This window comes from Halorubrum halodurans (genome assembly GCF_002252985.1).
Classification (GTDB): domain Archaea; phylum Halobacteriota; class Halobacteria; order Halobacteriales; family Haloferacaceae; genus Halorubrum; species Halorubrum halodurans.
Map to the genome: position 1 here is coordinate 1 of NZ_NHPJ01000099.1, position 55,505 is coordinate 55,505.

52 protein-coding genes and 1 tRNA gene are annotated in these 55,505 nt (G+C 69.4%); 32 read left to right on the plus strand and 21 right to left on the minus strand.

Going from position 1 to position 55,505, the window contains the following annotated elements; all coding sequences use genetic code 11:
• Nucleotides 1–228 precede the first annotated feature (228 nt).
• Nucleotides 229–1,590: a phosphoglucosamine mutase gene (glmM, locus tag DJ70_RS11025; RefSeq protein ID WP_094532962.1), complete on the minus strand. Its 1,362-nt coding sequence runs from the start codon at nt 1,588–1,590 to the stop codon at nt 229–231.
• Nucleotides 1,591–1,722: 132 nt separating this feature from the next.
• On the opposite strand from glmM, the gene DJ70_RS11030 reads away from it, so the two are divergent.
• Complete coding sequence (locus DJ70_RS11030; protein ID WP_094532964.1) at nt 1,723–2,334, plus strand: hypothetical protein; 612 nt, start codon at nt 1,723–1,725, stop codon at nt 2,332–2,334.
• 16 nt (nt 2,335–2,350) lie between these two features.
• Here the strand turns inward: DJ70_RS11030 and DJ70_RS11035 are convergent, their stop codons facing one another.
• From DJ70_RS11035 to DJ70_RS11050, 4 genes are all read right to left on the minus strand, one after another.
• Complete coding sequence (locus tag DJ70_RS11035; protein WP_094532966.1) at nt 2,351–2,959, minus strand: DUF7504 family protein; 609 nt, start codon at nt 2,957–2,959, stop codon at nt 2,351–2,353.
• Between the two features lie 43 nt (nt 2,960–3,002).
• Entirely contained in the window at nt 3,003–3,389 is a 387-nt protein-coding gene (locus tag DJ70_RS11040; protein ID WP_094532968.1) for a hypothetical protein, read from the minus strand.
• The gene (locus DJ70_RS11045) at nt 3,389–4,084 is read right to left on the minus strand and encodes an RAD55 family ATPase (RefSeq protein WP_094532970.1); all 696 of its coding nucleotides are present in this window, start codon (nt 4,082–4,084) and stop codon (nt 3,389–3,391) included. The genes DJ70_RS11040 and DJ70_RS11045 overlap by 1 nt, the downstream gene beginning before the upstream one ends.
• A gap of 77 nt (nt 4,085–4,161) precedes the next feature.
• Nucleotides 4,162–4,647, minus strand: a complete 486-nt coding sequence (locus tag DJ70_RS11050; protein ID WP_094532972.1) for a chemotaxis protein CheW — start codon at nt 4,645–4,647, stop codon at nt 4,162–4,164.
• A 102-nt stretch (nt 4,648–4,749) separates the two neighbouring features.
• Between DJ70_RS11050 and cheB the strand changes: the two genes are divergently transcribed.
• The 10 genes from cheB to DJ70_RS11100 all read left to right on the plus strand — a co-directional run bounded on the left by cheB (nt 4,750) and on the right by DJ70_RS11100 (nt 15,185).
• On the plus strand, nt 4,750–5,838 hold the full coding sequence (cheB, locus tag DJ70_RS11055) for a chemotaxis-specific protein-glutamate methyltransferase CheB (protein WP_245810820.1): 1,089 nt from the start codon (nt 4,750–4,752) through the stop codon (nt 5,836–5,838).
• Nucleotides 5,838–8,099: a chemotaxis protein CheA gene (locus tag DJ70_RS11060; protein WP_094532976.1), complete on the plus strand. Its 2,262-nt coding sequence runs from the start codon at nt 5,838–5,840 to the stop codon at nt 8,097–8,099. The genes cheB and DJ70_RS11060 overlap by 1 nt, the downstream gene beginning before the upstream one ends.
• The gene (locus tag DJ70_RS11065) at nt 8,096–8,899 is read left to right on the plus strand and encodes a CheR family methyltransferase (protein ID WP_094532978.1); all 804 of its coding nucleotides are present in this window, start codon (nt 8,096–8,098) and stop codon (nt 8,897–8,899) included. Before DJ70_RS11060 ends, DJ70_RS11065 begins: the two co-directional genes overlap by 4 nt.
• Complete coding sequence (locus tag DJ70_RS11070; RefSeq protein WP_094532980.1) at nt 8,899–10,107, plus strand: HEAT repeat domain-containing protein; 1,209 nt, start codon at nt 8,899–8,901, stop codon at nt 10,105–10,107. The genes DJ70_RS11065 and DJ70_RS11070 overlap by 1 nt, the downstream gene beginning before the upstream one ends.
• A complete protein-coding gene (locus DJ70_RS11075; RefSeq protein ID WP_094532983.1) occupies nt 10,108–10,980 on the plus strand; it encodes a CheF family chemotaxis protein in 873 nt (290 codons plus the stop codon). It begins immediately after the preceding gene.
• Nucleotides 10,981–11,239: 259 nt separating this feature from the next.
• Nucleotides 11,240–11,698 carry a GNAT family N-acetyltransferase gene (locus DJ70_RS11080; protein WP_094532985.1) on the plus strand — a complete coding sequence of 153 codons (459 nt, stop codon included), beginning with the start codon at nt 11,240–11,242 and terminating at the stop codon, nt 11,696–11,698.
• Nucleotides 11,699–11,754: 56 nt separating this feature from the next.
• Nucleotides 11,755–12,468: an HAD family hydrolase gene (locus DJ70_RS11085; RefSeq protein WP_094532987.1), complete on the plus strand. Its 714-nt coding sequence runs from the start codon at nt 11,755–11,757 to the stop codon at nt 12,466–12,468.
• A complete protein-coding gene (locus DJ70_RS11090) occupies nt 12,465–13,124 on the plus strand; it encodes a class II aldolase/adducin family protein (protein ID WP_094532988.1) in 660 nt (219 codons plus the stop codon). The genes DJ70_RS11085 and DJ70_RS11090 overlap by 4 nt, the downstream gene beginning before the upstream one ends.
• A 79-nt stretch (nt 13,125–13,203) precedes the next feature.
• Entirely contained in the window at nt 13,204–14,160 is a 957-nt protein-coding gene (locus tag DJ70_RS11095) for a ribose 1,5-bisphosphate isomerase (protein WP_094532990.1), read from the plus strand.
• Nucleotides 14,157–15,185, plus strand: coding sequence for a carbohydrate kinase family protein (locus DJ70_RS11100; RefSeq protein WP_094532992.1), 1,029 nt, complete (start codon nt 14,157–14,159; stop codon nt 15,183–15,185). The genes DJ70_RS11095 and DJ70_RS11100 overlap by 4 nt, the downstream gene beginning before the upstream one ends.
• Nucleotides 15,186–15,216: 31 nt before the next feature.
• On the opposite strand, the gene DJ70_RS11105 is transcribed toward DJ70_RS11100, so the two are convergent.
• Nucleotides 15,217–15,522: a MazG-like family protein gene (locus DJ70_RS11105; protein WP_094532994.1), complete on the minus strand. Its 306-nt coding sequence runs from the start codon at nt 15,520–15,522 to the stop codon at nt 15,217–15,219.
• 110 nt (nt 15,523–15,632) lie between these two features.
• On the opposite strand from DJ70_RS11105, the gene npdG reads away from it, so the two are divergent.
• The 7 genes from npdG to DJ70_RS11140 all read left to right on the plus strand — a co-directional run bounded on the left by npdG (nt 15,633) and on the right by DJ70_RS11140 (nt 22,241).
• A complete protein-coding gene (gene npdG / locus DJ70_RS11110; protein ID WP_094532996.1) occupies nt 15,633–16,301 on the plus strand; it encodes an NADPH-dependent F420 reductase in 669 nt (222 codons plus the stop codon).
• Between the two features lie 520 nt (nt 16,302–16,821).
• Entirely contained in the window at nt 16,822–17,664 is an 843-nt protein-coding gene (locus DJ70_RS11115) for a polyprenyl synthetase family protein (RefSeq protein ID WP_094532998.1), read from the plus strand.
• A gap of 109 nt (nt 17,665–17,773) precedes the next feature.
• Entirely contained in the window at nt 17,774–18,487 is a 714-nt protein-coding gene (locus tag DJ70_RS11120; protein WP_094533000.1) for a phosphoribosyltransferase family protein, read from the plus strand.
• A 149-nt stretch (nt 18,488–18,636) separates the two neighbouring features.
• The gene (locus tag DJ70_RS11125) at nt 18,637–20,016 is read left to right on the plus strand and encodes an NCS2 family permease (protein WP_094533002.1); all 1,380 of its coding nucleotides are present in this window, start codon (nt 18,637–18,639) and stop codon (nt 20,014–20,016) included.
• A gap of 119 nt (nt 20,017–20,135) precedes the next feature.
• Nucleotides 20,136–20,390 carry a glutathione S-transferase N-terminal domain-containing protein gene (locus tag DJ70_RS11130; protein ID WP_094533004.1) on the plus strand — a complete coding sequence of 85 codons (255 nt, stop codon included), beginning with the start codon at nt 20,136–20,138 and terminating at the stop codon, nt 20,388–20,390.
• A 60-nt stretch (nt 20,391–20,450) separates the two neighbouring features.
• Entirely contained in the window at nt 20,451–20,693 is a 243-nt protein-coding gene (locus tag DJ70_RS11135; protein ID WP_094533006.1) for a hypothetical protein, read from the plus strand.
• Nucleotides 20,694–20,780: 87 nt separating this feature from the next.
• Nucleotides 20,781–22,241 carry a metallopeptidase TldD-related protein gene (locus tag DJ70_RS11140; protein ID WP_094533008.1) on the plus strand — a complete coding sequence of 487 codons (1,461 nt, stop codon included), beginning with the start codon at nt 20,781–20,783 and terminating at the stop codon, nt 22,239–22,241.
• On the opposite strand, the gene DJ70_RS11145 is transcribed toward DJ70_RS11140, so the two are convergent.
• The 9 genes from DJ70_RS11145 to DJ70_RS11185 form a co-directional block, all read right to left on the minus strand.
• Nucleotides 22,238–23,332 carry an ABC transporter ATP-binding protein gene (locus tag DJ70_RS11145; protein ID WP_094533010.1) on the minus strand — a complete coding sequence of 365 codons (1,095 nt, stop codon included), beginning with the start codon at nt 23,330–23,332 and terminating at the stop codon, nt 22,238–22,240. The genes DJ70_RS11140 and DJ70_RS11145 overlap by 4 nt on opposite strands.
• On the minus strand, nt 23,329–24,369 hold the full coding sequence (locus tag DJ70_RS11150; protein ID WP_094533012.1) for an ABC transporter ATP-binding protein: 1,041 nt from the start codon (nt 24,367–24,369) through the stop codon (nt 23,329–23,331). Before DJ70_RS11150 ends, DJ70_RS11145 begins: the two co-directional genes overlap by 4 nt.
• The gene (locus DJ70_RS11155; protein WP_094533014.1) at nt 24,366–25,346 is read right to left on the minus strand and encodes an ABC transporter permease; all 981 of its coding nucleotides are present in this window, start codon (nt 25,344–25,346) and stop codon (nt 24,366–24,368) included. The genes DJ70_RS11150 and DJ70_RS11155 overlap by 4 nt, the downstream gene beginning before the upstream one ends.
• Nucleotides 25,347–25,350: 4 nt before the next feature.
• A complete protein-coding gene (locus tag DJ70_RS11160) occupies nt 25,351–26,334 on the minus strand; it encodes an ABC transporter permease (RefSeq protein WP_094533016.1) in 984 nt (327 codons plus the stop codon).
• A 92-nt stretch (nt 26,335–26,426) separates the two neighbouring features.
• A complete protein-coding gene (locus DJ70_RS11165) occupies nt 26,427–28,172 on the minus strand; it encodes an ABC transporter substrate-binding protein (RefSeq protein ID WP_245810821.1) in 1,746 nt (581 codons plus the stop codon).
• 332 nt (nt 28,173–28,504) lie between these two features.
• Nucleotides 28,505–31,411, minus strand: coding sequence for a DEAD/DEAH box helicase (locus DJ70_RS11170; RefSeq protein ID WP_179234041.1), 2,907 nt, complete (start codon nt 31,409–31,411; stop codon nt 28,505–28,507).
• Nucleotides 31,412–31,523: 112 nt separating this feature from the next.
• Entirely contained in the window at nt 31,524–33,791 is a 2,268-nt protein-coding gene (locus DJ70_RS11175; RefSeq protein ID WP_094533018.1) for a PAS domain-containing sensor histidine kinase, read from the minus strand.
• A gap of 64 nt (nt 33,792–33,855) precedes the next feature.
• Nucleotides 33,856–35,307: a kynureninase gene (gene kynU / locus DJ70_RS11180; RefSeq protein WP_094533020.1), complete on the minus strand. Its 1,452-nt coding sequence runs from the start codon at nt 35,305–35,307 to the stop codon at nt 33,856–33,858.
• Between the two features lie 102 nt (nt 35,308–35,409).
• Nucleotides 35,410–36,750 carry an MFS transporter gene (locus DJ70_RS11185; RefSeq protein ID WP_094533022.1) on the minus strand — a complete coding sequence of 447 codons (1,341 nt, stop codon included), beginning with the start codon at nt 36,748–36,750 and terminating at the stop codon, nt 35,410–35,412.
• Between the two features lie 129 nt (nt 36,751–36,879).
• On the opposite strand from DJ70_RS11185, the gene DJ70_RS11190 reads away from it, so the two are divergent.
• Entirely contained in the window at nt 36,880–38,589 is a 1,710-nt protein-coding gene (locus DJ70_RS11190; protein ID WP_094533024.1) for a sensor histidine kinase, read from the plus strand.
• A gap of 27 nt (nt 38,590–38,616) precedes the next feature.
• Complete coding sequence (gene sugE / locus DJ70_RS11195; RefSeq protein WP_094533026.1) at nt 38,617–38,940, plus strand: quaternary ammonium compound efflux SMR transporter SugE; 324 nt, start codon at nt 38,617–38,619, stop codon at nt 38,938–38,940.
• Between the two features lie 72 nt (nt 38,941–39,012).
• Here the strand turns inward: sugE and DJ70_RS11200 are convergent, their stop codons facing one another.
• On the minus strand, nt 39,013–39,777 hold the full coding sequence (locus tag DJ70_RS11200; RefSeq protein WP_094533028.1) for a hypothetical protein: 765 nt from the start codon (nt 39,775–39,777) through the stop codon (nt 39,013–39,015).
• A 172-nt stretch (nt 39,778–39,949) separates the two neighbouring features.
• On the opposite strand from DJ70_RS11200, the gene DJ70_RS11205 reads away from it, so the two are divergent.
• Nucleotides 39,950–40,423, plus strand: coding sequence for a type IV pilin (locus tag DJ70_RS11205; RefSeq protein WP_094533030.1), 474 nt, complete (start codon nt 39,950–39,952; stop codon nt 40,421–40,423).
• A 309-nt stretch (nt 40,424–40,732) separates the two neighbouring features.
• A complete protein-coding gene (locus DJ70_RS11210) occupies nt 40,733–42,439 on the plus strand; it encodes a DUF262 domain-containing protein (protein ID WP_094533032.1) in 1,707 nt (568 codons plus the stop codon).
• Nucleotides 42,440–42,991: 552 nt separating this feature from the next.
• Here DJ70_RS11210 and DJ70_RS11215 read toward each other — a convergent pair.
• A tRNA-Ala gene (locus DJ70_RS11215) sits at nt 42,992–43,063 on the minus strand.
• A gap of 246 nt (nt 43,064–43,309) precedes the next feature.
• Here DJ70_RS11215 and DJ70_RS11220 point away from each other — a divergent pair.
• The 3 genes from DJ70_RS11220 (at nt 43,310) to DJ70_RS11230 (ending at nt 45,895) form a co-directional block, all read left to right on the plus strand.
• Entirely contained in the window at nt 43,310–44,092 is a 783-nt protein-coding gene (locus DJ70_RS11220; protein ID WP_094533033.1) for a DUF120 domain-containing protein, read from the plus strand.
• A complete protein-coding gene (gene ribB / locus DJ70_RS11225) occupies nt 44,092–44,859 on the plus strand; it encodes a 3,4-dihydroxy-2-butanone-4-phosphate synthase (RefSeq protein ID WP_094533035.1) in 768 nt (255 codons plus the stop codon). The genes DJ70_RS11220 and ribB overlap by 1 nt, the downstream gene beginning before the upstream one ends.
• 106 nt (nt 44,860–44,965) lie before the next feature.
• On the plus strand, nt 44,966–45,895 hold the full coding sequence (locus DJ70_RS11230; RefSeq protein ID WP_094533037.1) for a branched-chain amino acid transaminase: 930 nt from the start codon (nt 44,966–44,968) through the stop codon (nt 45,893–45,895).
• Between the two features lie 69 nt (nt 45,896–45,964).
• Here the strand turns inward: DJ70_RS11230 and DJ70_RS11235 are convergent, their stop codons facing one another.
• Nucleotides 45,965–46,702 (minus strand): DUF502 domain-containing protein, encoded by a 738-nt coding sequence (locus tag DJ70_RS11235; RefSeq protein WP_094533039.1) that lies wholly within the window; start codon nt 46,700–46,702, stop codon nt 45,965–45,967.
• Between the two features lie 121 nt (nt 46,703–46,823).
• Nucleotides 46,824–47,663, minus strand: coding sequence for a proline dehydrogenase family protein (locus tag DJ70_RS11240; RefSeq protein WP_094533041.1), 840 nt, complete (start codon nt 47,661–47,663; stop codon nt 46,824–46,826).
• A 144-nt stretch (nt 47,664–47,807) separates the two neighbouring features.
• Here DJ70_RS11240 and DJ70_RS11245 point away from each other — a divergent pair, with 144 nt between their 5' ends.
• Nucleotides 47,808–48,350, plus strand: a complete 543-nt coding sequence (locus tag DJ70_RS11245) for a CDP-2,3-bis-(O-geranylgeranyl)-sn-glycerol synthase (protein ID WP_094533043.1) — start codon at nt 47,808–47,810, stop codon at nt 48,348–48,350.
• A gap of 105 nt (nt 48,351–48,455) precedes the next feature.
• Here the strand turns inward: DJ70_RS11245 and DJ70_RS11250 are convergent, their stop codons facing one another.
• A complete protein-coding gene (locus DJ70_RS11250; protein WP_179234042.1) occupies nt 48,456–48,743 on the minus strand; it encodes a PRC-barrel domain-containing protein in 288 nt (95 codons plus the stop codon).
• Nucleotides 48,744–48,898: 155 nt separating this feature from the next.
• Here DJ70_RS11250 and DJ70_RS17795 point away from each other — a divergent pair, with 155 nt between their 5' ends.
• The 5 genes from DJ70_RS17795 to DJ70_RS11270 all read left to right on the plus strand — a co-directional run bounded on the left by DJ70_RS17795 (nt 48,899) and on the right by DJ70_RS11270 (nt 53,855).
• Nucleotides 48,899–49,078 carry an HVO_0416 family zinc finger protein gene (locus DJ70_RS17795; protein ID WP_094533045.1) on the plus strand — a complete coding sequence of 60 codons (180 nt, stop codon included), beginning with the start codon at nt 48,899–48,901 and terminating at the stop codon, nt 49,076–49,078.
• Between the two features lie 88 nt (nt 49,079–49,166).
• Entirely contained in the window at nt 49,167–49,325 is a 159-nt protein-coding gene (locus DJ70_RS17435; protein ID WP_179234043.1) for a DUF7563 family protein, read from the plus strand.
• A gap of 183 nt (nt 49,326–49,508) precedes the next feature.
• Nucleotides 49,509–51,353 (plus strand): UvrD-helicase domain-containing protein, encoded by a 1,845-nt coding sequence (locus DJ70_RS11260; protein ID WP_094533047.1) that lies wholly within the window; start codon nt 49,509–49,511, stop codon nt 51,351–51,353.
• On the plus strand, nt 51,350–52,741 hold the full coding sequence (locus DJ70_RS11265) for a M24 family metallopeptidase (protein ID WP_094533049.1): 1,392 nt from the start codon (nt 51,350–51,352) through the stop codon (nt 52,739–52,741). Before DJ70_RS11260 ends, DJ70_RS11265 begins: the two co-directional genes overlap by 4 nt.
• Nucleotides 52,742–52,802: 61 nt before the next feature.
• On the plus strand, nt 52,803–53,855 hold the full coding sequence (locus DJ70_RS11270) for a BGTF surface domain-containing protein (protein ID WP_094533051.1): 1,053 nt from the start codon (nt 52,803–52,805) through the stop codon (nt 53,853–53,855).
• Between the two features lie 46 nt (nt 53,856–53,901).
• Here the strand turns inward: DJ70_RS11270 and DJ70_RS11275 are convergent, their stop codons facing one another.
• On the minus strand, nt 53,902–54,171 hold the full coding sequence (locus DJ70_RS11275) for a DUF7533 family protein (protein ID WP_094533053.1): 270 nt from the start codon (nt 54,169–54,171) through the stop codon (nt 53,902–53,904).
• A 142-nt stretch (nt 54,172–54,313) separates the two neighbouring features.
• Here DJ70_RS11275 and DJ70_RS11280 point away from each other — a divergent pair, with 142 nt between their 5' ends.
• Nucleotides 54,314–55,426 (plus strand): pyridoxal-phosphate-dependent aminotransferase family protein, encoded by a 1,113-nt coding sequence (locus tag DJ70_RS11280; RefSeq protein ID WP_094533055.1) that lies wholly within the window; start codon nt 54,314–54,316, stop codon nt 55,424–55,426.
• Nucleotides 55,427–55,505: the final 79 nt, after the last annotated feature.

Consider the following 55,505-nt stretch of genomic DNA (forward strand, 5'->3'; position numbering starts at 1 on the left):
GCGGCTCCGCCGCCGGCGACTGCCCCGTTGAGTCCCACCCAACCACTCCGCACCGCACCCCACGCCTCCCCAGCCTCGTCGCCGGACTACGTCCGGCTGCAAGCGAGAGCTTCGCTCTCGCCCTGTCGGCCGTCCTCCGCGTCGCTCCGGCCGGCCGACTCCCTCGCGGGCTCCTCGCGGCCCGTCGGGCCGCTCGGAGGCGCGCCGGAGCCTTAGTGAGAATCGACCCTATCGACCGCTCTCGACCGCCGTGCGCATCTCCTCGGCCAGCCGCTCGGCGCGGTCGGCGTCGGCGGACTCGGCGTAGATCCGGATCTTCGGCTCCGTTCCCGAGGGGCGGACGAGTACCCACGCGTCGCCGTAGTCGAGCCGGTAGCCGTCGGTCGTGTTCGGGGTCGCCTCCGAGGTCTCGACGAACGCCCGCGCGGCCGACAGCATGTCCGCGCGCTCGTCGCCGTCGTCGTACTCGACGTTGACGCGCACGAAGTGGTAGTCGGTGTAGGGCGCGATCGCCTCGCTGACGGGGCCGTCGGCGTCCGCGAGCAGCTCGAGGAAGCGCGCGCCGATGTACGCCCCGTCGCGCGAGAGCCGGTACGGCGGGAAGAACACCCCGCCGTTGCCCTCGCCGGCGATGGGGACGTGGACGTCCTCGTCGTCGAGTTCGCGGGTCCGGGTGATGATGTTCGTCGCGCCGATGGGCGTCAACTCGAGGTCGGCGTCGTTGGCGTCACAGACGTCGACGAGCCGCTGGGAGACGTTGACCGCGCTGACGACCGCGTCGCCGGGCGACAGCGCGTCGTCGGCCAGCGCCGCGAAGGAGGTGTCGCCGTCGACCACCCGTCCCGTCTCGTCGACGAAGACGGCGCGGTCGGCGTCGCCGTCGTGGGCGATCCCCACGTCCGCCTCGGAGGTCGCGACGAGCCGCGAGAGCGCCCGGAGGTTCTCGGGGACCGGCTCGGAGTCCCGGCCGGGGAAGTGGCCGTCCGGCGTGGCGTTCACCGTCACCACCTCACAGCCGAGCTCGCGGTAGATCCGCGGCGAGCTCACGGACGCCGCGCCGTGGCCGGGGTCGACCGCCACGGTGAGGTCGGCGTCGGCGATCGCTTCCCGGTCGATCGCGGCGACGAGCTGGTCCGCGTAGTCGTCCACGACGCCCTCGACCGTCGTCTCGCTGCCGGCGGTCCGCCAGTCGGCGTGGTCGTAGTCGTCGTCGAGGACGCGCCGCTCGACGCGCTCCAACACGTCGACGGAGAGCTCGACGCCGTCGTCGCCGACGAGCTTGATCCCGTTGAACTCGGGCGGGTTGTGCGAGGCGGTGACCAGGACGCAGGGGACGCCGACGGACTCACAGTAGTTCCCGACCGCGGGCGTGGGGACGACGCCGAGCCGGTCGACGTCCCGGCCGACGGCGGCGAGCCCGCTCGCGGCGGCGTTGGCGAACAGCTCGCCGGTGGTGCGGGTGTCGCGGGCGACGGCGACCCGGTCGGCGTCCCACGTCGACCCGGCCGCCTTCGCGATGTCGAGGACGAGCTCCGGCGTGAGATACCGGAGCGCGACCCCCCGAATGCCGCTGGATCCGAACAGCTCCATACGGGGCCATGCGCCGGCCGACGGGAAAGCGGTTCCGAACGTGGTCGCGCGCGGCCTCGAACGCGGACCCCGCGACTCCCGTCCGCCGCCCACACTCGCGGGGTTGAAACCCGTCGCGTCCGTATCCCGGACATGAAGCGTTCACGGCGCGATCTCCTGTGGCGAGCCGGCGCGGCCGGGATCGCCCTCGGCACGACCGCGACGGCCGGCTGTCTCGACGTCGCCGCCGGCGACGGGCCGCAGGGTCCCGAAGGGACGCCGGAGACCCTGTCGTGTCCGGACGAGGCGTTCGTCCGGATCGAGGCTCCGTTCGACGGGAGCGTCGAACCGCGGACGGTCGAGACGGCGGGAGGGGAGGCGACCACCCTCGAGCTGTCCGCGGAGGGGACCGCCGAGACGTACGGGCAGTCGCTCCGGCTCGTGTTGCGGAACACCGGCGAGGCGTCGGCGGCGACCCGCGGCGAGCACGCGTACTCGATACAGCGCCGGACCGGCGAGGGGTGGCTCGACGTGCGCGGGTCGACGACCGGCGAGGCCGCAACCCTCCCCCGCGAGGACGACACGCTCGGGCCGGGCGACACCTACAGCTGGGCGATCGATCTGGAGGAGTCGGCGATCGCCGACGCGGTGCCGGACCGCGAACTCGACGTCTGTCCGCCCCTCGGCTCGGGGCCCCACCGGTTCGTCTACTGGGGGATCGTCGACGCCCCGCCGGTCGGGGTCGAGTTCGAGCTGGTCGGGTGAGGCGGCACGGACGCGTTCAAAAGGACTCCCAGCCGGAGGGCTGTCCCATCCGGTCGAGAACCCGAAACTGCCGTTCGTCCTCCTCGACGCGGGTCTCGACGACCGTGTCGAAGGGCTCGTACAGCGTGTGTATCACCTGCTCGTCGTGGGCGGTCGAGCCGACGGCGCCCACGAGCGGCCATCCCTGTCCCGCACACTGTGAGGCCATCACGCGGGTGAACTGGTAGATCCGGTCGGGGTCCCAGTACATCAACAGCTCGGAGAGCGAGTAGACGCCGACCGCCCGCTCGCGCCCGGCCGACGACTCGACCACGTCGGTGAACTTGATCCCGATCTCCGTGAGGTCGCCGGGACCGCTCACGTACTTCGTCGTCGGCGTGTCGACGGGGTTCTCGCCCTGCTGGTGGGTGACGCAGTCGATGACGACGAGGTCGTCGCCGCCGCTCCCGACGAGCCGGTCGTGGTCCGCCCGCACCTTCTCCGCGGTCCGGCCGGTCGAGACGACGACGGGCGCGTCAGACCACGCGGCGAGCAGCCTGTTGAAGAGGTCGTACTTCCCGCTCATCGGTGGTCCGCTGACGAGGACGCTGTCGGACGAGACGACAGCGTCGGGGAGCGGACTCATGTCTCACACATCGGGGCGACCCCGATAAAACCCTTCCGAGGGATCACTTTCGAAGGAACCCCGGCAGATCAAGCGTGGACGGGGGGCCGGTTCGCGGCGGTCGGGTGAGCGTCAGTTCGCTGAGAGCTCCCGGAAGCGCCGCCGGCAGCGGTGCGGTCCGCGGCGTTCCCGCGCCGTCCACCAGCTCCGCCCAGACGGCCTCGGGCTCCTCGACTGGGGCCTCGAGCGCCTTGGTTCGTCCCTCGTCGTAGGCGAGTTCGACCATGCTCCGTTCGTACGCGCCGGGGAACGCCTCCAGGATCCGGTCGAGTTCCGCGGGGCGCGCGCTCCCGCAGCCGGCCGCCACGCCGAGCGCGAACGCCCGATCGATGGCCGCCCGGCGGGTCAGCTCCGCCGGCTCCCAGTCCGTCCCGAAGGTCCGGTCGTACATCACCGGGTCACCGCGGCGGCCGAGCCGACGCGGATCCCCCCGTCGGTGAACTCGACGTCCTGGATGTCCGTGTTCACGTCGGTTCCACGCATCTTCAACACCTGTATCCCGCGGCGCATCCCCTCGTCCTCCAGGTAGTTGTGGAGGAAGACGACGCCGTGGGCGAGGTAGTGCTCCTCGGAGTAGGCGCTGGGATCGGTCATCTCGGAGATGAGCATCGTCGTCGCGTCCGTCCGCTTCAGCGAGGAGAGCAGCTGGATCATGGTGTCCTCGTCGTCGTCGAGCAGGAACCGCAACAGCATCGTCGAGTCGAAGACGACCCGGTCGATGTCGCGGGAGTTGACGAACCCCGTGAGCCGGTTCGTGACGCCCGAGCGGTCCCGACGCTCGCCCGGAACGCCGAAGAACCGCCGCCCGTCGGCCGAGAAGGAGTCGAGGAAGGTCACCCGGTCGGTGTCGAGCGCGCGGTCGAACCCGAAGTCGTACCCGCCCATGTCGCGGCGGATCCCCTCCTTCGTCTCGTGCATGCTGACGTACAACACGTCGTCTCCGTTTCGGGCACCCTGAGCCGCGAACTGCGAGCAGAACGTCGTCTTTCCGCTACCGGGAGGGCCGCTCACCACGTACAGCCGGTCGGACGGGAACCCCCCGTCGACGAGCTCGTCGAATCCGGGAACCCCGCTGGAGACTCGCATACGTGGAGCACCGCGAGCCGCCCGATAAGCGTTGGCACCCGTTTTTCAGCGGTGAGAACCCGAACGCCGCCGGCCGGTCACGCCTCGGCGGACTCGTCCACGGCGGCGTCGCCTCCGGCGCCGTCGGCGACCTCCGCGTCGACGTCGGGCGCGACCCAGACGACGAAGCGGTCGTCGGATTTGACGATCCCGTGGACGCCCTCGTCGTCGGCGGTGGTCCCCTCGTCGACGTCCGCGGGCGCGACGTCCCTGACCTGGAACACCTCGTCGACGATCCACCCGACGGTGCCGCCCTCCGAGACGCGGTCGTCGTCGAACACGACGATGCGCTCGCGGGGCCCCGTCTCCGCGATCGAGAAGAGCGTCTTCGGGTCGACGATGGTGGTCGTCCGCCCCCGAAGGTCCATCACGCCCTCGACGTGGTCGGGCGAGTTGGGGATCCGCGTGAGCTCGCCGGCGTCGACGATCTCGTCGATGACCCCGATGTCCAGACAGTACGTGCCGTCGCCGAGGCCGAACTCCAGTACCTTCGTGTGTTCGGCGTCCGCCTCCGTGGCTGGCATACCTTCACTCGCGCCGAGACGGCGGATAACGGTATCCCCTGAATTATCACCGGTGATTCCTGGGTCCGTGGGTTTATGCTCGTTCTGGGACCGGTCTCGGACATGAGTAGGACGACGGATCGGCGTGGCGGTCGGAGCGACGCCCCGCGAGTGGTCGTCGTCGACGACTCGCCGTTCATGCGCGGACTGATCGGCGACCTCCTGACCGACGCGGGGGTGGCCGTCGTCGGCGAGGCGGGCGACGGCGCGGAGGCGCTGTCGGTGGTCGCCGAGACGCGACCGGACGTGGTGACCATGGACGTCGAGATGCCGGGGATGGGCGGCATCGAGGCGGTCGGGCGGCTGATGGCGGAGACGCCGACGCCCGTGTTGATGCTGTCGGCACACACCGCGGAGGGGGCGGACGTGACCTTCGAGGCGCTCGAGCGCGGCGCGGTCGACTTCTTCGCGAAGCCCGGCGGCGAGGTGTCGACCGGGGTCTCGCGGGAGGCCGATCGGCTCGTCGAGGCGGTTCGCTCGGTCGCCGACGCGGACCTCGAGGCCGCGACCCGTGACCGGCGGCCCCGATCCGCCCCCACGACGGGGTCGGCGTCGGACGTCGACCTCGCGGAGCCGCTGACCGCCGTGGTCGGCGCGTCGACGGGCGGTCCGAAGGCGGTCGAGCGCGTGCTCTCCGCGCTCCCGATGACCGATTGTCGGGTGCTCGTCGTCCAGCACATGCCCGAGGCGTTCACGCCGCGGTTCGCGGAACGGCTCGACTCGGCGTCCGCGTACGACGTGCGGGAGGCGACCGACGGCGATCGGATCGGGGCCGGCGAGGCGCTCGTCGCGCCCGGCGGCAGCCACATGCGAGTCGGCAGCTACCGCGCGGGTCGGCTGCGCGTGAAGCTCGTCGACGAGGACGCCGTGGGCGGCGACGCCCCGTCGGTGACGCCGTCCGTCGACGTGACGATGCGGTCGGCCGCGGAGACCGTCTCGGATCCGCTCGTCGGCGTGATCCTCACCGGCATGGGCGACGACGGGTCCGTCGGGATCCGGGCGATGGCCGAGGCCGGGGCGCGGACGGTCGCCCAGAGCGAGGACACCTGCGTCGTCTACGGGATGCCGAAACGCGCCGTGGGTACCGGGGCGGTCGACTCGGTGTGTGACCTCGACGACGTCGCCGGCGCGATCCTCGGGGGTGCGGCCTGATGGACTCCCACCGCGCCGCGTTCGTCGCGGAGGCCGAGGAGGGGATCACGGACCTCAACAACGCGCTGCTCGCGCTCGAGGCGGACCCCGAGGACGACGCGGCGATGGACGACGTGTTCCGGGTCGCACACACCCTGAAGGGGAACGCCGCCGCGATGGGGTACGAGGACGTCTCCTCGTTCGGCCACGCCCTCGAGGACCTCCTCGACGCGGTCCGCGGCGGCGACCGGGAGGTCACGCCCGAGCTCATGGACCTCCTCTTCGAGGGGGTCGACACCGTCGAGGCGATGGTCGCGGAGATCGAGGAGACCGGCGAGGTGTCGACGGACCCCGCCGACCTCGAATCCCGGCTCCGGGCGGTCGAGGAGCACGGAACCGTCGATCCCGATCCGGCCGACGACGGAACCTCCGGGATCGACGCCGATGGGAACGGGGACCTCGAGGTCGACGGGAGCGAGGACGGGGACGGGGCCGCCGGCGGCGGTTCGGACGTCGACGTCCCGGACCTCCCGGCCGCGGCCGCCGGCTTCGATGACGTGGGCTACGCCGAGGTGACCGTGGGCGAGACGGCGATGCCGGGCGTCGACGCGGCACTCGTGCTTCAGGCCCTCGAGGAGACCTTCGAGGAGCACGCCACCCGACCGGATCCGGAGGCGCTTGAGGCGGGCGAGTACGACGGGACCTTCGACGTCTTCGTCGCCGACGCCGACCCCGCGGTGGTCGCGGAGGGCCTCGGGGCGCTCACGCAGGTGGCGGAGGTGCGGACCGCGCTCGCGCGGTCCGACGCCGGAGCGCCGCCGGACGACGAGGTCGACGAGGTCGACCCGGAGCCCGCCGGCGCGGTCGACGACGACGATCCCGGCGATGGCGACGCCGCCGGTGCCGACGACGTCGACCCCACAGAGGACCCTGACGAGGAGGTCGACCCCGTCGACGATGCCGACGCCGCCGTATCCGACGGCGCCGAGACGGGAGACGAGGGCGACGACGCGGACTCCTCCGGGTCGGTCGACCGCGACGAGATCAAGTCGATCCGGGTCGACGTCGACCAGGTCGACGAGCTGTACGGACTGGTCGAACAGCTCGTGACGAGCCGGATCAAGCTCCGACGCGAGCTCGAGGGGACCGGGACGGAACCCGACACGCTCGACGAGCTCGACAAGCTCGCCTCCAGCCTCCAGGACACCGCGATGGACATGCGGCTCATCCCGTTCTCGCAGGTGTCCGACTCGTTCCCGCGGCTGGTCCGGGACGTCGCCCGCGATCTCGACAAGCGCGTGACCTTCGAGATCGAGGGCGACGACGTCGAACTCGACCGGACGATCCTCACGGAGATGCGCGACCCGCTCGTCCACGTGCTGCGGAACGCGGTCGACCACGGGATCGAGTCCGCCGAGGAGCGCGAGGCCGCCGGGAAGGACCCCGCCGGGCGGGTGAAACTCACGGCGGAGCGCGAGCGCGACCACGTCGTCATCGAGGTCGCCGACGACGGGGCGGGACTCGACGCCGACCGCCTCCGCGAGAAGGCGATCGCGGAGGGCGTCGAGGACCGCGAGACCGTGGAGGCGATGACCGACGGGGAGGTCTACGACCTGGTCTTCCATCCGGGGTTTTCGACCGCCGACGAGGTCACCGACGTCTCCGGCCGCGGCGTCGGGATGGACGTGGTGCGGACGACCGCCCGCGACCTCGACGGCTCCGTCTCGGTCGACAGCGAGCCGGGCGAGGGGACGACGGTGCGGTTCCGGCTCCCGGTCACCGTCGCCATCGTGAAGGTGATGTTCGTCGACGTGAACGGGACGGAGTACGGGATCCCGATAAAATCGATCGCGGAGGTGTCGCGGGCCGACGGCGTCGAGACGGTCCACGGCGACGAGGTGGTCCGCCACGAGGACGACCTCTACTCGGTGATCCGGCTCGCGGAGCGGCTCGACGCCGCCGAGCCCGGATCCGGAACGGCCGACGCGCCGACCGCCGCGGCGACCGACGGCGGGGCCGTCGGGATCGGCGACGACGACGCGACGGAGGGCGACGCCGCCCCGATCGACGCCGACGCCGCGGCGGCCGCGAGCGAGGGCATGCTCGTGCGGATCCGCGAGGGAACCCGGAAGGTGGCGCTCCACTGCGACGGCGTGTTGGACCAGGAGGAGGTCGTCGTGAAGCCGCTCGACGGCCCGCTGTCCGGAACTCCCGGACTCAGCGGAACGGCCGTGCTCGGCGACGGCGACGTCGTGGCCGTCCTCGACGTGGTGAGCCTATGAGCGGCGGGAGCGCCTTCGAGGGCGTGCTCGAGCAGATCGACGACTCGGTGCCGTTCGAACCCGGCTACTACAACGAGTCGTACCTCGATCGGCGGATCACCGCCCGGATGCGCCGGCGGGGGACGGAGTCACACCGCGAGTACCGGCGGCTCCTCCGCGAGGAGGACGGCGAGCGCGAGGCGCTCATGGACGCGCTCACGATCAACGTGACGGAGTTCTTCCGGAACGCCGAGATGTGGGAGGTCCTGCGGGACGTGTTGCGCGATCTCACCGACGAGCAGCGCCGGGTCCGCGTCTGGTCGGCGCCGTGTGCGGACGGCCGGGAGGCGTACTCGCTGGCGATGCTCGCGTGTGACGACGACGACGTGGACGAGTCACGCGTCGAGGTGCTCGGCTCGGACATCAGCGAGGAGGCGCTGGATCACGCCCGCGAGGGCGTGTACCACACGACGCGGACGACGGACATCGCCGAGGAGCTGGAACCGCTCTCGGCTCCGGACCGCTACGTCGACCGCGAGGGCGACGCGTTCAGGGTCCGCGACGCCCCCCGGCGGCTCGTGACGTTCGACACCCACGACCTGATCAGCGACGGGTCGCGGGGCCCCTTCGACGTGGTGTTGTGCCGGAACCTCCTCATCTACATCGACGCGGACCACAAGGGGTCGCTGTTCGACACGCTCGAGGCGTCGCTCGCGGCCGCCGGCGTTCTGGTCGTCGGGATGACGGAGAGCGTCCCGCCGGACCGGAGCGACGGCTACGAGCCGATCGACAAACGCCGACGGGTGTTCCGGAGGCGCTGATGTCGCTGTACCAGTACGCGCGGGAGGGGAACGTCGACCGGCTCAGGGACGCGCTGGGAAGCGACAGCGCCGCGGTCAGGAAGCGCGCGGCCGAGTTCCTCGGCGAGCTCGCCGACGAGGACGACCAGGCGACGATCGACGGGCTCCTCCGCGCGGCGACGGTCGACGGGGACGCCGGCGTCCGCGCGGCCGCCGTCGACGCCCTCGACGAGGTCGGACAGGAGGCGCTCGAACAGCTCCTGTCGGAGCTCACCGGCGGAAGCGAGTCGGAGGCGGAGTGGGTCACCGCCCGGAAGTTCGCCCGCGCGCTCGAGGCCGACCGCGCCGAGCTGCGGATCGCGGCGGCGAACGCGCTCGCACGCCTCGACGAGCCGAGCGCGCTCCCGGCGGTCGTCGGCGCCCTGTCGGATCCGGACCCGCGGGTACGGCTCCGCGCGTGTCACGCGTGCGGGACGTTCGGCGATTCGAGGGCGGTCCCAGGGCTGATCGACCGCCTCGACGACGACCCGCGCGTCCGCCGGGCGGCCGCGAACGCGCTGGGAGCCGTCGGAACGGACCGGGCGCTCGAGCCGCTCATCGACCTGCTCGAGGACCCCGACGAGTCGCTCCGTCGGATCGCCGCGGGCGCGCTCGGGAACGCGAGCAGCCCGAAGCCCGTCGAACCTCTCGCGCGCGCGCTCGGCGACGAGAGCGCGATCGTCAGGAACGCGGCGGTGTACTCGGTCATCGAGCTGCTCTCGAACGTGCCGACGGAACACAGCCACGCGGTTCGCGATCGGGTCGTCTCCGAGCTGAAGGCGGCCGACGACGAGACGGTCGTCGAGCCCCTCGCCGAGATCCTCACCGAGGGCAAACAGAGCCGACAGCGCCGGAACGCGGCGTGGATCCTCGGGCGCGTCGCCGACCCCGACTCCGAACCGGCCGTCGAGGCGCTCGCGGCGGCCCTCGACGACGACGACGCGCAGACCGCCCAGTTCGCGGCGACGAGCCTCACGAACCTCGGCGGGCCGGTGGTCGAGGACCGGCTCCTCGACCGGCTCGGCACCGAGCGGCCGGACGAGGTCCGCGCGAAGGCGGTGTTCGTGCTCGGCCAGGTCGGCGGACAGGAGACGCTGAACCGGCTGGAGGAACTGACGGACGACGAGAGCTCCGCGGTCCGGAAACGCGTGTTCTCGGCGGTCTCGAAGCTCCGGGCGGGGGGAGCCTAAATGCCGACCGGCGACGGCGAGTACAAGATCACGGACACCCAGGCGCGGTTCGCGGTCGCCGTCCGCGAGGGGAGAGCCATCAACGACGTCTCCTGGACGCCGGGGCGGGTCCTGTTGTCGAACCGGCGGCTGATACTCGCGAGCAACGACGGGAAACGCACGGTTCCACTCTCGCGGCTCGATCGACTCGGCGGACGGCACGACGCCAACCAGTCGATCGCCCGCGTCTCCAACTACGTGAGCTTCGACCTCGGCGAGCAGGTGCTCTTAGTGGCCGCCGCCGACCACGAGTCGTTCGAGCGCGACGTCTACCGCGCGCTGCTCGACCAGCGGACGCTGATGGCGAAACACCCGGCCGTCGAGGGCGGCGTCGTCCAGGACACCGGCTGGGAGCAGGCCCGCGTGAAGATCGACGAGAACGGCCTCGGCGCCGCGCTCGAGGGCGGCGCGTTCGTGGAGTTCGACCTCGACGACATCAGCGGGCTCGACGCCGCGAGACGGACCGTCGACGGGGAAAAGAAGCCCGTGATCGCGGTGTCACACACCGACGACGCGGACACGAGCATCGAGACGCACCTCGCCGGAACGCCCCAGCGAATGCGGTTCGTCGAGTCGTGGCTCCGGAAGGGCGAGGAGCGGAGCTCGACGAACGTCGACCTCTCGAGCCGGGATCGCGAGGTGTTGATGGCGCTGTACTCGGGCGTCTCGCCGTTCGAGATCCCCGCGTTCCTGGGCAGCGACGTCGACGAGGTCGAGGAGACGTTCGAGCGGCTGATCGAACTGGAGGTCGTCGAGGAGGTGCGGGTTCGCCGCGAGGTGGCGCTCAACTCCCGCGGGCGCAACATCGCCAGCGAGGCGATGAACGAACAGTGAGACCGGCTCCGGCGGCGGCAACACGACCGGTCCCGTCGGTGGACGACGGGTAGGTGGCGAACGGCCGGCGACGGCGATCCCGGCCGGGTCGCCGGACGACCGCCTCGCCCGGACCGGGTCGACGGTCACGTCACGGGGGGGCTGGCGGCGGTATCGGTGATGAACGTACGGAGACGCCGATCTCGGGGCCCGGCCCCGACTCGCCGCCGTCCCGCGGGGCGATACGTACTTCCGGCGGGCGGAACGCGTTTGGTGTGGAATGGACGACCCCACCACGACCGACGTCCGCGAGCTCACGACCGACGCCGAGTTCGAGGCGGCCTATCCGATACTCCGTGAGCTGCGGGATCACCTGGACCGCGCCGGGATGGAGGCGACCCACGAACGGATGCGCGAGGAGGGATACCGCCTCTTCGGCCGATACGACGGGGGAACACTCGTCGCCGTCGCCGGCGTCAGCGTCGGCACGAACTTCTATCTGGGGAGACACGTCTTCGTCCACGACCTGGTGACGACCGAGTCACGACGGTCGGAGGGGCACGGCTCCGCCCTGCTTGCGTTCCTCCACGAGTGGGCGAGAGACCGCGACTGTGAGACGGTCGAGCTCGAGTCGGGGCTCTGGCGGGACGAGGCTCATCGGTTCTACGAGGCGGTCGGCTACGAGAAGTACTGCTACTCGTTCACGTACGACCTCGACGCCGAGGGCCGGGGCGGCTGACTCCGGCGACCGACCCGCCGAACCACGCTTAAGTCGCCACCCCGCGAGGGTCGGACATGGAGTACGAAGCGGTCTGTTTCGACCTCGACGACACGCTGTACCCGTACCCGCCGTGTAACGAGGCGGGCAAGCGGGCGGCGCTGTCGGCGTTCCGCGAGCGCGGGTACGACCTGGACCGCGCGACGTTCGACGACCTCTACGCGACCGCCCGGCGGGACGCGAAACGCGAGACGGGCGGCACCGCGGCCTCCCACGAGCGGTTCATCTACTTCAAGCGAGCGCTGCGGCTCCACGCGGACGTCCACGACGCGGCCGACGCCCACGCGATCGGCGAGGCGTACTGGGACGGGTACGTCGACGAGATGACGCCGTACGACGGCGTCACGGCCACGTTGGACGAACTCCGGGACGCCGGCGTCGCGATCGGCGTCGTGACGAACCTCACGACGCGGGTCCAGCTGCGAAAGCTCGCTCGGCTCGGACTCGACGACCGGGTGGACCGGCTCGTCACCTCGGAGGAGGTCGGCCGCGAGAAGCCGAGCGCGCTCCCCTTCACCGCCGCGCTCGCCGGCTTCGACCGTCGCCCGAGCGAGACGCTCATGGTCGGAGACAACGCCGTCACCGACGTCGAGGGCGGCAACGCCGTCGGCATGGACACCGTCCTGTTCGACCCCCGTGGAGAGGCTCCGGCGGTCGACGACCTGCGCGCCGGACGACGGCCGAACCACCGCATCGAGTCGTTCTCTGCGCTCGCGGAGGTGGCGACGTGAGCGACGACTCGGCGGAGTTTCGTGCGGCCCGCGAGACGGTCGTGGAGTACGCCCCGGCGCTATCGGAGCTGACGCCCGGCCGGACCGGCAACCTGAGCGTCCGCGACGGCGACGCCTTCGCCGTGACGCCCACCGGGGTGGCGTACGACGCCTTCGACGCCGCGGACGTGCCGGTCGTCGGCCTCGACGGCGAGCGTCGCGCGGGGCGGATGGCACCCTCGAGCGAGGTGCCGATGCATACGGGGATCTACGAGCACGCGCGACCCGGCGCGATCGTCCACACCCACTCGCCGTGGGCGACGACGCTGGCGACGCTCGGGCTGTCGCTCCCGCCGGTCCACTACATGATCGTCGCGGTGGGTCGGGAGGTCCCGCTCGCCGACTACGCACCCTACGGGACCGAGGAGCTCGCCGCCAACGTCGTCGCCGCGATGGCCGAGGCCGACTCGGACGCCGCGATCCTCGCGAACCACGGGCTGGTGGTTACCGGCCCGGATCTGGAGACCGCGGTCGAGAACGCCCGCCACGTCGAGGACCTGTGTCGGCTCTACGTGCGCGCCTCGGCGATCGGCGAGCCGAACCTGCTGACGGACGACCAGCTCGCGACCGTCGAGGAGCGCTTCGAGAGCTACGGCCAGCAGCTGGACGACGAGTAGGTGGGGGTTCGAGCGGGCGGGTGAGCGCGAACGCGGCCCGAGCGGGGTTTATATCCGTCCCGCCGGAAACGGTATTGACATGACCGATCACCGACTCGCCCCCGACGTCGAGGAGACCGCGGCGGCGATCGCGTCGATGGAGATCCGCGGCGCGGCGACGATCGCGGCCGGCGCGGCGGAGGCGCTGGCCACGCAGGCGCGCGAGGCCGACGCCGAGTCTCCCGAGGCGTTCCGCGCGTCGATGCGCGCGGCCGCCCGGCGGCTCCGCGAGACGCGCCCGACGGCCGTCTCGCTCCCGAACGCGCTCCGGTACGTCCTCCGGCGGATGGAGGGGCGGAGCGTGGAGGCGCTGCGGGAGAGCGTGACCGACGCGGTCGCGGCGTTCGTCGCGCAGCTCGACCGCGCCCAGGAGGACCTCGGACAGGTGGGCGCGAACCGTCTCGCCGACGGCGACACCGTGATGACGCACTGTCACTCGACGGACGCGCTCGCGTGTATCGAGGCGGCCGTCGACCAGGGCAAACACATCGAGGCGATAGTCAAGGAGACGCGCCCGCGAAACCAGGGGCACATCACCGCCCGGCAGCTCCGCGAGGCGGGCGTCCCCGTCACGCTGGTCGTCGACTCCGCGGCGCGTCGCTACCTGAACGAGGCGGACCACGTCCTCGTCGGAGCCGACTCGATCGCCGCCGACGGCGGCGTGATCAACAAGATCGGCACCTCGGGGCTCGCCGTCAACGCCCGCGAGCGCGGCGTGCCGATCATGACCGCCGCACAGACGATCAAGCTCCACCCGGAGACGCTGACGGGCCACACCGTCGAGATCGAGATGCGCGCCGAAGACGAGGTGATCGCCCCGGAGACCCGCGAGGAGATCGGCGAGATCGCGGTCGAGAACCCCGCCTTCGACGTGACGCCGCCGCGGTACATGGACGCGATCGTGACCGAGCACGGGCAGTTCCCGCCCGAGAGCATCGTGACGCTGATGCGCGAGCTGTTCGGCGAGGGGGCCGCCGAGCCGTGGGCGGAACCATGAATGACGACGTCTCCGAGGAACGGGAGGTCGACCCCACGGTCGACCCGGACCTCGAACCCGAAACCGAGACCGGACCGCCGGCGGTGATCGCCGCCGGCCACATCAACTGGGACGTGACGATCCACGTCGACGAGTTGCCCGAACGCGACGGGGAGACGCGGATCGAGCGGCTCGAGCAGTCCGGCGGCGGCAGCGCCGCCAACGTCGCGGTCGGCGTCGTCGGCCTCGGCGGCCAGTCGATCGTCTTCGGCAGCGTCGGGGGCGACGAGTCCGGCGCGCTCGCCCTCCGCGAGCTCGCGAGCGCGGGCGTCGACCCCGGCCACGTGCTCGTCGACGCCGACGCGCCGACCTCCGTCACCTACGTGATCGTCGACGGGAACGGGGAGCTGTTGATGCTCGCCAACGAGGGCGCGAACGAGTCGTTCTCGGCGGGCGACCTCGACCGCGAGACGCTCGCGGCCGCCGACCACCTCCACCTGACGGGCCAACAGCCCGAGACCGCGGCCGCGCTGGCGACGACCGCGGCCGAACTCGGGCCGACTCGGAGCTTCGACCCCGGCCGCCGGGTGACCGACCGCGGGTACGACGCCGCGCTCCACGCCGCGGACCTGGTCTTCGTGAACGACCGCGAGGCGGACGCGCTGGCTGACGCGACCGACATCGACCCGCGGGCGCCGGACGACCGCGTCGTGGCGGTCAAACACGGCGGCGACGGCGCGACGGTCCACACCCCCCACGGCGACGTCTCGCATCCGGGGTTCGACGTCGACGCCGTCGACACCGCGGGCGCGGGCGACGCGTTCGCCGCGGGGTTTCTCGGCGCGGCGCTCAGAGAGCCGGCGATCGCGGACGGCGGCTTCACGCACGACCCGCGCGAGTACCAGGTTCCCCTGCTCGTCGCCAACGCCTGCGGCGCGATCGCGGCCGGGACCGTCACCGCCCGCGCGGACCTCTCGTGGGACCGAGTCCGGTCGGTCATGGGCGAGTCGCCGGAGGCGGACCTGCTGATCGAGATCCGCGCGTGAACGGTCGAGGGAGCGCGTCCTCGGCCGCCTCCTACTCCCCCGAGCCGGCCCCGCCGGTCGTCTCGATCCGCTCCTCGTACTTCGCGAGCGCGACCGCCAGCGCCTCCTCGGCGTCGACGTCGGCCGCGTCGGCGAGCGCGAGCAGCGCGAAGAGACAGTCGCCGACCTCGTCGGTCGCGATCTCTGCGGCCTCGGGGGCCGACCCGTAGCCGGTCGAGGTCGTCACCTCCTTGGCGACCTCGCCGACCTCGCTCTCGAGGTCGAGCACGCGGTACGCGAGGTCGGCCTCCAGCCCGTACTCGTCGACGAACGCCGAAACGCGGTCCTGCGCGTCCATGGCGGCCGGATCGACCGGGAGGCGTATAGGCACACCGAAGGCGGCTCGTCGCCGACGGCGAGGACGACCGGTCACGCAACCACTAAGGTCGTAACGCGCCGACGGATCCCATGGACATCGCGATACTCGGCGGTACCGGCGACATCGGGGAGGGGCTCGCGCTCCGCCTCGCCGCCGACACCTCCCACGAGGTGCTGGTCGGCTCGCGGGACGCGAAGAAGGCCGAGACGAAGGCCGAGGAGTACACGACGGAGCTCGACAGCCGCGGGCTCGACCGCGAGGTGTACGGGTTCGAGAACGTCGCGGCCGCCGAGGCGGCCGACGTGGTCGTGCTCGCGGTCCCGCCGTACCACGTCGGCGACACCGTCGAGGCGGTCGCGGACGCCCTCGACGACGGCGACGTCCTGGTCTCGCCGGCGACCGGGATGAAGCGCGACGAGGAGGGGTTCCACTACCACAAGCCCGGCGCGGGCTCGGTCACGCGGATCGCGGCGGACGCGGCCCCGGAGGGCGTCGCCGTCGTCGGGGCGTTCCACAACCTCGCGGCCGCGCGGCTCGCGAACCTCGACGCGGATCTGGGGATCGACACCCTCGTGATCGGCGACGACGAGGACGCGAAGGGGATCGTGGCCGACGTCGCCGAGGGGATCGAGGGGCTCCGCGCGCTCGACGCCGGCGGGATCGCGAACGCCCCCGAGATCGAGGGGCTCACGCCGCTTCTCATCAACGTCGCGAGCAACAACGAAGGGCTCCACGACCTCGGGATCCGGTTCCAGTAGGTCGTCGATCGGGAGTGTGTGATCGTTGACGCGGTGGCCATCTCCAAAGCCCAGCCACCCTGTCAGACATCGTTGCCGGCGCGGTGAGCACCTCCGAAGCCCCGGTCGCGAGACCTCCGAAAGACGGTCCCGCTCGCTCGCTTCGTTCGCTCCTGCGGCCCTCGCGTCGTCATCAGAACGCAGAGCGTTCTGATCGGCTCACGAGAGCAGAGCTCTCGTGAACGCCGTGCTTCGCCCTCGCGACTGGGGCTTCGAGTCCCACCCGACAGCACCGCCCCGCGCCTCACGCCTCCCCAGCCTCGTCGGCCGTCCTCCGCGTCGCTCCGGCCGGCCGACTCCCTCGCGGTCGGGTGAGCGCCCCCTGGGCGCTCACCGGCGCGCCGCCGCGATGGTACGCGTTGCGAGTTCGCGCGTGGCGGAAGCGTGTCTGACGCTCGGAGACGCTCTTGGGGTCCATCCAACGTCCTCCCGTCCGGACGTTCCGTTAGGCCTTTGCGCGACCGTCCCCTCTCATTAGTGGATGGAGTACCTGGAGCGCCGGGTCGCGCTGGTCGAGAGCCGTCTCGAGGCGGTCATCGACCGCGTCGAGCCCGAGGAGCTGTCCGACGAGCTCGCCCACGTCGTGCTCGCGGGCGGCAAGCGCGTCCGCCCCGCGGTGACGATCCTCGCCTGCGAGGCGTTCGACGGCGACCCCGACGACGCGGTCGACTTCGCGGCCGGCATCGAGTTCGTCCACAACGCCTCGCTCGTGATCGACGACGTCATCGACCGCTCGGAGGTCCGGCGCGGGACGCCCTCCGCGTGGGCCGAGTTCGGCTACGGTCCGGCGATGATCACGAGCGACGGGCTGCTCGGCGAGGCGTTCGCCCTCTTCTCGACCGACGATCGCGCGATGCGGACCGTCGCGGAGGCGATGGTCGAACTCGGCGAGGGCGAGGCGACCGAGCTCGCCGACCGCCCCACCACGGAGGCCGAGTACATGGAGCTGGCCCGCCGGAAGACCGGCGCGCTGTTCCGCGCGGCCGCGGAGCTCGGCGCGGTCGCGGGCGGCGCGGAGCCCGCGGCGATCGAGTCGTTCGGCGAGTACGCCGAGCGCGTCGGCGTCGCCTTCCAGATGCGCGACGACGTGTTGGACGCCACCGCCGACGCCGACGACCTCGGCAAGCCCACGGGTCAGGACGCCGAGATGGACCGGCCGAGCGTCGTCCAGGTGACCTCGCTCTCGCCGGCGGAGGTGGACGAGCGGGCCAGAGAGCAGTCCGACCTCGCGCTGGCCGCGCTCGAGGACGCGGATCCCCCCGAGACGGAGGCGATCGAGTACCTCCGGGACCTCGCGGAGTTCGTCGTCGTCCGCGAGCGATAGCGCGTCCGCGGGTCGACCGTCTCGATCCGACGGTTCCAGTTCGTTCGTGGATACTCTCGGCCCCGATCGACTTCGATGTATTCATACTTGTGCGATCGCGATCATTAGCATGAACCGCGCAGAGAAGGCGGCCCTCCAGCTACAGGCGGTCGCCGTGTTGCGGACCCTGAAGGAGACGCGGACGTACGAGGAGCTGTCGACGCTCACCGGCCTGCCGGCGGGCGACCTGAACCGGTACGTGAACGGCCACGTCCTCCCCGGTGCCGACCGGGCGCGCGAGGTCGTCTCCGAGGTCGGCCGCGACGCGCTCGCCGACGAGCTCGTCGCCCGCGTCGCCTTCGACGACGAGGGATACGTCGACAACAGCGGCGTCGTCTTCGACCAGTCCTTCCTCGATCTCGTCGCGCCGGTCGCCGCCGAGACCTTCGAGTTCGCCTCCCCCGACGTGGTGTTGACCGCCGCGACCGACGGGATCACCCTCGGGGCGGCGATGGCCTCCTTCTTCGACGCGCGGCTGGCGTACGCGAAGAAGTCGAAGGAGACCGCGGTCGAGGAGTTCATCGAGTCGCGCCAGCGGCTCGCCTCGGGCATCGAGCTCACCTACTACCTGCCGAGACGCGCCATCGAGGCCGGCGACACCGTCCTCGTCGTCGACGACCTGATCCGGTCGGGCGAGACCCAGGAGCTCCTCCTGGACATCGCGCTCCAGGCCGACGCCGACGTCGGCGGCGTGTTCACCCTCATCGCCGTCGGCGACGAGGGCATGCGCCGGGCTCGCGAGATAACCGACGCGCCGGTCGGCGCGCTGACGACCTTCGAGTGAGGTGACCGCGCGCGCGACGGTGCGCACGTTCGACCAGTTTTTGACGCCGGGAGCACGGATCGACCGCGGAGATATACACATTTGTGTATATCTGCTGGTTTCAGGTAGCAATCCTTATGTTCGACACCGGGAGTATCCACGAGTAACCAATGGGGATCGCAGACACCCTGACGGCGCGGTTCGACGTCGAACAGCACGGGTCGGACTTCCGGACCGAGTTGGTGGCGGGGCTCACGACGTTCCTCGCGATGTCGTACATCATCGTGGTGAACCCGTTCATCCTCGCCGAGGCGATCCGGATTCCGGGCTACGAGTTCTTCGAGGTGGTCCAGATGATCGCGATCGCGACGATCCTCTCCTCGGCGCTCGCGACGCTCGTGATGTCGCTGTACGCCAACCGCCCGTTCGGGCTCGCGCCGGGGCTCGGGCTCAACGCGTTCTTCGCGTTCACCGTCGTGTTAGGGCTCGGGATCCCGTGGGAGACGGCGCTGGCGGCCGTCTTCGTCGAGGGGATCCTCTTCATGGCGCTGACCGCGATCGGCGCACGCGAGTACGTCATCCGGCTGTTTCCCGAACCGGTGAAACGCTCCGTCGGTGCCGGCATCGGGCTGTTCCTGCTTTTCATCGGCTTTCAGGAGCTTCAGATCGTCGTCCCCGACGACGCGACGCTCGTCACGCTCGGCGGGGTCTTCGGGAACCCGTGGGCGATCCTCGGGCTGGCCGGACTCGTCCTGACGTTCGTGTTGTGGGCGCGGAACGTCACCGGAGCCATCGTGATCGGGATCGTGACGACGTCGCTCGCCGGCTGGGGGCTCACGCTCGCCGGCCTCTTCGAGCGCGGGGTCGTCACCCCGGAGTCGCTGCCGTCCGCCCAGTACGACATCACGCCGCTCGCCGGCGCGTTCGTCGACGGGCTCGCCGACGTCGAGCCGCTCACGTTCGCCCTGGTCGTGTTCACCTTCTTCTTCGTCGACTTCTTCGACACCGCCGGGACGCTCATCGGCGTCTCGCAGTTCGGCGACTTCCTCGACGAGGACGGCGACCTGCCGGAGATGGACAAGCCGCTGATGGCCGACGCGGTCGGCACCACCGCCGGCGCGATGCTCGGCACCTCCACCGTGACGACGTTCATCGAGTCGTCGACCGGCGTCGAGGAGGGCGGCCGCACCGGACTCACCGCCCTCGTCGTCGCGCTCCTGTTCCTCGCGTCGCTCGCCGTGATCCCGCTGGTGGCCGCCATCCCCGCGTACGCGTCCTTCATCGCGCTGATCGTCGTCGGCGTGATGATGCTCCAGGGGCTCGTCGAGGTCGACTGGGACGACCCCGCGTGGGCCGTCTCGGCCGGACTCACCGTCACGGTCATGCCGTTTGCCTACTCCATCGCCGACGGACTCGCCGCCGGCATCATCGCGTACCCGCTCATCAAGGTCGCCGTCGGCGAGCTCGACGACGTCCGGCTCGGCCAGTACGTCATCGCGGCGCTGCTCGTCGTCTACTACGTGCTCCAGACCCGCGGCGTGATCCTCTAGACGGGGACCGCCGCTTCCTCGGCCGCGGTCCGTTCCCCTTCAGTCGCCCACGCCGGGCGTGCGCGCCGCGTACACCGTCCGCGGAGGTTCTTTACCTCCCGAGCGTGTAGCCTCGGGCGATGGCGGACCTGAAACTCTACGAACTGGAGGGCTGCCCGTACTGTGCGAAGGTCAAGGAGACGCTCGCCGAGCTCGACCTCGAGTACGAGTCGATCATGGTCCCGCGCCCGCACGGCGAGCGGACCGAGGTGGAGGAGGTGAGCGGCCAGACCGGCGTCCCTGTCCTCGTCGACGAGGCGAACGGGATCGACGCGATGCCCGAGAGCGACGACATCGTCGAGTACCTCGAGGAGACGTACGGCGGCGCGAGCTAGACGCGGCGACCGGGCGTTTCGAAGGCCAACGTTGATACGTCCCGAGTCGAATCCACGGGCATGAACCTCCCTCGCGCGCCGAAACAGCGGTGGGCGAGGGCGACGCTCGGACTCTCGCTGTTGTTCGCGGTCGGGGCGTTCGTCTACCTCGTGCTCGACGGCGCGCCGTTTCAGGGCACCGTGCTCGCCGCCCTCATCCTCGGTGCCGGCTACTGGGAGTACAGGAAGAAGCTCCAGGAGAAGCGCGTGGCGAGACAGTACGAGGCGAAAGCCGAGGAGCAGCGCCGGGAGAACGAGCGCTGACCCGCGCGCCGTCCTCGCATCGCTCGACCCCGACCGCCGTCCACGGAAGTCACGGGTTTCATGTGTGAGAGCGGAGATCACACGTCCATGAGCGACGAACGCGAGGACGTGTTGGACGCAATGGATTGGTTGCTCGACAGCCTCGAGGCCGACGACGCGGTGTCGTACGCCGAGGTCGGCGGCGTCTATCAGGAGAAGACGGACCTCGTCGTCACGGGCGACGGCCCGCGGAGCACGACGGAGTTCACGGAGACCGGCGTGTGGCTCCGGGTCTTCGCCGACGGCGCGGCCGACTACCGCTACACGAACGCGATCGACGAGGAGGGCCTGCGCGACGTGGCCGACCGTGCGATCCGGAGCGGCGAGGTGCTCGCGCAGGACGAACCGGGTCGGTTCGACGCCTACACGACCCACCGAGGGACCCACGGCGGCTGGGCCGAGGAGCCGATCCACGCGGTCGACGGCGACGAGAAGTCCGCGACGGTCGAGGACGCGCTCGCGTCCGCGGACGACCTCGACCTCGACCGCGTGTGGGCGAACTACATGGACGCCCACATCGAGGAGGCCGTCGGGACGACCACCGGGAGCGTCGTCCGGACGACGCTCGACCGCGCGCGACTGAACTTCAGCCTCACGCTCGCCGACGGGCCCCAGGTGAGCCGACACGCGGGGTCGACGGAGGGCGCGGCCTTCCTCGAGGAGATCCCCGAGATCGTCGCGGCCGCCGCGGCGGACGCGCGATCGCTCTCGGCCGCCGAGGTCGCCGACGCGCCGGCCGACGAGGTCACGCTCGCGTTGAGCCCGGAGGCCGCCGGCCAGCTGTTCCACTTCGTCTCACACTACCTCGAGGCCGACGCCGACTACATGGGGTTGAGTCCCTACGAGGTCGGCGACCGGATCGGCCCGGCGGACCTCGAGATCGAGGACACGGTCCACGCCGGCTCCTGGGCTGCTCGCGCCTACGACGCCGAGGCCAAGCCGACGAGCCCCACGCGGCTGGTCTCGAACGGGCGGATCGAGCGACTGCTCCACAACACCACCACCGCGGCCGAGGAGGACACCTACCCGGCCGGCAACAGCGTCCCGAGCCTCGGCTTCACCGAGCCGCCGCGGATCCACGCCCGCCACCTGGAGGTCGACGCCGGCGACGCGGACGCCGCGGCGCTCCGTGAGGACGCCGACGTGTACGTCGAGCGGTTCAAGCGGCCGTGGCTCTACGACGAGTTCGAACGCGTCCAGCGGTCGGGCGTCTTCCCGGCGAGCGCCCTCTACGCGAAGGACATCGACGCCATGACCGAGGAGCGACCGGACTGCGGCTCCGCCGAGCTCCCGATCGCGGAGGGGTACCGGCTCGAGGACGGCGCGCGCGCCGGCCGCGTCGACGACCTCGCCGTGGAGTACACGCCGGACGTGCTCCGGAACGCCTCGCGGGTCGGGAACGTCCGCGGCACCGTGACCGGCGTCTGTGAGAAACACAAGTCCCAGCTGCCGTTCGCGGTGACGGCACCCGGACTCCGGCTGGAAGCGCCGGTGAAAGAAGAGAACTAGTCGTCCGCGGGCGTCGACTCGGCTCCCTCGCCCGTCTCCGCCGCGCTCGGGCTTCCGCCCATCTCCTCGTAGGGGTCGTACCCCTCGGCGCTCTCGTAGAGGTGACAGGCGACGTCCTGCTCGAACTCCGTCTTCTGCTCCAACGGCGGCACCACCTGGTCACAGACGTCGCCGATGTACTCCGAACACCGGTTCTTGAACCGACAGCCCGAGGGGATGTCGATGACGTCGCCGACCTCGCCCTGAAGCTCGACGCGCTCGCGACCCACCGCCGGGTCGGGAACGGGAACGGCGTTGATGAGCGACTGGGTGTACGGGTGCTGGGGGTTCTCGATGATCTGGTCGGTCGGCCCCTTCTCGACGATCTTGCCCATGTACATGATCGCCAGCCGGTCACACATGTGCCGGAGCAGCGAGAGGTCGTGGCTGATGTAGACGACCGAGAGGCCGAACTCCTCCGTCATCCGGTCGAGGAGCGAGAGCACCCCGGCACGGAGGCTCACGTCGAGCATGGACACCGGCTCGTCCGCGACGATGAAGTCCGGGTCGAGCACGAGCGCCCGCGCGATCGCGACCCGCTGTCGCTGGCCGCCGGAGAGCTCGTGGGGGTACTGGTCGAAGTAGTGTTCGGCCGGGAGCAGCTCCGCGAACTCGAGGGCGCGCTGGACCCGCGCCGTCTCGTTGGGGATGTCGTGGATGCGCAGCGGCTCGGCGACGGTGTCGTACACCGTCATCCGCGGGTTGAGGCTCTCGAAGGGGTCCTGGAAGATCATCTGGGCGTTCTGCCGGAACTGCTTGATCTCCGCGTCGCTCGCCTCCGAGAGGCGCTTGTCGTCGTAGATGATGTCGCCGGCGGTCGGCTCGTGGAGCTTCACCAGCGACATCCCGGTCGTCGTCTTCCCGCAGCCGGACTCGCCGGCGAGCCCGAGCGTCTCCCCCTCCCTGAGTTCGAAGGAGACGCCGTCGACCGCGTGGACGTAGTCGGGCTCGCCGCTGCCGAACGACTCCATCAGGCTGGCGATCCATCCCTGGTTGACCTTGAAGTGCTTCTTCAGGTCGTCGACCTCGAGGAGGACGTTGTTCGCGCTCATTCCTCGACACCCCCGTCGGTGGCCGCGGCGGTCTGTCTCCACGTCTCCGACTCGTCGGCGTACGGCCGGAGCTCGGTGTCGATCTCGTCCGCGTAGTGACAGTAGGAGCGGAGCCCGTTCTCGTAGTGGGCCTCCGGCTCCTCCTCACGGCACCTGTCGGTCGCCATCGGACACCGCTCGGCGAACCGGCAGCCCTGCGGCGGGTCGACGAGTTCGGGCGGGTAGCCGGCGATGGAGAGCAGGTCCTGGTCGCTCTCGCGGATGTTCGGGAACGCGCGTTTCAGCCCGATCGTGTACGGGTGATACGGCTGGTTGAAGATCTCCTCGACGGGACCCTCCTCCGCGATCTTCCCGGCGTACATCACGATGACGCGGTCGCAGGTCTCGGCCACGACGCTCACGTCGTGGGTGATCACGAGCATCGAGGAGTTGATCTCCTCCTGGATCGACCCGATCCGCTTGAGGATCTGGTCCTGCATGATCACGTCGAGCGCCGTGGTCGGCTCGTCAGCCAGCATCAGCGACGGCTCGAGCGCGAGCGCCATCGCGATCATGGCGCGCTGGCGCATCCCGCCGGAGAACTGGTGCGGGTAGTCGTCGGCACGCTCCGGGTCGAGCCCGACGAGCTCGAACATCTCGGTGACGATCTCGTCGGACTCGACGCGGCCGGTCCCCGGACGGTGGGTCTCGATGGCCTCCACGATCTGTTCGCGGATGGTGTACACCGGGTCAAGCGAGTTCATCGCCGACTGGGCGATCATGGAGATCTCCTCCCACTTGAGCCGGCGGCGCTCCGGTTCGGACAGCTCCGTCAGGTCGTCGCCCTGGAAGTTGATGCTTCCGTTGTTGATGTAGCCGGCGTCGGGGAGGATCCCGATGATCGCCTTCGCGAGCGTGGTCTTTCCACAGCCCGACTCGCCGACGATGCCGAGGTTCTCTCCCTGTTCGAGTTCGAAGGAGACGCCGTCGACCGCCTGTGCCGGCCCTTCTTCGGTTTCGTAGTAGACTTCGAGGTCTTCGACTTCCAGTTGACTCATTGTAGTTTGGGGTTAGTGATCTCTTCGTAGCCGCGGCCGATGAGGAAACCGCTGATGACGAGCAGGCCGATACAGATCCCCGGCGGCACGAACCACCACCACGCGCCGAACGAGAGCGCGGAGTACGCGCGGGAGGCCTGGAGCATCGTTCCCCACGACACCGTGTTCGGGTCGCCGAGGCCGATGAACGAGATCCCCGCCTCCGCGAGGATGGCCCACGCGATCCCGAAGGAACCGTAGAGGAACGTCATCGGGAGGACGTTCGGCGCGAGGTGTCGACTGATGATGTGCCAGTCGCCCGCCCCGGCGACCTCGGCGGCCTTCACGAACGGGCGTTCACGGAGCGACAGCGACTGCGAGCGGATGACACGGGCGGTCGAGCGCCACTGGAGGACGATCAGCGCGAGGATGATGTTCCAGAGGTCCGGGCCCAACACGGCGACCAGGACGATGACCGTCGGCAGGAGCGGCATCCCGTAGAGGAAGTCGACGATCCGCATCAGCGCGTCGTCGACCTTCCCGCCGTAGTAGCCGGCGACGAGGCCGACGAGGGTCCCGATCCCCGCGGTGAAGATCGCGGCGACGAGACCGACCAGCAGCGCGGCGCGCGTGCCGTAGATGAGCTGGCTGAAGATGTCGAACCCCTCCGCGGTCGTCCCGAGGAGGTACTCGGTGTCCGCGCCGAGCAGCGACGGCTCGACCCAGTCCTCGATGATGATCCCCGCCTCGCCCTGGTACTGCCGCTGGAGCGGCTGGTGGGTCGCGATGAACGGGGCGAAGATCGCGATGAGCATGAACCCCGCGACGACGAGCATCGAGAGCTTGACCGACAGCTCGTCGGTCAACAGCCCCCAGTGTTCCTTGAGCGTCTCGCGCCAGAGGCGGAACGTCCGCTGCCACTTGTTTATCTCCTCGTCGGAGCCGGCGTCGTCGATGTCGGTGTATATCGACCGACTTGATTGTTCTTCTTGGGCCATTGGTCTAGTCGTAAGTCACCCGCGGGTCGAGGTAGCCGTACGCGAGGTCGGCGGCGAAGTTCAGGAAGATGATGGTCGACGCGAGCACGATGAACGTGCCCTGCGCGACCGGGAAGTCGCGCCGGAGGACCGCGCGGACCATCTCCCGACCGATGCCGGGCCACGCGAACACCGTCTCGATGAGGACGCTCCCGCCGACGGCGTAACCGAGGGCGATCGCGGCCGCCGTGACGATCGGCAGCAGGGCGTTGCGGGCGGCGTGTTTGAACATGATCGTCCGCTCCTTGAGCCCCTTCGCACGGCAGACGTCGATGAAGTCCTCGGAGAGCACCTCCAGCATGCTCGAGCGCATGATGAGGAGGGGGTATCCCATGTAGTAGAACGCCAGCACCGACGCCGGCGCGATGAGGTGTTTGAGGAAGTCCACGGAGAAGACCATGTCGAGGAAGCCCGTGTTCTGCCCGCCGGTCCCCAGGCTGGTCATCCCGCTCATCGGGATGACGCCGAGCTCGGCGCCGAAGATCCAGAGCACGATGAGCCCGACGTAGAACGTCGGGACGCTCCGGGCGGTCAGCGCGGTGATGACCGTGCTCCGCTCGAACCGGGAGCCGCGGTACCAGCCCGACAACACGCCGAGCGTGATGCCGAGGATGTACGCGACGACGAACGCCGACAGCATCAACACGAGCGTGTTCGGCATGTACGTCGCGATGATGTCGGTGACTGGCTGGTTCGAGTGGAACGACTGCCCGAAGTTCAGCTGGACCAGGTTCTCGAGGAACCGGAAGTACTGAACGTACAGCGGGTCGTTGAGCCCGTAGCTCTCGATGAGCCGTTGGCGGGCCTCCTGTGTCATCTGTGACGATATCACGTACGATGTCGGGTCGCCAGGCATGAGCCTGAACAGCCCGAACAGCACCGTTCCGACCGCCCACAACGTCACGACGAGTTGGAGCGTGCGCCTGACAACGAAGCTAGCTTTTCCCATGTTACTTAGTCACTAATATCTTTGTGGTTCGTTTAAAGATTGCGCCGTGAAGGTCGCGGTGAGCGACCGGTTCGATCTCTGTGGTCTCGGCTCTATTCGCTCGGTGCCTGGATCATGCCGTCGTCGTTCCAGGAGTAGCCGGCCTCCTCGAGGCGGCTCCGCGCGGCGTCCACGCTCTCCTCGTACGTCGTGATGTCCTCGGTGTGGAGCGGACCGAACGCCGGGGAGACGACGTTGAAGCCCGGCTCCGGGAAGCCGAAGAGGATCTGGTCGACGATGGGCGTCCGCGGGATCGTCTCGACGAGCGCCTTCCGCAGCTGCGGGTCGTCGAGACCCTCCTGGCGCGTGTTCGACGTGAAGTGCCAGAACGTCGGGGCGGTGCCGAACTGCGTCCCGATGTTCTCGTTGTCCTGGTTCTGGTCGAGCTGGCGGTCGATCCGGCCGAACGGCTCGTAGTTGAGGTCGCCGCTGATGAGGTTCTCCCACACCGTCGACGCCTCGGGGATGACCCGCCAGAAGCGCCGCTCGAAGCTGACGGGCGCGAAGTGGTCGTCGTTCCGGACCAGGCCGAACTCGCTACCCTGCTCCCAGTAGTCGTACTCCATCGGACCGCTGCCGACCGGCTCCTCGATGTTCGCCTGCGCCGGGTTGCTCCGGTCTGCCCACTTGTGCTCGGGGATGATCGGGATGATGTTGGCGACGGAGAGGTTGAACGGCCCGAGCGGCTGGGACATGTTGATGCGCACCGTCGTCTCGTCGACGGCCTCCGCGCTCTCGAGGTACTGCGCCTGCGTGGAGTACAGCGGCACCTCGTTGTCGTTGATGTAGTTGTACGTGAACGCGACGTCCTGGGCGGTGACGTCCTCGCCGTCGTGCCACGAGTGGTCCGACCGGATGGTGTACTCCATCGTGGTCTCGTCGACCCGGTTCCAGTCGGTGGCGAGGCTGACCTCGGGGTCCATCTCGCCGTCGGGGTTAAGCTGGAGCAGCTTGTCGTACAGCATGTTGAACTGGTAGACGTGCTTGCTCTCGTCGTTGTGCCCGAGCACGTTCATCGTCGAGAGCGTCTCCGGCCAGTACCCCTTCAGGACGGTCTCGCCGCCCTCCATCTCCAGGTTGACCATCGTCCAGTAGGAGTTGAACCCGCTCGCGAGGGTGGGCTCCCAGTTGGAGGTCTGGTTGCTGTTGTAGATGGCCGCCTGAGGCATCTGCGTGATGGGCATCGTCGGCACGTCGTCCATCAGCGTCTGCTGGATCTCGTGACACTGGTCGATCCGGGTGTCGGCGTCCGGCTCGGCCAGGTAGCTGGTCATCAGCTCGTCGAGGTCCTCGTTCTGGTAGCCGGAGTAGTTCCCCTGGCCAGGATCGACGTTGTTGGAGTTGAACAGGTTGTTCAGCTCGGTGACCGGCTCCGAGACGAAGAACGTGTGCCACGTCGCGAAGCTGTAGTCGTACTCCTGGGAGACCCGGCTGAACAGCGTCCCCCACTCGAGCACGTCGACCTCGATGTCGAGGCCGAGCTCGTCGCCGAACTGGCTCGCGATGAGGTTGATCGCGTCGTGCCGCGGCGGGTTGTAGCTCTGCGCGTTGTTGGTGTAGGTGTACGTCGGGAGGTTGCTCCCACCGCCGCTGTCGGACCCGTCGTCACCCGAGCCGTCGTCGCCGCTCGAGCCGTCGCCGCTCGAGCCGTCGTCACCGCTCGAGCCGTCGCCGCTCGAGCCGTCGCCGCCACCGCCGCCACCGGAACAGCCGGCCAGTGCCGTAATTCCGACCGTGCCGCCCGCACCGGTCGCTTTCAGGAAGTCACGCCGTTTCATATCCGCGTCTGACCTAACCATGGATCAACCCACCGTTTCGCAAGGAAGTATATAAATATGTGGTTCATCCACTCCGATGGGTCCCGAGTATCCGATCATGAACGAGAGGCGTGATGATCTGTGCGTATATCCTCCTCGAAAGGGTATTACCATGGATTTTCTTTCCCTAATGGTCGTTACTGATCTATGATCGTGATATCTCGTCCGCGTTCGATCGCGCCGTATCGCGGTGACGATCCACGGACGAACGCGTCACGGTGACGGTCCGCGGACCGTCTCGGCGCGATCTCGATCGGGGCCGCGGTCGCTCCCGACGGCCGCGAGGCGGTCCCCGGTCAGCCCCCGGTCCCGCGTCAGTCCCAGAACGACTGCGTCCGCGCGTACTCGCGCTCCTGGCGCAACACGTCGCGGTAGAACTCGTCCTCGTCCTCGCGCAGCCGGTTGATGATCCTGGCGGCGTTGTGCGGACCGACCCCGCGGGCGGCCATCGCGATCACCGCGCGCTTTCCGTGCGTCTGGACCAGGCTCGCCGCCCGGTGTGCCCGCTCGGTTCGCCGCTCCTGTTCGTCGTCCTTCTCCGTGGCGCGGACGGCCGCGACCGTCTCCTCGTCCCACGGGTTCAGCGACGCGATCCGGGTCGACCCGCACTCGGGACACTCGGGACGGTCGTCGACCCGCCTGACCTTCGTCGTCCGCTCCCAGTCCCGACAGTGGAGACAGAAGAGCCGAACCCGGTCGTTCCGGATGCGTTCGCGGACCGTCTCGATCACGTCGGCGTCGGCGTTCTCGGGCACGAGGAACTCCGTGCCGGCCGACCGGCCGGCCGTGCCGAGCGGCGTGCGCTCGCGGGCCGTCTCGAGCGCGATCGTCCCGGACCGGATCCCCTCGAGGATCCCCGCCGTCTCCGCGACCGCGAGGTCGACGTGGAACACCTCCCGGAGCGCCTCCTCGTAGACGGGGGTTCCCTCGAGCGCCGCGAGCAGCCGGTCGCCGCCGAACTTCCCGCGACCCTCCCGGTAGCGCTTTATCGACCCGAACTTCGCGGCGACCTGCGCCAGGGTGAACTTCAGCGCGTCCGAGTTCTTCACGGCGATCTCGAGGTACGCCTCCAGCCCCTCCGGGTCGGTCGTCTCGAGGACCTCCCGGAACGCGCCGGGACCGACCCCGCCCGGCACCTCGAACTCGACGCGGTAGGGGTCGACGTCCATCCCCACCGACGACCCCGCGCGCTGGCCGACGAGCGCGGCGAGCAGCCGCGCGAGCGTCTCGTTGACCTCGTGGCCGAACGTCGCGTTCACCGCGACGGTCCGCGCGCTTCCCTCGATGGTGACCCGCTCGTCGGTCGGCACCGGATGGCCGGCGTCCACGTGGTCCGCGATCGGGCCGATCGCCTCCCGGACCGTCCGCTCGTCCGCCGGATACCGGTCCGCGAGGTCGCACGCGACCGCCGCGGGCGTCGACCCGGCCGCGAGCGCGCTCGCGACCTCGCCGCGGATCCGGCCGACCTCCTCGGCGACGGGTCTCGGAACCGGGATCTCCTGGCCGACCCACGACGGCACCTCCCCGGCGGGGTCGGCGATCGGGGTGACCTCGACGCGCTCCTCCTCCTCGTCGACCGCCGTGATCCGCCACATCTCGCCGCGCTGGACGAACGTCTCGCCGGGGCCGGCGAAGTTGACGACGAACCGCTCGTCCAGGGTGCCGATCCCCCGCCGCGAGGACATGTCGTACACCTCGTAGGTGGACTCGTCGGGGATCATCGAGAGGTTCGCGTAGAAGTACTGCCAGGTGCCGCCGGACTTCTCGAGGGTGTCCGACTCCTCGTCGAGCCACAGCAGGCGGTTGCCGTCCAGCTCGCGGACGACCTCCTGGAACGCCGGCTCCGAGAGGTCCCGGAAGGGGTACGCGTTCGTGACCGTCTCGTAGGCCTCCCTGGCGTGGACCTCCCCCTCGTCCATCACGACGCCGACGACCTGGTTCGCGACCGTGTCGAGGCTGCCGTGGTGGATGCTCGCGGGCTCGACGAGCCCCTCGCCGGCCCGCCGGGCGATCGCCATCGCCTCCAGCGTGTCGTCGCCGCCCCCCGTCACGACCGTCCCCTCGGAGACCAGATCGCGGCGGTGGCCGGCGCGCCCGACCCGCTGGAGCAGCCGGGCGACCTCGCGGGGGCTCCCGTACTGGACCACGTGGTCAACCCGGCCCACGTCGATGCCCAGCTCCATCGAGGACGTACAGACGAGCCCGTCGACCTCGCCCGCCTTGAAGCGGTCCTCCACGTCGACGCGGACCTCAGTCGAGAGCGATCCGTGGTGGACCTCGATCGTGACCGCCTCGTCCGCGGGGTCGTCCTCGGCGAGCGCCTTGAACCGCGAGCCGAGTGCCTCCGCGGTCTGTCGCGTGTTGACGAAGATCAGCGTCGACTCGTGGTCCGCGACGATCTCGCGGATCGTCCGCACGTGGCTCGCGGTCGTCTCGTCGGTCGCGAGCTCGCCCGCCAGCCGCGAGTCGCGGTCGGTGATCGCGGGGTCGAGCACGCGCACGTCGGTCCGGGTTCCGGCGGCGACCTCGACCGTCTCGAACGCGCGGTCGCCCGTCCGGTCCGGGTCGCGCCGCCCGCAGCCGACGAGGAACCGCCCCACCTCCTCCGGCGACCCCACCGTCGCGCTCAGTCCGATCCGCTGGAACGGGCCCGACACCCGCCGGAGCCGCTCGAGCCCGACCGTGAGCTGGGCGCCGCGTTTCGCCGACGCCAGCTCGTGGACCTCGTCGATCACGACGTGTGTGACGTCCTCGAGGGCGGCCCGCATCTTCGAGCCCGTCAGGATCGCCTGGAGCGTCTCGGGCGTCGTGATCAACACGTCCGGCGGGTCGTCGGCCTGCTTCGACCGCTCGTACCGGGTGGTGTCGCCGTGGCGCACCGCCACCTCGATCCCGAGCCGGTCGCCCCACCACTCCAGCCGGTCCATCATGTCGCGGTTGAGCGCGCGGAGCGGGGTGACGTAGAGCGCGGAGATCCCCTCCCGCGGCGGGTCGCCGGGGGCGTCGCGTGCCGCGTGTATCGCGTCGAGGACGGGCAGCATCGCGGTCTCGGTCTTCCCGGTCCCCGTCGGCGCGAGGACCAGGGCGTTCCTCCCGGCCGCGATCGGCGGGATCGCCTTCCGCTGTGGCTCCGTCGGCGTGGAGAACCCCCGCTCCGAGAGCGCCTCGCGGACCTCGCCGCCGAGGTGAGTGAAGGCGTCCATACCCGACGAGTCCGACATGTTCTGATCGTTCCCGGTTGGGCGCTCGGGCGATTAAGCCCGTCGCCGCGCGCGGTGGGGCCCGCGCGAGCGAGCGCCGGGAGTCGCCGTCGACGGGAGCCGCCGCCCCCTCTCAGTCGGCGCGGCGCAGTTCGACGGTGAACACGCTGCCGGTCGGCTCGCCGTCCTCGACCCACACGTCGCCGCCGTACTTGTCGACGAGCGTCTCGACGAGGTACAGTCCGATCCCCGTGCCCCCGCTCTCGAGGCCCTTCTCGCCCTCCTGGAATATCTGCTCCTTGTGGTCGTCCGGGATTCCGGGGCCGTTGTCCGCGATCGACACGCACACCGCGTCGTCCGAGAGCCGGGTCGAAACCGTGATCTCCGCCACCTCCTTGTCGTTGTGGACGACCGCGTTCGTCAGCAGGTTCCGGAACACCGCCTCCAGCAGGTCGTCCGCCAGTACCGTCACGTCCGGTATCGACCCGTCGACGGTGACCGCGGCGCGGTCCTCGTCCGACCGGATCCGTTCGATCTGGCCGGTGAGTTCGGTCCGGAGGTCCACCGGCGTCCGCTCGGAGCCGGCCTGTAACAGCACGTCGGTGACGTCCCTGGCGGTCTCCGTGATGTCGGCCGCCTGCCGCGCCGCCCCGATGACCGTCCGCGCGTACGTCCGGCTCTGGTCGTCCGGCAACGACTCCTCGAGGAGTTCGGTGTACGCCTCGACGACCATCAGCTGGTTCCGGATGTCGTGGCGAACGACCTGGTTCAACAGCTTGAGGTTGTCCCGCTGTTCCTCGAGCGTCCGCTCGTACTCCTTGAGTTCGGTCACGTCGCGGGCGTATCCCAGAACGGCCTCCTCGCCCGTCTCGGCGATCCGATAGGGGATCTTCGTCGTCTGGAGGATCCGCGTCTCCCCGCTCGCCGTGGTCAGCGTCTCCCCGTCTATCGTCTTCGGCTCGCCCGACTCGAGCACGGCGAGGTCGTCCTGCCGGAACGCCTCGGAGTCCTCGACGTCGGGGATGATGTCCGCCTCCGATCGCCCCTCGACCTCCTCGGGCGTCTTCCCGTACGCCGCCGCGGTCGCCTCGTTCGCCAGGAGGTACTCGCCCTCGCGGTTCTTCACGAACACGAGGTCCGGCACGAGGTCGATGATCTGCCGGAGCTCCTCGCGGGTCGATTCCAGGGCGATCTCGTACTCCTTCCGCTCGGTGACGTCCTGGAACAGCCCCAGCGCTCCGGTGACCGTCCCCCCGTCGTCGAACTGCGGGTCGCCGATCGCCCTGACCCACCGGGTCTCCCCGGACCTCGTGACGATCCGCAACTCGAGGTCGTACGGCTCGCCCTCCGTCCGCAGCCGCTCGAAGGCGGCCTCGATCGCGTCGCGGTCGTCCGGGTGATAGAACTCCATCCCGTCCCCCAGATCGACCGACTCGTCCGTCGGCACGCCGTGAATGCGGTACACCTCGTCGCTCCACGTGAGCGACTCGTCGACCAGGTCCACCTCCCACCAGCCGATCGACGCGCTCTCCTGGGTGCGCTCGATGAGCGTCCGCGTGCGCTCCAGCTCCGTCTCCCGGCGCTTTCGGTCGTCGATGTCGAGGTGGATGCCGACCGCCCGAACCGGCTCGTCGTCCGCGTCCCGCTCGACGACCCGCCCGACGTCGCGGATCCACTTCCACTCGCCGTCGGCGGTCCGCATCCGGTGTTCCGCGTCGTAGTACTCGGTCTCGCCGGCGATGTGGGCGGACAGGGCGTCCTCGACCGCCTCGAGGTCGTCGGGGTGGACGCGTCGCTCCCACGCGTCCAGGTGCGGCTCGATCTCGTCGAGCGAGTGTCCGAGCATCGACGCCCACTGGTCGTTGAACTCGACCTCGTCGGAGGTCATGTCCCAGTCCCACACCCCCAGCTGGGCGCCCTCGACCGCGAGCTCGAGCCGGTCTTTGATCCGTTGGAGCGTTCGCTCCCGCCGTTTCTGGTCCGTGACGTCTCGGGCGACGCCGACGACCTTCGTCACCGACCCGTCCTCGACGACCGGACTCAGCCGCGTCTGCCACTCCCGTTGCCCGCCGGGCAGCGCGAGCGACTCCTCGTACTCGATCGTCTCGCGGGCCTCGACACAGCGACGATAGTTCTCGGCGACCGACGCTCCCTGTTCGTCGCCGAGCAGCTCTCGCGGCGTCTCGCCGCGTATCTCCTCGAGCGAGATCCCGGTGAGCCGCTGGTGCGACGCGTTCGTCCGTTGGAACCGAAAGGCGTACCCCCCGTCCTCCTCCTCGACGTCGATCAGGAAGACCGCGTCCTCCATCTCACAGAAGATGGTCTCGTAGACGTCCCCGTCCGCGTCACCGACCGCGGGATCGGACTCGGCGTCCGGAGACGGTCCTTGCCGACTTCCCATACGGATCGGTGGGGCGGCAGGGTTTAAGGGGTGCCGATCCGAGGACCTCCCGATCCGGCGCCGCTCACGTCACCCCGCCCTCGCCGACCGCGTACGCCAGGTGGTCCCCGCTCTCGAGGAGCGCCTCGATCCGGTCGACCACCGCGAGCACGTCGGCGAAGGCGGTGTACGGCGCGGCCGGACACACCCGCACGACGTTTGGGGGCCGGAAGTCGACCACGACGCCGCGGTCGGTCAGCGCCTCGCTCAACCGCTCGGCCTCGGGGTGTTCTAAGGCGACGTGGCCGCCGCGGGCGTCGCGGTCGCGGGGCGTGCCGACCGAGACCTCGGGGAGCCGCTCGTCGACCGAGGCGATCAGGAAGTCGGTGAGCGCGAGCGACTTCGCGCGGATCCGGTCGATGCCGGCCTCCCGCAGCGTCTCGATCGAGCCCTCGAGCGGGGCCGCCGCCAGGAGCGGCGGCGTGCCGATCTGCCACGCGCCCGCGGAGTCGGCGGGCGTGTAGGTCATGTTCATCTCGAACTGCGTCGCCTTCTCGTGGCCCCACCACCCCGCCAGCGCCGGGGTGAGCCCGTGGTGTCGCTCGGCGACGAACAGCGCGCCGATCGCGCCCGGTCCCGCGTTGAGGTACTTGTACGTACACCACACCGCGAAGTCGACGTCCGCGTCCGCGAACGCGTGCGGGACGGCCCCCACGGAGTGGGCGGCGTCGAACCCCGCGTACGCCCCGGCGTCGTGGGCCGCCTCCGTGATCCGCGCCACGTCGAACAGCTGTCCCGACCGGTAGAGCGCGGTCGGCATGAAGACGATCCCGACGTCGTCGTGTGCCTCGAGGGCGGCCTCGACGTCGCGCGGGTCGATCGTCCGCCCGTCGCGGCTCTCCACGATCCGGAGCTTCTCGTCCGGATCGATCCCCCGCGACCGGAGCTGTGCGCGGATCGCGTAGTGGTCGGAGGGGAAATCGAGGTCGTTGACCAACACCGCGGGATCGACGTCGGGATCGCCGCCGGACGCCCACGTCCCGTCGGCGGCCGCGTGCCCCGCCCGGTCCGGGCCGTTGCCCGCGCGAAGCTCGTCCAGGAACGTCCCGACGAGGGTGTGAACGTTCACCGTGATCGAGTTGCCGACGACGACCTCGTCGGGGGCGGCGCCGACGAGCGGGGCGAGCGCCGCGCCGATCCGCTCGCCGACCTCGAACCACGGCGGGTCCGCGTCGGTCCACCCGCCGATCAGCAGCTCGCGCCACTCGTCGACGACGCGGTCGAGGCTCGCGAGCGCGGCGTCGCTCGCGGGACCGAGGGAGTTGCCGTCCATGTACAGCACGTCGTCGGAGACCGAGAAGCGGTCGGCGAACCCCGAGAGGGGGTCGTCCCCATCGAGGCGGGCGGCGACCGCGACCGGATCCGCGTCGAACCCGCCGCGGTCGAGCGCCGCGGTCGCGGGGGCGTACGGGTCGTCGCCGTCGGCCGAGGACGGACCGTCCGTGGCGGGAGCGTCGTCGCCGTGTGCGTCGTCCATACGGGGAGGGACGCCGCCGGCGACTAAGCCCTTCCGGGGGTCGAGGGGGCGTCGGGTCGACCCCGCCGACGGCGAGTTCGGTGCGCCGTCGGCCGCGACGGCTCACTCCCTGGACTCGCCGAACCGGTGGACGGACGCGGCGGCGAGCGCCCCGCAGGCCGCGATCCCGGCGATCACGAGGAACAGCTCTCGGGTGCCGGCGGCCGTGAGGACGAACCCCGCGAGCCCGGCCCCGAGCGACCCGACGCCGAAGATCGCGAGGTAGGTGTAGCCGAACGACAGCCCCCGCGTTCCCGCCGGCGAGTAGGCCGCGACGGTCGCCTGCGAGAGCGGCTGGACGGTGAACAGCGCGACGCCGAGCAGCCCGGAGACGAGCAGGAACGACCAGACCTCCCCGGTGGCCGGCACGAACGCCAGCGCGAGCGCCGCCAGGACGGTCATGAGGTAGACGAGCCCCCGCTCCGGCGGGATCCGGTCCGCGATCCGCCCGCCGAGGTACTGGCCGGGGACGCCGACCATCAGGATCGCGACGTAGAGGTACCGCGCCGGGTCGAACTCCTCGCCGAGCGCGCCCGAGGGGTCGACGATGCCGAGGTCGGCGAAGCCGCCGAGCGCGTCCCCGAGCAGGTCCGGGAGGAAGGTGAGGAAGGTCCGGTAGTAGAGCCCGCTGAACGTGACGAACACCAACACGAGCGCGAACCCGAGCGTCAACAGCGACCGCGTGTCGCCGACGAAGCCGGCGAGCGAACTCCCCAGGCTCGCGTCTCCGTTCCCGTCCGCGGCGACGGCCTCGGCGCCCTCGTCGCTCGCACGGTCGGAGTCGCCGTCGGCCGCCGCGTCGTCCGGCGCCGCGGGCGTCGCGTCGTCCGGCGCCGCGTCGGCACTCGCGAGCGCGGCGTCGACATCGACGGTGGAGCCGTAGGCGGCGACCAGGAACGCCGGGACCGTGAGCAGCGCGGCGACGACCCGCCAGTCGAAGGCGACGAGCAGCAGGACCGCCGCGAGGGGGCCGAGCGCGATGCCGAGGTTGCCGCCGATGCCGTGGTAGCCGAGCGCGGTGCCGCGGCGCTCGACCGCCTTCGAGAGCAGCGTGAGCCCGGCCGGGTGGTAGACGCTCGCCGTGACGCCCCACACCGCGAGCGCGATCGCGAGCACCGGGAGGCTCGGCGCGGCCCCGACGAGCAGGAATGCGCCGCCCATCCCGAGCAGGCACGCGAGGATGACCGGCTTCGAGCCGAAGCGGTCGACGACCACGCCGCCGGGGAGCGCCCCGACGCCGAAGAGCCCGTAGCCGACCGTGACGAGCGCGCCGAGCGTCGCCGCCGTGGTCGAGAACTCCGCGATCCACACCGTGAGCAGGATCGGAATGGACAGCTCGTAGGTGTGGACGAGCCCGTGGGAGCTCGCCGTGAAGGCGACGATGCGTCGCTCGTTCGCGTCCATGTGAACTCGAGGTTCATCGGGGACGGTGATAACCCCGCGGATACATGAGGAGGTTGCCGGGACGGTCGGGCGGTTCGATGCCCGTTTCCCAAGCGTTTTCGTGGCGTGTGAGGAACTCGGAACCCCGACATGGACCTCGTCCTGTTCAGTCACGTGGGCGTCTTCGCCGTCTCCGCGCTCGCCTGCGTGGCGAGCCTCCCGCGCGTGCGACGCATCCGACACGCCGACACCCGCCGCGGGCTGGCGGCGCTCCTCCTCTCGGTCGCCCTCTGGTCGATCGGGTACGTCGGGTACCTGCTCGCGCCGAGCGCCGCGGGCAAGGTCGCGTGGTACACGGTGGGGTTCGTGTTCGCGTTCGTCGCCGTCGGCGCGTGGCTGTACTTCTGTGCCGCCTACACCGGTCGCCCGCCGCGACGGGCCCCGTACCGGAACGCCGCGATCGCCGTCTTCGCGGTCTTCACCGCGCTCAAACTCACGAACGCGTTTCACGGCCTCTACTTCACCACCGCGTGGACGACCGAGCCGTTTCCCCACCTCGCGATCCGTCACGAGCTGCTCTACTGGCTCGTCCTCGGGCTGTCGTACGTCGTGATCGGCGTCGGCTTCTTCATGCTGCTCGAGCGGTTCCACTACACGGGCGCCGACAGCCGTCCGCTCGCAGCCCTCGTGGGCGTGACGGGGATCCCCGTCGTCGCGACGCTGTTCGGCGGCCGGGTGGAGTGGCTGCTCCCGCTGATGTACGAGCCGCCAGGGGTCGCGCTGTTCGCGGTCGGAACGCTCTTCGTCTACAGCACCCGTCTCGAGACGATCCGGCTCACCGGCGCGTCGGACAAGCCGGCCATTTACCTCGACGGCGACGGGCGCGTTCGCGACTACAACGCCTCCGCACGGGAGATCCTCCCGTCGCTCGCGGACGCGGTCGGGGACCCGATCGACGAGGTCGACGCCGCCGTCGCCGAGCGCCTGGCGGCGGACGGCGTGTGTGCGATCGACCGGAACGGCGAGTCGCGGTCCTACGAGGTCGTCAGCACGCCGTTCACCGTCGGCGGCGTTCCGACCGGACGACTGGTGACGCTCACGGACGTGACCGATCGGGAGGCGTACCGACGACGACTCGAGACGAAGACGGAGCAGCTCGAGGCGCTGAACCGCGTCGTCAGACACGACATCCGGAACGACATGGCCGTGATCCTCGGCTGGATGGAGACGTTCGAGGGACGCGTCGACGACGACCTCGAGCCGGTCCTCGACCGCGTCCTGCGGAAGGGAGCACACGTCGTCGAGCTCACGGAGACCGCCCGCGAGTTCATCGAGTCGCTGTCGGCGGCGGAGGCGACGAACCTCCGGCCGGTCGACGTGCGGGAGACGGTCGACACGGAGCTGGCGGCCGTTCGCGAGTCGTTCCCGGACGCGACGTTCCGCGTCGACGGCGAGATCCCGGACGTGCGAGTGCGCGGCAACGGGATGCTCTCGTCGGTCCTCCGGAACCTCCTCGAGAACGCGGTCCGCCACAACGACGGGGCGACCCCCGAGGTGACGGTCGCCGTCGAGACGGCGGGCGAGAGCGTCAGGATCTCGGTCCGGGACGACGGGCCCGGAATCCCCGACGAGCGGAAGCGGGCGGTCTTCGGAAAGGGCGAGAAGGGGCTTGACAGCCCCGGAACCGGCATCGGCCTGTACCTCGTCCACGTGTTGACGAGCCAGTTCGGCGGCGAGGTGTGGGTGGAGGACAACGACCCCGAGGGGTCGGTGTTCGTCGTCGAGCTCGTGAACGCGGACCGGGTCGAGAACGTGCCGGACGACGCGGACCGGCCGCCCAGGTATCCCCCGAACCTATAGCGTGGCCGGCCGCAACCTCGATCCGAGATGTCGTGGTACCTCCTGATCCTCGCCGGGCTGTTCGAGATAGCGTGGGCGATCGGCCTCGAGTACTCCGAGGGGTTCTCCAAACCGCTCCCGACCCTCGCGACCGGCGTCGCCATCGTGGTCAGCATGGTGCTTCTGGCGCGGGCCGTCGAGGAGCTCCCCGTGGGCACGGCCTACGCGGTGTGGACCGGGATCGGGGCCGTCGGCACCGCCTCGCTCGGGGTCGTCCTCTTCGACGAGCCGGCCACGCTCGTCCGCGCCGGCTGTATCGGCCTGATCGTCGTCGGCATCGTCGGGCTCCACCTGGCGTCCGGCGGGCACTGAGTTCCGTCCGGGCCGTCCGCGGTCCGATCGTCCCGTCGGATCGGGAGGCTCGACGCCGCCGACCGCGAATGGCTACGCCGCACGGAGTGCGCGGACCGCGGCGGCCGNNCGGCCGCCGGCGGTCACCGGCTGTCCGGTCACGTCCGCCAGCAGCCCACGGAGGCCCTCCAGGTACCCGGTCGATCGTTCCTCCCGGATCGCCATCGTTCGCTTCCCCGAGTAGCCGGTGCCGCGGTGGGCGACGTAGATGCGGGCGAACGACTCGCGGACCGCGCTCGGGGCGTCCCACACGACCGACGGAAAGGCGTCGAGAGCGATCTTCTCGCCCGCGGGGGCGCCCATCGTGACGAGACACCGACCGAGGACCGAGCCGTCGGCGGTGGGGATCACCTCGGTCGCGCGGTTCTCGTCGTCGACACGCCGAACGACGGTCTCGACGCCGACGCGCCCGAAGGCGTCCCGCACCTCCTCGAGCCCGACGCGCCGGCCGGTCGTCACCGCGGGAACGAACGTCCGGCTCGTGATGCTCCCGCCCGCGAGGACGTGCGCGAGCAGCTCGACGAGCGCGGCCGCCACGTCGCCGTCCGGATCGGGATCGATCCACCCGTGATCGGTCGCGGTCCGGACCCCACGGACCGGGTCGGGCATCCCGCCGTCGAGCCAGCCGCGAACCCGGCTCGGCGGGAGATCGAGGGCGTTTCCGACCCGCGTACGCCCGTGGTCGGGGTGGGCGGCGGCGTGCTCCCGAACGCGTCGATAGTCGAGGACCTTCTCCCACGGGTCGGAGTATTCTCGATCGCTGTAGGTACGGGCGAGGGCCGGGGCCGTGGGTGACATACTCGTGACGTCGCGCAAACAGGATTTGAACGTGCCGACTCCGTTTTCAAGGGTGATATTTACGACAGCAGGTACATATACTGGATCCGCCTCCGTTTAGATAGCCAGCAACCGACGAACGCGGATCGGGGGACGCTCGTACCCGCGTTCTCGGCCCCAGCTGGGTTCAATCATGAAACCAAGCAACCTATTCACGACGGACGACCGCGCCGTGAGCCCCGTTATCGGGGTCATCCTGATGGTCGCAATCACCGTCATTCTGGCCGCCGTCATCGGAACGTTCGTCCTCGGACTCGGCGACTCGCTCGGGGACAGTCAGCCGACTGCGCAGCTTAGTGCTGAAGTTACCAATTCGGGATCGAATATCACTGTTGAACACAGTGGCGGCGATTCAATTGAATCGGGAGCACTGAACGTTATTGTTAGCTCCCCAGATTACAGTAGCTCGTCTGAAGGCACCATCGACCAACGGTTTAGTGTCGGTGATTCGGTTACTGCTTCCACCAACGGCTCCGATACCGTAGCAGCAAATAGTGAGGAACTCCGGATTCGGGTTATCCACCAACCTAGTGAGTCGATCCTTCTAGATCGCACGTTCCAGCCCGCAGACGACGTGGTGATCGGAGACCCGATCACTTTCAACTAGCATCAGATTCTGTCTATCTCCAATTCGATTTTATGCCGGTCCGGTGCCTGACTCTCAGCGCCGGCGTGTTACACAGTTCTAGTTACGAGATCGTGTTCATCACGACTATTACGGATATCGCTCTTCTGTAGGAGATTGTTGATACAGTCGTCAGTAGCTGAGCGGAAAGACTGATCGACTTTCTGTACGTCTCTACCGTGGACTTCCAGTTCAATTCATATAACCGCAAATCGCAAGACAGCAGTCCATCAACAATATGCTACACAAGAGCGTTGTGTTTTATTTATATTCGAATGATAGATTTCGGATATGGCGAACGGGATTGGACTCTCTGCGACTGAAGACACAGTCGAACAAGTTCTCACCCGGAACTACCGCTATACCGTTCCGGACTACCAACGTCGCTACTCGTGGGGCGAGGAACAGTGGGGGGCATTGTGGGCTGATCTGAACTCAATTCGCCCGGACTCAACGCACTTTTTGGGTTCAGTCGTCCTCATTGAGCGCTCAAGTGGCCTGAATGAACTGAACAAACTGGAGATTGTTGACGGCCAGCAGCGGATCGCAACGATCACTGTCCTCCTATCGCTAATGCGGGAGAAATACTACGAGCTGGGAGAATCAGAGCAGGCTGAGGATATCGAGAACAAGTATCTCAAAAAGCAAGATCTTGATCGGAATGAGTATCAGAATCTTACTCTTAGTACGTTCGACAACCCTGATCTGGAGAAGGTAATCGAGCGGAAGTATGGTAAAATGGATGATGGACAGCTGCGTGAAGCTGTCCAATTCTACGCGAGCAAGCTTGATGACTTAGATGTCGATGAACTTGATAAGCTTAGAAAGAGACTGTTGGCGTCAGTAACGCTTGTGTCAATCCGGTGTGAGGGCGAGCAGTCCGCGTTCCGACTGTTCGAGACGCTAAACGATCGCGGGATGGAGCTCTCTTCTGTCGATCTGATGAAGAACTACACGTTCAGTAAAGCAGCAAGTGCGCCTGATTCAGAGATCGACTACGAGCAAGTCCAGGATGACTGGGAACGACTCATCAAGACACTCATGCCGAACATGAGTCAGCCGAGTCGCTTTTTCCGACACTACATTATGTCTGCGTCAGAGCCGAATTACGATGGCGACGTCTCCGACTACAAGCTCTACGACGAGTTCCAGAAAATTGTTGACTCAAAGCTTCCCGACGCGGGAATTGCGCTGAATGAGTACGTTACAGAACTAGCCGACAAGGCAGAACTCTACGCGAAGATCCTCAACCACGAGATCGACATGTACGACGATGCGGGGAACAAGGCGATCAACTCCAAGCTCAACGACTTGGAGATCATCAACTCTGTCCAAGCGAGGACACTCATGCTGCGTGTGTTTGAGGAGTATAATACGGCGAATAAAGTAATGGAGAGTCTGCTCCTATTGGAAAGTTTCCTGATGCGGTGGAAAGTATCTAGCTATCCGACTGGTGGAGAACTCGATCGGATTTATTCCCGAATCTGCTCTGAGGCCTTCGAGAAAGAGAACTCGATCCGCGAGATCTACAGTGGACTCTCGGATCGGTGCCCCAGCGACGAGGAGTTCATCGCGTCCATCGAGAACAAGCGAGTCCGGCTGAACGATCGGACGAGTTACATCCTCAAACGGCTTGAGATGGATTACTACAACGGCACGGAGCTGGATCTGGATAAACTCGATCGGGAGCATATCGCTCCACGAGCATCGTTTACGGCCAAAAAGTACAGCGCATGGCCCTCTACACTCGGCACTACCGAAGCCCAGTTCGAGCAGTTCCGGGATAAGCTGGGGAATCTCACGTTACTTGAGACGGATAAGAACATCTCGATTGGAGCCGATCCGTTTGAAAAAAAGCAAGAAGCATACGCTGAGTCAAAGCTTCAGATGAACCAGCAGCTGTGCGAGGATTACGACAACTGGGGTACAGACGAAATCGATCAGCGAACTTCTGAGTTGGCCAACGCGATGGTTCAGATATGGAACTTAGATGCTTAGGAAACTACCGGCTCCAATAACAAAACACGAAATGTAAAAATAGTATTATTTTATATATGAGTACATTAGTTAGATACTCAAAGTTCTATAAAGTTGATTTTCGTGTTTCTGAGATGCGTTAATCAGAATACCAGGAAATTTGGAAACAATCACATGGTCGCTGGTTCGCGCGTGTTTTTTATACAAACCGTCTACAAACGCCTATGCTAATCGGGGCAGATACTCCGCAAAAATTCAGCTTCTGGATTGACTAGAACGGGAGTTACATAATATGAAACTCCGAAGAGACGACAAGATACAGATTACGGTCTAACAGAGATCAAGTTCCACACACCCCCCGCCGTGTCAACAGTGTCTCATCGGACACGGCTACTGCGGACACCATGGAGTGCTTTGTATGGCCCGCAAATAATTAGTGGCGTCCGCGCGGATACACACGTAGCTCGCGTCAATGATTGAACGAGTGGAACGCAAGGATTTCCGCCCGAAAACAGTCCACAGACGGAGCGAACCTGACGCCGTCTGTTCCTTTCAGAACAGGCGATCCGGTGATGGACTCGCGGGGATTTGAACCCCGGGCCTCTTCCTTGCGAAGGAAGCGATCTGCCGCTGATCTACGAGCCCGCACCCGAAACGAGTCCCCGTCCGTACTTGTACCTTACTTTTCGCCGATCCCCGAGCGGGAGGTTCACACCCGACGAGCTGGGCCGGGATCGCCACGACCGCCGCGACCGACGCCCTTAGGTGGCCGCCGACCCGAGTTCGACCCGAAGCGGGCGGATCGCGCGTCCCGATCCCACACCTCGTAACGATTCTGAGATCCATCGCATATTCGTTATACTTTTGCGTGCGGGCTCCCTCGATCGAGGCATGTCAGAAGCGACGGCGGCGGCCGACCCGGCGGCGATGGCGGCGTTGAAACACGTCGCGCTCGCGGGCGGGTTGACCGAGACGAAGGTGTCGTGTGCGGCGCTCGGCGACCGCCTCGACGCGTCGACCCAGACCGCCTCCAGACGCCTCCAGACGCTCGAGTCCGCGGGGCTGCTCGAACGCGACGTGGTCGGCGACGGCCAGTGGGTCCGGGTCACCGACGCGGGCGAGGCCGCCCTCCGCGGCGAGTACGCCGACTACCGCCGGCTCTTCGAGAGCGACGTCGAACTCGTCCTCCGGGGGGCCGTCACCGGCGGGATGGGCGAGGGCCGCCACTACATCACCCTGCCGGGGTACGCGGCGCAGTTCGCCGCCCGGCTGGGGTACGAGCCGTTCCCCGGCACGCTCAACCTCGAACTCGACGCGGAGAGCGTCCGCCGGCGCGGCGAGATCGCGGGGATCGACGCCGTCCCGATCGACGCCTGGGAGGACGAGGACCGCACCTACGGCGCGGCCGCGTGTTACGCCGTCACGCTCGTCGCCGACGACGGGCGCTACGAGGACGGCCACGCGATCGTCCCCGACCGCACCCACCACGACGACGACAAACTGGAGGTGATCGCCCCCGACGAGCTCCGGGCGGAGCTCGATCTGACGGACGGCGACACGATCGAGGTCCGCGTCGAGGCGACGTCGCGGGCGGACGCGCCCGACGACCCGGACGCGTTCGAGGACTCCGGCGAGCCGGAGGACCCCGACGAGCCGCTCGGGGAGGTGGCCTGATGCGCGCCGACGCCGAGGGTTCCGAGGCGGAGCCCGACCCGGCCGACGCGCCGGCGACGGTCGGCGATGCGGACGGTGACGACGGGAACGCCGACCGGGACGCGACCGCCGCGGTCGACCGCGCGCTGGCGGCGTTCCGCGCCGGCGACCCGGTCTGTGTCCACGACTTCGCGGACCGCGAGGGGGAGACGGACATCGTCTACCCCGCGGGCGCGGTCGACGCCGCGGCGGTGGCGCACATGCGCAACGACGCCGGCGGGCTGATCTGCGTCGCCGTCGACGACGCGGTCGCGGACGCGTTCGGGCTCCCGTTCCTCGCGGACGCGCTCGATCACCCCGCCGTGAACGACGACCCGGCCTACGACGACCGCTCCTCGTTCTCGCTGCCGGTGAACCACCGCGAGACGTTCACGGGGATCACGGACGCGGACCGGGCGCTGACGATCACGGAGGTGGCGCACGCGGCCGCGGCGGCCGCCGCCGACCCCGACGGGTACACCCCCGAGGACTTCGCGGCGTCGTTCCGCGCGCCCGGCCACGTCCACGTCCTGCGCGGCGCGGTCGAGGGACTCGCGGACCGCGTGGGTCACACCGAACTGGGGCTGGCGCTCGCCGAGGCGGTCGACGCCGCGCCCGCCGCCGTGGTGTGTGAGATGCTCGACGACGAGACCGGCGACGCGCTCGCGCCCGCCGACGCCGCCGCCTACGCGGAGCGGCGCGGGATCCCCTACGTCGAGGGCGCGGCCCTCGTCGAGGCGCTGCGGTGAACCGGTCGGGGTCAAGCCCCGAGGCGCTCGCCTCGCTCATCCGTGGATCCGGCGGGGCGGGGTGGTATGTCATAATTTTAAGCCCGGACGCATCGAGTTCGGTAGTATGGGCTTCGACGAGATGGACGTCGACACGATCTGGAAGAACGGGGAGTTCCTCGACTGGGAGGACGCGACCACCCACGTCCTCACGCACGCGCTCCACTACGGCACCGGCGTGTTCGAGGGGCTCCGGAGCTACGAGACCGAGGAGGGAACCGCGGTCTTCCGGCTCGAGGAGCACCTCGACCGCCTCTTCGACTCCGCGAAGATGTACGACATGGAGATCGAACACTCCCGCGAGGAGATCACGGAGGCGATCCTCGAACTCCTCGACCGGCAGGACCTGACCTCCTGTTACATCCGGCCGATCGCCTACTACGGCTACGACTCGCTCGGCGTCTCGCCGGGCGACTGCCCGACCGACCTCGTCCTCGCGGCCTGGCCGTGGGGGACGTACCTCGGCGAGGAGGCCTTAGAGGAGGGCGTCGACGTGATGGTCTCCTCCTGGCGGAAACACGCCTCCTCGCAGGTCCCGACGAACGTGAAGACCACCGGGCTCTACGTCAACTCCATGCTCGCCGGCGAGGAGGCCCGCCGGAACGGCTACGTCGAGGCGATCGTCTTAAACAAGGAGGGGAACGTCGCGGAGGGGCCGGGCGAGAACGTCTTCATGGTCAACGACGGCGAGGTGTACACCACCGGCCAGGCGCAGTCGATCCTCGAGGGGATCACCCGCGACACCGTGATCACGCTGGCCGAGGAGCGCGGCTACACCGTCCACGACGAGGCCGTCATCTCGCGGGGGCAGCTGTACACCGCCGACGAGCTGTTCTTCACCGGCTCGGCAGCCGAGGTGACGCCGATCCGCTCCGTCGACGACACGGAGATCGGGAACGGCAGCCGCGGCCCGGTGACCGAGGAGCTCCAGGAGGCGTTCTTCGAGGTCATCGAGCGCCGGACCGACGACCACGACGAGTGGTTCACGTACCTCTAGGCCGGCTCACGACGGGGTGACCCCGCCGCGACGGTGACCCCCTCGCCGCGAACCGGCGGCGCGGGTCCGTCACGACCCGGACGTCCCGGTCGATCCGTCCGCGTCCCCGGTCGAGGTCCCGCCGTCGCCCTCCGGGCGCTCCCCCGCCGCCTTCCCCGGCTGCCCGACGCCGGGACGGTGGTCCTCCGGTCCGTCGTCCGCGGGCGGCCGCTCCTCCTCGACGGGGATCTGGTGGGCGGACTCGCCGAAGCCGGCCGAGAGGATCCGCGTCATCCCCTCCTCGACGCTCTCGCCGGTGTCCTCGACCCGCTCGGGCTCGACCTCGATGACGAAGCCGGTGGTGATGTTCGGGGCGGTCGGCATGAAGAGGACGATCTTCCCGTCGCGGGTCTTCTTGCCCGTCCGGAACGCGGTCATCCGGATGCCGGGCCACGTCTCGAGGTACACCGGGTTCTGGAGCTCGTCGGTGCCGGAGATGGCGGTCTCGGCCGCCAGCTTCGAGGCGTTGTACACCACGCGCAGCGCGGGGATCCGGTTTATCGCGTCGTCGACCTTCGCCTCCGCGAGCCGGCCGAGCGTCGTCCGCATGAAGTACCCGACCGCGAGCACGAGCGTCGAGAGGACCGCGATGGCGATGACGACCCGCGAGACGGGCTCCAGCGGAGCGGGGATCGCGTCGGGCTGGAGCGCGTCGATGAGCGGGATCGACGCGATGTGGAGGTAGATCCACCGAACGACGAGGAGCAGAACGAGGAGCGGGGCCAACACGATGAGCCCGCTGGCGAAGTCGCGTTTCCACGTGGACATCTATCGTCCCGGTATGCGACGGGGACGCTTAAGAGGGCTTCTCATGTCGGGCGAGCGAGTGGTCGCCGGGCGGGCCGCGTCCGGGCACGCCGACGTCGACGGCGACCCGCGTGGCGGGGGCTCAGCGACCGACGACCGCCCGCAGGGCGAACGTGAGGTTCTCCTTGCGCTCGCGCACGCGACGGTAGAAGTACGAGAGCCACTTGCCGCCGTAGGGCGCGTACTGGTTCACCGCGACGCCCTGCCGCGCGAGGTCGCGCTGGGCGTCCTCGCGGACGCCCATCAGCATCTGGATCTCGTAGTCGGTGTCGTGTTCGGCCCCGAGCCGGTTGGCGAGCGAGATCATCGCGGGGTCGTGGCTGCCGACGGCGACCCCCCGGTCACGGTGCTCGAAGAGGAACTCGATGTCGCCGCGGTACGCCTCGTCGACGTCAGCCTTGTCCGTGTAGGCGATCGAGTCGGGCTCGTCGTACGCCCCCTTCACGAGCCGGACCACGCCGGGGACGTCGACGAGGCGCTCGAGGTCCTCGCGGGTCCGTTTGAGGTTCGACTGGACGCACTGGCCGACGCTCCAGGGGTAGTCGGCCGCGATCGACTCGAAGGCGTCGAGGGTGGCGTCCGTGGTGTCGGCGTCCTCCATGTCACACCAGACGAACGCGTCGCGCTCGTGGGCGTGGGCGACCAGGTCGCGGTACTGCTCCTCGAAGAGGTCGGCGGAGACGTCGAGGCCGATCTGCGAGGGCTTCACGGAGATACAGGCGTCGAGGTCCGTGCCGGCCAGGTCGTCGAGGAGCCGTCGGTACGCGTCCGCGTCGGCGCGGGCGTCCGCGGGGTCGTCGTAGTGTTCCCCGAGCAGGTTCAGGATGACGCCGATGCCCTCCTCGTTGCGGGCCCGTGCGTGGTCGAGCGCCTCGGGAACGCTCTCGCCGGCGACGAACCGGCGCGCGATCGGGGGGATCATACCGGGAGGAGGACGTCGCCCGACTTGAGCGTTGTCACCCGTCGATCCGAGCGGACGTCGAGGGTCGGCCGCCCGTGCCCTCTCGGATCCGCGGCCCCTCGTTGGATCCGCGGTTTATATGACCCGGACGGGCGTGGGGCCGGCATGGTCGGTTCCCTCGTCGCGACCGCGTTCTGGGCGATGGTGCCAGCGTACGTGCCGAACAACGCCGCGGTGCTCGCCGGCGGCGGTCGCCCCATCGACGGCGGCCGCGAGTGGCGGGGCGCGCGGCTGCTCGGCGACGGGAAGACGTGGCGGGGCACCGCGGTCGGGACGGCCGTCGGCGTGCTCGTCGCGCTCGGACTCAACGCCGTCGTCGACCCCGCGAGCGCGGCGCTCGGCGTCGACCTCCCGACGTTCGAGCTCCCCGCGGCGGTCGCGCTCGCGTTCGGCGCGATGGCCGGCGACGTCGGCGCCTCCTTCCTCAAGCGGCGCTCCGGCCGCGAACGGGGGGCGTCGTTTCCCGGACTGGACCAGCTCGACTTCGTCGTCGGCGCGCTCGCGGCCGCCTTCCTCGTCGCGCCGGCCTGGGCGACGAGCGTCTTCACGCTTCCGGTTCTCGCGGTCGTCGTCGTGATGACGCCCGTCCTCCACGTGGCGACGAACGTCGCCGCCTACGGGCTCGGACTGAAGAACGAACCGTGGTGACGCCGCGACGGGGTCGCGCCGAGGGGGATCCGGCGGGGCCGAGACGTTCCCGCACGGAGGGCCCCGCCCGTCGCTACCGGACCGGCTCCCGCGAGAGGTCGACTATCACCTGATCGCCGACCGCGGCGACGGCGTCGCCGGGGATCCGGATCGTCTCGTCGTCGGGGTCGGCCGCGTCGGGTTCCGACCCCTCGCCGGCGTCCGTTCGGCGGTCGCGGTCGTGTCGGGGAGTATCTCGTCGGGGTCGACCCCGTCGGGACCGGGCGCGACGAGGAGCGTCTCGAAGTCGCCGGACCGCGGGTCGATGGTGAGGTTGTGGACGGTACCGAGCTTCCTGCCGTCTGCGCTGAGCACCGGCTTCTCGGGGAGGGCGCTCGCGAGGACCGTGGACATGCCATCGGTACGTGGGCGGGAGCGGGACAAAAAAGTACGGGATCGGCGGATCGTGGGAGGGCTCCGTGACCGATCGATCGGCTCCCGTCGGGCGAGCGGCCGGATCCGGAACCACGGAAAGATACTTATGCTACCGTGGCATAGGTTGTCACGCAATGTCTAGCGCACCCAGCACGAACGACGACGTGTTCGACGAGTTCCTGTCCGACCGGGGCCACGAGACGGAGATCGTACGCTGGGAGCGATCGTATAACAAGCTTCAGTGCCCCGAGTGTGGTGCGCTTCACCCGGAAGGAGCCGCCAGTTGCTCCGTCTGCGACTGGCGTCCGGCCTGACGCCGACGGCACCGATCGACCGGTTAGCGGTTTTCTTTCCGCCGCGTGCGGCGGCAGTATTATATGTAACGATCGGTTAGTGGCGAGCATGCCGACCTGCCAGAACTGCGGCTCGTTCGTCACGGCCGACTACGTCAGGGTGTTCACGCCGAACGACGTGGACCGACCCCGCGTCTGTCCGGGCTGTGAGGACCTGGTCCGTGACGGTGCCGACGTGCGAGAAGCGCGCGCGACCCGAAGCAACTGACGTCTCCCGCCGGCGGTCGACTCCTCCACCGATCCGCCGGATCCCCCGCCGTCCCGCCTCCGTCGTCGGCGACCGCGGCGACGACCCCGGCGGCCCGCTCCCTCCCCGACGGGGACGTAGGCGGCCCGAACGCCCCGTCACCGAGCCACGGCGTTTAAGGAGAGCCGCGATCAGTAGTCGGTAATGAACGACCCCACCGTAACGCGACTGTTCGGCGGCCCCGGCAGCGGGAAGACCACGGCCCTCCTCGATCGGGTGGAGGGGATCCTCGAGGACGAGGCGGCCGACGTCCGCGACGTGCTCGTCGTCTCCTACACCCGCGCGGCCGCCGCGGAGATCCGCGAGCGGCTGGCGGAGCGCCTCGACGTCTCCCCGCGAAGCCTCCAGGGGAACGTCTGTACGATGCACGCGAAGGCCTACGAGCTGCTCGACCTCTCGCGGGGGGACGTGGTCGGCGAGGACGACAAGGAGGAGTTCTGTGCGGAGTACGGCATCGAGTTCGAGGACCAACACGGCGGGGCCGGCCGCCGGACCGCCCGGTCGACGACGATCGGCAACAAGATCATCGCCACCTCCCAGTGGCTTCAACGCACCGAGCGCGACGTGGCCGACTGGTACGACGTCCCCTTCCAGTGGAACGTCGAGGAGGTCAGGCTCCCCCCCGAGGAGGACCCGAACGCCCAGCAGGGCAACAAGTACACGCCGACGTGGCCCTCCGACGACGACCGGATCGACATCCCGGAGACGATCCGCGCGTGGCGTGCCTACAAGGGCGAACACGGCCTCGTCGGCTTCGCGGACATGCTCGAGCGCGTCGCCCAGCGCTCGCTCGTGCCCAACGTCGAGTACCTGGTCATCGACGAGTTCCAGGACATCACGACGCTCCAGTACGGCGTCTTCGAGGAGTGGAAACCCCACATGGAGAAGGTGCTCATCGCCGGCGACGACGACCAGGTCGTCTACGCCTGGCAGGGGGCGGACCCCGACCTCCTCTTGGAGACCGACGTGGACGAGGACGTCATCCTCCCGAACTCCTACCGGCTTCCCTCGGAGATCCTCAACGTCGTCAACGCGGAGATCCGCCACATCGACAAGCGCCAGGAGAAGGACCTCCACCCCCGCAAGGAGGGCGGCACCGTCGAGGCGATCGAGTCGCCGTCGATGCTCGAGCTCGTCCGGAACGTCCGCTACACCGTCGAGGACGACGAGGGCAGCGTGATGTGTCTGTTCCGCGCGCGCTACCAGATGTTCGACTTCATCGACGAGTTCATCGACCACGGGATCCCCTTCACGATGCTGACGGACGGGCGGATGTGGACCGACCGCGTCCGGGACTACGTCTCCGCGATCGAGAAGCTCGACGACGACGAGCCGATCACCCTGCTCGAGGCCCGCCGGCTGGCGGACATGCTCCAGGAGTCGGCGTTCGGCACCCACGACCGCGAGGCGTTCTACGACTTCGTCGACGACCGCGAGGAGGCCGCCGACGCCGACGACATCTCGCTGGTCGAGGTGCCGACCGACGAGGTCCGCGACCGGATCCCGTTCCTGCCGGACGCGACGAGCGCCGACGACATGGTCCGGAAGGTGACGAGCTTCCAGCGGAAGTCGATGGGGGCGTACTTCGAGGGCGAGTACGCGGGGATGGACCCGACCCGCGTTCGCGTGGGCACCATCCACTCCGCGAAGGGCCGCGAGGCCGACCACGTCTTCGTCGCGACCGACCTGACGGAGAAGGTGGTCGAGCAGATGGCGGCCTCCATCGACGACCCCACCGACGTCGACGGGGTCGAGGAGTTCACCAAGACGACGAGCCCCGTGCCGGTGCTCACCGACAACGAGCGGCGGGTGTTCTACGTCGGGATGTCCCGCGCCCGCGAGCGGCTCGTGGTCATGGAGAGCCTCATCGGCGGCGCGCCGACGCTCCCGATCAGCGTGCTGTTGTTCAACGAGCTCCGCGAGGAGCCGCCACAGGAGCTCGTCGAGGAGGTCCAGGACGAGGTGGCGGTCCCCGAGCCCGAGCCGTGAGCGGCGGGGACGTCCCCGAGTTCCGCCCGCTCCGGACCGACCTCTCTCCCGTCGTCGAGGCGGTCGGGACGGCGGACGCGGCCGGGTTCGTCGCGGTCGGCGACGGCCGCGACGACGACCTGCGATACCTGGCTCGCGTTCGCGCGCCGGACCGGACGTGCGGCGTCGTCGTGACGCCCGGCTCCGCGTCGTCGCCGCCGCGAGCCGTCCTCCTCGCGCCGGGGGAGATCGCGGGCCGGGTCGAGCGGGCGTTCGTCGACGCCGCCCGGACCGGGACGGCGGGCGACGGACCGCCCCGATCCGGGGCGGCTCCCGAGGACCCCGACGCCTTCCACGACGGGGTCGTCCGCGGGGTTCGGACCGGGGACGACGGCGACCCCGTCGGCGTCCGCGCCGCGGCGGTCCTCGACGAGAGCGGGGCCGCCGACCGCAGCCGCGTCCTCGTCCCGCGCACCGTCCCCCATGACGCGGCCGTCTACCTCGAGCGGACGGGCTACGACCCCGCGTCGACCCCGGTCGTGGCCGACGCGCGGGCGGGCAAGACGCCGGCGGAACTGGACCGGATCCGGCGGGTACAGCGGGCCGCAGTCGCCGGAATGGCGCGCGCGGAGACGGTGCTCGCGCGGAGCGAGCCGATCGAGGGGTCGGCGGACCAGAGCGGTCCCGACGTCCCGGACGACGCGCGACCCGTCCTCCGCTGGGAGGGCGACCCGCTCACGACCGAACGGCTCCGGCGGGCGGTGAACGCGACGCTCGCCGAACGCGGCGTCGCCGGCGGGGGGACCACCGCCGTCGCCGCGGGGCGGGACGCCGCGGACCGTCACGACGGGACCGGGTCCGTCGCCGCTCCCGACGCCCTCGACCGCGACGCCCCGATCCGGGCGGGCGAGACGGTCGTCGTCGACCTCGCACCGCGCGGACCGGACGGGTACCACGGCGCGCTGACACGGACGTTCGTGGTCGACGGCGACGGCGGCTGGGAGCGCCGGGCGTACGTCGCGGTCGAGGCCGCCCGCGAGGCCGCGCTCGCGGAGGTGGAGCCGGGAGCCCCCGCGGCGACCGTCCACGGGGAGGCCGCCGCCGAACTGGCCGCGTACGGCTTCGACCCGAACGCGTCGCCGGGCAAGCCCGGATACCCCCACGACACCGGTCACGGCGTCGGGCTGTCCCGCCGGGAGCCGCCGGCGCTGCCCGGGGGAGCGGCCCTCCGTTCGGGGCACGTGCTCGCGGTCGAGCCCGGCGTGTACGACCCCGCGACCGGCGGCGTCCGCCTCGGCGACCTGGTCGTCGTGCGGGAGGACGGGTACGAGCTCCCCGCGACGTATCCGTTCGGGACGACGCCCGTCGACCGGGAGGAACCCGACGGCCGTCGGGCGGTCGATCGGTGACTACGACGGCCGTTTGAGCCACCGGGGCACCTTTTGAAACCCCGTTCGATCGTCGAACCACATGGCGACACAGCCCTCCACGGCCGACGAGGCCGCATCGGTTCGACGTATCGCGAGAAAACTGCTTCCGGCCGCGGCCGCGGTCCTCGTGGCCGCGGCGGCGGTCGTCGGGGTCGCGCTCGTCGGGAGCGCGTTCGCGGGGACCGCGGCCGCCGACGACGCCGCCAGTCTCGACGCGTCGATCGCGACCGTGGAGGAGGGCGGCACCGCCGCCCTCGACGTCGAGACCGACGGCGTCGAGGAGTTCTCGGTCACCATCGGCGACGAGTCGACGAGCGGGTACGAGCTCCACGCGACCGTGACGCCGGCGGACGACGGCACCACGTCGCTCGTCTTCGACCACGCCGAGACCGGCGGCGACGGGACGCCCCTCGCCGCCGAGGGCGACGCCACGGTGTCGATCGGCGGCGAGACCGACCTCGGCGAGCCGATCGCCGCCGGGAGCTACGACGTCGAGCTCGTCGCGGACGGCGGGGAGACGACCGACGTCGGGAGCCTGGTCGTCGAGCCCGCGTCGGCCGGGGACGGGGCCGGAGACGGCGGGGACGGCTCGGCCGGCGACGGCGAGGACGGCTCCGCCGAGGCGACCGTCACCGAGTCGGACGTCGAGGCGGCCGACGTGGTCGTCGAGCCGAGCGAGACGGACGTGACCGTGCCGGTCGACCTGGCGGACGGCGAGACCGTGACGGTGCGGCTCCGCTCCGCCGGCGACGCGAGCCCCGCCTACATCAAGACCGAGGAGACGACGGTCGAGGACGGGGAGGCGACCGTGCGGTTCGACCTCGGCGAGACGAGCCACGGCGACCGCGCGACGCTGACGGTCGCCGGGAACGACGCGCTCGACGGGGGGAACGAGCACGACGTCCTCGTCGTCGACGAGTCGATCGGCGTCGAGGACGGTGACGGGGACGGCGCGGAGGACGGATCCGGAAGCGCCGACGACGGAAGCGGGAGTGACGACGGAACCGACACCAGCGTCCCCGGCTTCGGGGTCGTCGCGGCCGCGCTCGCGCTGCTCGGCGGCGCACTCGTCGCGAGCCGACGAGGCGAGTAACGCGGAGCGACGGGACGGAGCGAGCGGGACGGAGCCGTAGAGGCCGTCACTTCTCGGCGGGATCGCCGTCCGAGCCGGCCTCCGCGTCGTCGCCGCGGAGCTGTCGCGGGAGGAGCCCGCGGAGGAGTCCCCGGAGGATCCGACCGGGGTCGAGGAAGTACTGCGGCAACACGACCATCGCGGCGGCGACGACGAGCAGTCCGGCGCCGAGGGCCGTCTCGCCGGCGAGGAGGCGAACGACCGCGTAGTTCGCGAGCGGCAGCGCGAACACGAGCGACGCCGCCAGCCCGATCATGTCGAACAGCCCGAGGCTCATGTGGCCCCCTATCGCCCCGGTCCGGATAAACGGCTCTGTTGGAGCGGCCGACCGGGCGCACGTTCCGCGGACCGGTCTCCCGCGGCGGCATCAAAAGTACCATACCGTCTCCCGACCCGGTGTACGGTATCGGGTGACCCCAGTGACGAAGAAACGCGAATACTGCGACGAGTACCAGGACAAGACCCTGTACATCCCCGGTCCGACGGAGGTCCGCGAGGACGTCATCGAGGCGATGGCCCAGCCGATGTTCGGCCACCGCATGGACCGGATGACGGATCTCTACACCACCATCGTCGAGGACACGAAGACGTTCCTCGGCACCGACAACGAGGTCGTGATCTTGACCGCCTCCGGCACCGAGTTCTGGGAGGCGTCGACGCTCAACCTCGTCGACGAGAACATCCTCGTGCCGACCTGCGGGAGCTTCAGCGAGCGCCACGCCAACGTCGCGGAGCGGCTCGGCAAGGACGTCGACCGCCTCGAGTACGAGTGGGGCGAGGCGGTCAAGCCGGAGGACGTCCGCGCGCACCTCGAGTCCTCGGAGACGGAGTACGACGTGGTCGCCACCGTCATGAACGAGTCCTCGACGGGCGTCCGGAACCCGATCGAGGAGATCGGCGACGTGATCGCGGAGTACCCGGACACCTACTTCGTCGTCGACGCGGTCTCCGCGCTCGGCGGCGACCACGTTGACATCGACGAACACGGCATCGACGTGATCTTCGCGTCGACCCAGAAGGCGTTCGCGATGCCGCCGGGGCTCGCGGTCTGCGTCGTCAGCGACGACGCCTACGAGCGCGAGGTCGAGAAGGGCACCTCCTCGTGGTACGGCGGCTTCCGCCGGACGATCGACTACTACGACCGCAAGGGCCAGACCCACTCGACGCCCGCGATTCCGGTCATGCTGGCGTACCACAGGCAGATGAAACACATGCTCGAGGAGGGCCACCGCGCCCGCGACGAGCGACACCGCGAGATGATGGAGTACGTCCACGAGTGGGCGGACGAGCACTTCGCGATGTTCCCCGAGGCTGGGTACGAGTCGCAGACGGTCGCCTGTATCGAGAACACGCGGGGGATCGACGTGGCCGGGACCATCGAGGCGGTGAGCGAGGAGTACGACATGGCCTTCTCGAACGGGTACGGCTCGCGGCTCGGCGAGAAGACGTTCCGGATCGGCCACATGGGCGAACACACCGTCGAGAGCGTGCGGGAACTCACCGACGCCATCGAGGACGTCGCGGGACTGTAGCGGCCGGCTTCCGATCAACGGGTCGAGGCGGGAGCGACCGACCCCGCGACAAGATACTTGAGTCGTCCCGCGGTTCCTC

What these genes read in the sequence shown, in the direction of transcription:
- glmM (WP_094532962.1), bottom strand. Translation starts at nt 1,590, where the DNA reads ATGGAGCTGTTCGGATCCAGCGGCATTCGGGGGGTCGCGCTCCGGTAT.
- DJ70_RS11030 (WP_094532964.1), top strand. Translation starts at nt 1,723, where the DNA reads ATGAAGCGTTCACGGCGCGATCTCCTGTGGCGAGCCGGCGCGGCCGGG.
- DJ70_RS11035 (WP_094532966.1), bottom strand. Translation starts at nt 2,959, where the DNA reads ATGAGTCCGCTCCCCGACGCTGTCGTCTCGTCCGACAGCGTCCTCGTC.
- DJ70_RS11040 (WP_094532968.1), bottom strand. Translation starts at nt 3,389, where the DNA reads ATGTACGACCGGACCTTCGGGACGGACTGGGAGCCGGCGGAGCTGACC.
- DJ70_RS11045 (WP_094532970.1), bottom strand. Translation starts at nt 4,084, where the DNA reads ATGCGAGTCTCCAGCGGGGTTCCCGGATTCGACGAGCTCGTCGACGGG.
- DJ70_RS11050 (WP_094532972.1), bottom strand. Translation starts at nt 4,647, where the DNA reads ATGCCAGCCACGGAGGCGGACGCCGAACACACGAAGGTACTGGAGTTC.
- cheB (WP_245810820.1), top strand. Translation starts at nt 4,750, where the DNA reads ATGAGTAGGACGACGGATCGGCGTGGCGGTCGGAGCGACGCCCCGCGA.
- DJ70_RS11060 (WP_094532976.1), top strand. Translation starts at nt 5,838, where the DNA reads ATGGACTCCCACCGCGCCGCGTTCGTCGCGGAGGCCGAGGAGGGGATC.
- DJ70_RS11065 (WP_094532978.1), top strand. Translation starts at nt 8,096, where the DNA reads ATGAGCGGCGGGAGCGCCTTCGAGGGCGTGCTCGAGCAGATCGACGAC.
- DJ70_RS11070 (WP_094532980.1), top strand. Translation starts at nt 8,899, where the DNA reads ATGTCGCTGTACCAGTACGCGCGGGAGGGGAACGTCGACCGGCTCAGG.
- DJ70_RS11075 (WP_094532983.1), top strand. Translation starts at nt 10,108, where the DNA reads ATGCCGACCGGCGACGGCGAGTACAAGATCACGGACACCCAGGCGCGG.
- DJ70_RS11080 (WP_094532985.1), top strand. Translation starts at nt 11,240, where the DNA reads ATGGACGACCCCACCACGACCGACGTCCGCGAGCTCACGACCGACGCC.
- DJ70_RS11085 (WP_094532987.1), top strand. Translation starts at nt 11,755, where the DNA reads ATGGAGTACGAAGCGGTCTGTTTCGACCTCGACGACACGCTGTACCCG.
- DJ70_RS11095 (WP_094532990.1), top strand. Translation starts at nt 13,204, where the DNA reads ATGACCGATCACCGACTCGCCCCCGACGTCGAGGAGACCGCGGCGGCG.
- DJ70_RS11100 (WP_094532992.1), top strand. Translation starts at nt 14,157, where the DNA reads ATGAATGACGACGTCTCCGAGGAACGGGAGGTCGACCCCACGGTCGAC.
- DJ70_RS11105 (WP_094532994.1), bottom strand. Translation starts at nt 15,522, where the DNA reads ATGGACGCGCAGGACCGCGTTTCGGCGTTCGTCGACGAGTACGGGCTG.
- npdG (WP_094532996.1), top strand. Translation starts at nt 15,633, where the DNA reads ATGGACATCGCGATACTCGGCGGTACCGGCGACATCGGGGAGGGGCTC.
- DJ70_RS11115 (WP_094532998.1), top strand. Translation starts at nt 16,822, where the DNA reads ATGGAGTACCTGGAGCGCCGGGTCGCGCTGGTCGAGAGCCGTCTCGAG.
- DJ70_RS11120 (WP_094533000.1), top strand. Translation starts at nt 17,774, where the DNA reads ATGAACCGCGCAGAGAAGGCGGCCCTCCAGCTACAGGCGGTCGCCGTG.
- DJ70_RS11125 (WP_094533002.1), top strand. Translation starts at nt 18,637, where the DNA reads ATGGGGATCGCAGACACCCTGACGGCGCGGTTCGACGTCGAACAGCAC.
- DJ70_RS11130 (WP_094533004.1), top strand. Translation starts at nt 20,136, where the DNA reads ATGGCGGACCTGAAACTCTACGAACTGGAGGGCTGCCCGTACTGTGCG.
- DJ70_RS11135 (WP_094533006.1), top strand. Translation starts at nt 20,451, where the DNA reads ATGAACCTCCCTCGCGCGCCGAAACAGCGGTGGGCGAGGGCGACGCTC.
- DJ70_RS11140 (WP_094533008.1), top strand. Translation starts at nt 20,781, where the DNA reads ATGAGCGACGAACGCGAGGACGTGTTGGACGCAATGGATTGGTTGCTC.
- DJ70_RS11145 (WP_094533010.1), bottom strand. Translation starts at nt 23,332, where the DNA reads ATGAGCGCGAACAACGTCCTCCTCGAGGTCGACGACCTGAAGAAGCAC.
- DJ70_RS11150 (WP_094533012.1), bottom strand. Translation starts at nt 24,369, where the DNA reads ATGAGTCAACTGGAAGTCGAAGACCTCGAAGTCTACTACGAAACCGAA.
- DJ70_RS11155 (WP_094533014.1), bottom strand. Translation starts at nt 25,346, where the DNA reads ATGGCCCAAGAAGAACAATCAAGTCGGTCGATATACACCGACATCGAC.
- DJ70_RS11160 (WP_094533016.1), bottom strand. Translation starts at nt 26,334, where the DNA reads ATGGGAAAAGCTAGCTTCGTTGTCAGGCGCACGCTCCAACTCGTCGTG.
- DJ70_RS11165 (WP_245810821.1), bottom strand. Translation starts at nt 28,172, where the DNA reads ATGGTTAGGTCAGACGCGGATATGAAACGGCGTGACTTCCTGAAAGCG.
- DJ70_RS11170 (WP_179234041.1), bottom strand. Translation starts at nt 31,411, where the DNA reads ATGTCGGACTCGTCGGGTATGGACGCCTTCACTCACCTCGGCGGCGAG.
- DJ70_RS11175 (WP_094533018.1), bottom strand. Translation starts at nt 33,791, where the DNA reads ATGGGAAGTCGGCAAGGACCGTCTCCGGACGCCGAGTCCGATCCCGCG.
- kynU (WP_094533020.1), bottom strand. Translation starts at nt 35,307, where the DNA reads ATGGACGACGCACACGGCGACGACGCTCCCGCCACGGACGGTCCGTCC.
- DJ70_RS11185 (WP_094533022.1), bottom strand. Translation starts at nt 36,750, where the DNA reads ATGGACGCGAACGAGCGACGCATCGTCGCCTTCACGGCGAGCTCCCAC.
- DJ70_RS11190 (WP_094533024.1), top strand. Translation starts at nt 36,880, where the DNA reads ATGGACCTCGTCCTGTTCAGTCACGTGGGCGTCTTCGCCGTCTCCGCG.
- sugE (WP_094533026.1), top strand. Translation starts at nt 38,617, where the DNA reads ATGTCGTGGTACCTCCTGATCCTCGCCGGGCTGTTCGAGATAGCGTGG.
- DJ70_RS11205 (WP_094533030.1), top strand. Translation starts at nt 39,950, where the DNA reads ATGAAACCAAGCAACCTATTCACGACGGACGACCGCGCCGTGAGCCCC.
- DJ70_RS11210 (WP_094533032.1), top strand. Translation starts at nt 40,733, where the DNA reads ATGGCGAACGGGATTGGACTCTCTGCGACTGAAGACACAGTCGAACAA.
- DJ70_RS11220 (WP_094533033.1), top strand. Translation starts at nt 43,310, where the DNA reads ATGTCAGAAGCGACGGCGGCGGCCGACCCGGCGGCGATGGCGGCGTTG.
- ribB (WP_094533035.1), top strand. Translation starts at nt 44,092, where the DNA reads ATGCGCGCCGACGCCGAGGGTTCCGAGGCGGAGCCCGACCCGGCCGAC.
- DJ70_RS11230 (WP_094533037.1), top strand. Translation starts at nt 44,966, where the DNA reads ATGGGCTTCGACGAGATGGACGTCGACACGATCTGGAAGAACGGGGAG.
- DJ70_RS11235 (WP_094533039.1), bottom strand. Translation starts at nt 46,702, where the DNA reads ATGTCCACGTGGAAACGCGACTTCGCCAGCGGGCTCATCGTGTTGGCC.
- DJ70_RS11240 (WP_094533041.1), bottom strand. Translation starts at nt 47,663, where the DNA reads ATGATCCCCCCGATCGCGCGCCGGTTCGTCGCCGGCGAGAGCGTTCCC.
- DJ70_RS11245 (WP_094533043.1), top strand. Translation starts at nt 47,808, where the DNA reads ATGGTCGGTTCCCTCGTCGCGACCGCGTTCTGGGCGATGGTGCCAGCG.
- DJ70_RS11250 (WP_179234042.1), bottom strand. Translation starts at nt 48,743, where the DNA reads ATGTCCACGGTCCTCGCGAGCGCCCTCCCCGAGAAGCCGGTGCTCAGC.
- DJ70_RS17795 (WP_094533045.1), top strand. Translation starts at nt 48,899, where the DNA reads ATGTCTAGCGCACCCAGCACGAACGACGACGTGTTCGACGAGTTCCTG.
- DJ70_RS17435 (WP_179234043.1), top strand. Translation starts at nt 49,167, where the DNA reads ATGCCGACCTGCCAGAACTGCGGCTCGTTCGTCACGGCCGACTACGTC.
- DJ70_RS11260 (WP_094533047.1), top strand. Translation starts at nt 49,509, where the DNA reads ATGAACGACCCCACCGTAACGCGACTGTTCGGCGGCCCCGGCAGCGGG.
- DJ70_RS11270 (WP_094533051.1), top strand. Translation starts at nt 52,803, where the DNA reads ATGGCGACACAGCCCTCCACGGCCGACGAGGCCGCATCGGTTCGACGT.
- DJ70_RS11275 (WP_094533053.1), bottom strand. Translation starts at nt 54,171, where the DNA reads ATGAGCCTCGGGCTGTTCGACATGATCGGGCTGGCGGCGTCGCTCGTG.